The sequence below is a fragment of the Enterovibrio gelatinilyticus genome, assembly GCF_028683095.1.
Classification (GTDB): domain Bacteria; phylum Pseudomonadota; class Gammaproteobacteria; order Enterobacterales; family Vibrionaceae; genus Enterovibrio; species Enterovibrio gelatinilyticus.
In genome coordinates this window covers 1-57,671 of sequence record NZ_JAJUBC010000016.1, presented here as the reverse complement: position 1 = coordinate 57,671, position 57,671 = coordinate 1, and the positions used below count along the sequence as shown (strand labels likewise).

Genomic DNA, 57,671 nt, shown 5'->3' with positions numbered 1-57,671 from the left:
ATGTCGCGCAGTCCATGCCATGTTTCGATGCACTCAATGCCTTCAGCGACGGAGGCGATGCCGATACGTCTAGCAATCAGAATACTGGCTTCAACAAGAGCGCTTGACGTGCGGCTACTCAACATAGGGAGCACCAAAGATAACCCTACTTTGAGGGAATCTATCGGTAAAAACTCCACTTCTTGCAGTGAACTGTGTCCCGTTCCAAAATCGTCGATGGCGATACGAAATCCATTCAACAGCAATCGAGAGGCGGCTTCTTGTACTTGGCTGATATGGCTAAAATGCTCCGGTTCCATCAATTCGAAGTAGATGTGTTCGCAAAGCTTGGGGTGGTCTTCAGCCATCGAGATGATGTTGTCGACGAATTTAAGTTCGATGAGGTTATTCATCGAGATATTGATACCAACAGGACGGCCTTGCAACGTCTCTTGATGCTCAATAACGGCTTCTATTACCGTCATCGTTAGCTCTGACTCAAGCCCCAACGTAGAGAGTTGTGGAAGAAATTGACGAGGTAAGATGATATGACGTGTTGGATGGCGCAAGCGTTGGAGAGCCTCGCAGGCAATCCACTCACCGTCTTCAAGGCGAACAATAGGCTGAAACCAGGTTTCGAATTGCCCTGACTTCCAAGCTTCGAGCACTTCATCTTCCCGCAAAGGCACAAGATCTTGAGGGAATTGCACGTCATGATTGTTGGCGACTTCGATGTAGTGCTTTAACAAAGGAATAGAAGCGGGCTTGGGAAGAACACCCAGCACGTTTAGGTGAAGGTTCTCACACATATTTTGCACAGTTTCGAGCACTTTTGGTGAGGCAGCACTGGTAATAACAATACAGCCCATGAAACCTCTTTCAGCCATATTGGTGAGAAGTTCTATGCCATCGATATCGGTTAGCTGTAAGTCGCAAAAAACCAAATCAGGCTTTTCGATCAAAGTTTGCTCAAGTGCATCGCTGCCGCTTTTTGCCGTTAATAACTCGTCAGTCCCGGATAAAAGTTGCATCAATTGTCCGGACATCATGTCCCGCTGAAAGGGATGATCTTCGACAAGCAATATTTTCATATTTCCTCACAAATGTTGCGAATGCGCTTTCGCTATTTGTTTGATGAGTAAGTGTTTCCAATAGTATGGTCAGCTTTTTTGCATTCGTCGACAGAACGGTATACGGCAACAGAAGAGGAGAATGGGTGTGCTGCCTAAGAGGCTTGTGGTGAAGCTTACGAATAACGGGCATAAAAAAACACCTCCACATGGGAGGTGTTTTTATTATTCAGAGAAGACTCAGATTATAGAGTTTCAGTGAATGTACGTGCGATAACGTCTTTTTGCTGTTCAGCAGTCAGAGAGTTGAAACGCACAGCGTAGCCCGATACACGGATAGTCAGCTGTGGGTAGTTCTCTGGGTGTTTAACTGCATCTTCCAGTGTTTCACGGTTCAGAACGTTCACGTTCAGGTGTTGACCACCCTCGATGCCTGATTCGTGGTGGAAGTAACCGTCCATAAGACCAGCAAGGTTCGCTTTCTGCGTGTCGCCATCTTTACCAAGTGCGTTAGGCACGATAGAGAAGGTGTAAGAGATACCGTCTTTTGCGTGAGCAAATGGCAGTTTACCTACAGACGTTAGTGATGCTACTGCACCTTTCTCGTCACGACCGTGCATTGGGTTTGCGCCTGGTGCGAATGGTGCACCTGCACGACGACCGTCAGGGGTGTTACCTGTCTTCTTGCCGTATACCACGTTTGACGTGATAGTCAGGATAGACTGGGTAGGAACCGCGTCACGGTAAGTCTTCAGTTTACGAATCTTGTTCATAAACTTCTCAACCATCTCACAAGCGATGTCATCTACACGGTTGTCGTTGTTACCAAACTTCGGATAGTCGCCTTCGATTTCGAAGTCGATCGCGATGCCGTCTTCGTCACGAACTGGTTTCACTTTCGCGTACTTGATAGCAGACAGTGAGTCAGCCGCTACAGATAGACCCGCGATACCACAAGCCATAGTACGGTAAACGTCACGATCCATCAGCGCCATTAGCGATGCTTCGTAGCTGTACTTGTCGTGTGAGTAGTGGATAGCGTTCAGTGCGGTCACGTACTGAGTTGCCAACCAATCCATGAAGTTGTCTAGGCCAGCCCAAACTTTGTCGAAGTCTAGTACTTCGTCAGTCATTGGTGCTTGCTTAGGACCCACTTGAAGTTTCAGTTTCTCATCCACACCGCCGTTGATTACATAAAGCAGTGTTTTAGCAAGGTTTGCACGAGCGCCGAAGAACTGCATGTGCTTACCGATAACCTGCGGAGATACACAACAAGCGATAGCGTAGTCATCGTTGTCGAAATCTGGACGCATTAGGTCATCATTTTCGTACTGGATAGAAGAAGTATCGATAGATACTTTCGCACAGAACTTCTTGAAGCCAATAGGCAGTTGCTCAGACCAAAGCACAGTGATGTTTGGCTCTGGGCTTGGACCCATGGTGTAAAGCGTGTTCAGGAAGCGGAAGTTAGTACGGCTTACTAGTGTACGACCGTCACAACCCATACCACCCATTGATTCTGTTGCCCAGATTGGGTCACCAGAGAACAGCTCATCGTACTCAGGAGTACGTAGGAAGCGAACCATACGCAGCTTCATCACGAAGTGGTCGATCATTTCCTGTGCTTCAACTTCAGTGATCTTGCCTTCAGCAATGTCACGCTCGATGTACACGTCTAGGAACGTAGAAGTACGACCCAGAGACATTGCAGCACCGTTCTGAGATTTAACTGCAGCTAGGTAGCCGAAGTACAACCATTGAACTGCTTCTTGAGCTGTCGTTGCAGGACCAGAAATGTCTGCACCGTATTTCTGAGCCATCTCTTTGATTTGGATCAGCGCACGGTATTGCTCTTGGATCTCTTCACGCTGTTGCATGGTCAGTTGTAGATCGTCGCCAGCTTCCAGTTTCGCTTGTAGCGAATGGAATTGCTTAGCTTTGTCCTTTAGAAGGAAATCTACACCGTAAAGTGCAACGCGACGGTAGTCACCGATGATGCGGCCACGGCCGTATGCATCAGGAAGACCAGTCAAAACACCAGACTTACGGCAGTTCATGATATCTGGCGTATAGATATCGAAAACGCCTTGGTTGTGAGTCTTACGGTATTCTGAGTAAATCTTAGAAACCATTGGGTCTAGCTCGCGATCATACGCTTTGCAAGAACCTTCGATCATACGCACACCACCGTTAGGGATAAGTGCACGCTTCAGTGGCGCTTCAGTTTGCAGACCCACGATCTTTTCAAGATCTTGGATGATGTAACCTGCGTCGTGAGCAGTAATGGTAGAGATAACAGAAGTATCGAAGTCTACAGGGGCGTGAGTTGAGTTCTCAAGCTTGATGCCTTCCATGACTTTTTCCCAAAGCTTGTTAGTCGCTTCGGTACCTTCGGTCACAAGGAATGATTCATCGCCCTCATAAGGGGTGTAGTTCTTCTGGATGAAGTCACGAACGTTAACTTCGTTCTGCCATTCGCCTTCAGCGAAACCTTCCCATGCTTTAGCAAATTGCTCAGACATGATGTACCTACCTTTTTAGTAGAAGAAAACAAGTACTTAGCAGCATTAAACCACTACACTGATAAAAACAGTGATCAGTACGCGAATTAAAAAACGGTAAAAGCAATAACGTTAATTCGAAACGTGCTTGATTTTACGCTCTCTTACCCAGTTTTGGATAGTAATTTGGGCAGCCAATTTAGGCTGCCCAATCAGATCTTACAGTAGAGCAGGGATGCCGTACTGGCCTTCAAACATGCCGACTGCCAGCATAGCGACCAAACAGATAACCAATACACCAACAGGGATAACGATTTTATCCACGAAAGACAAACGCGCTGCGCGCTCTTTGTCGCCGATTAGGCCGTTGTTGTCTAGTAACATGGTTAGCGCCCATGCAAGTACAGGGTTAACAACCGCCGCACCGAAGATACAGATACCCGCTGCCTGTGAAGACTTGGAATCTTTAACCATCTGCATACCTGCTTCAAGTAGAGGTAGTGATACACCTACAAGCAGAGCAACGCGCATTACTGGTGGCCATACTGCAACGTCCATTGGGAAGCCCAGAATCGCAATAATCATCACCAATAGACCCAGAAGGATAGAGCCTGCAGGGATTGGACGTTTAGCAATCGCTGCTGGGATCATGTATGTACCCCAAGATGATGTGATGTTACCACCACCCACTGCTGTACCTACCATTTGACGAATAGAACACATGGTCATGGTGTCATCCACGTCCATCAGTACTCTTTCCGTTTTTTTCGGGTAGTTCAGTTCTTGGAAAATACGGTGACCGAGGAAGTCTGGCGACCACATAGCAACAGCCAAAATAGCGAATGGCAACGATGCAATGAAGTGTTGAGCGTTTGGCATGCCAAGCATCCAACCTTCAGAGGTAGAACCCCACCAGTAAACAGGGTTTAGGTTTGGTAAACCTGTCTCTGTAACAAACTGGATGTCAAAACCTGTACCAAGTGCAAGCGCAATAACCAGGCCTGTAAAGGCACAAACTGGGATAGCTAGCCAACGCTTGTTGTACTTTGCAAGAAGTGCGTAAAGCGCAATGGTCACGGCAAGAACGATTAGGCCGACATAGCCCATGCTACCCGCTTCAACCGTTGGCGATTGAATGCCAACTGCCCATTCTTGGATGGACGTGATTTGGCTTACGGTACCTGTTAAACCGAGGAATATCAGCAAGCCGCCAGCGGTACCTTCAGAGGTGAGGTTAACCAGCTTGGACCCCCCTTTAAGGAAGCTCAGAGCTAGACCAAAGACACCAATCAAAATTGCTAATGCAAGAGGGTGCGCACCGGCAAGAGCGATCGTGCCGATAAGTGGGATCATTGGACCATGGTTGCCCGCGAGGTTGGCGCGAGGGTTGATGAAACCCGATGCAAGAACACAGAACAGAAACGCTGGAATAAGCATTTCTACACGTGCAACTTCGATGGCGAACTCTTTACCTAGCTCGATGTGGTCCCATGCGGCAGTTAAGCCTTCAGCCCAAGACATCATTACTGCTGAGTACATCGCGATGATACCAATGGTACCAGCAAGCGCAGGAACAAGATCTTCTAGCTCGAAACGGAAGTCACGACCAGGAAGGTTTAACTTGTAGCGGCGTGGGTTCATGATTTGGAGTTCGTGGTCCAGGTATTCTGAACGAGTTTCGAACTCTGAAGCGGGACGGTGCTTAGCTTGATATTCGCTTTGCGCCTTATCACCGATTTGCTCTGATGGAGCTTGGATTGACATAAAGTCCTCTACGTACAAAAGCAAACAGAACTGACAAAGCCCTCTACTTTCTACGTGAATGTTAGGCACTGAGTAACGGGCCAAACCATATCAAGCTGAGAGCCAAAAATTCGTTACATGAATACTAACAAACCTCATGGTGGCAAACTTGATTTAGATCATTTTCGTGAAAATAAATTACACTTTAGATGTGCCAGAATTGGTCGTTTTCTGTTCTTGTGATGAATAATGCTGCTAAAAGTGCCATTTTAGCTGCGGAAATGAAATAAAATTACCAAAATAAGAGGGTTTGGCGTGCTACAGGGAGGTCTGTTTAACCGTGTTTTACAGCGGACATTGAACTTCATCCAGCAAGAATGAATAGTTTTCGGATGCATGTCACGAATGCAAATCAATATGGTTTGTATGGATGTGGGTTTGTGGTGGAGGCGGTACAAAAACGCCCATATTGTGCAGTGACAAAATGGGCGCTGTTGGTGGCCTGAGGTTATGCGCTTGCGAGTGCTTTGGCTTTTTGCAATTTCAGGTAAGAGCCAATCAGTTTTTGATGCGCACCAAACTCGGTTAACGAGCTATTCGGCGCCGTTAAACCATAGAATCGGATATCGCCAGAAATAGACTGCCACACTGATTCCGTCACACTGTCACCATAGATAAAGCCAAATGCCTGGCGGTATTCAACCGGATCACGATTCTCATCCTGAGCAAGCTCTAGACTCGCAATCAGGCAGCGCATGAACACGGTACGCTCTTGACTGTATATGGTTGCGTTGTAGTCCATGCTCCATGCGGCGAAGTCTTGTGCGGATTCCAAATCGCCCATTGCTAGTGCCAGAAGGCATTTCAGTTCACCTATGGTGAGTGACTTCCACACCGTGTTCGCGTCTGGAGCGATGCCCATCAGTTCACACACCATATAGCTGTCGTCAAAGTCTGCCATTTCAAGCACATCAAACAAGAACTCGACAGAATCATCGCTGTATTCAGAGGCGATCAGCATTGACATGGCGTCACGCAGATCTGTACCGCGGTTGTTATTGCACAGTTGAATTTCTTCAGGCGGATAAATCTCCGACCAACCCGGTACAATGACGCGGCAGCAATTCACATCAAGGTGGGTGTAATCGGCGATGTAGGCATCGGCATCTTCAGCATGCAGTTTACCTAGCAACCAATCGCACTCTTCTTGCGATGTGCCCTCGAAGTTCCAATCTGCAAATTCAATATCAGCGGTAGACTTGAACATGTCCCAAGATACTGTGCCTGATGAGTCAATGAAGTGGGTTTCGAGGTTGTGGTGATCCGCCACATCTTCATCGTGGAAAGACGGTGCTTCGAACACATCTAAGTCTTTCAAGCTGCGACCTTGAAGCAATTCCGTCACGGTACGCTCTAGTGCCACCTGAAAACGTGGGTGTGCGCCCCAAGAAGTAAAGCAGGTGCCGTTGTTTGGGTTAAACAGCGCCACACAAATCACAGGGTATTTTCCGCCCAGTGATGCGTCATACGCAACAACAGGGAAACCTTCGGCAATCAGTGCATCGATGGATGCTTGAACAGACGGGTAACGCGCCATCACCTCAGCAGGGATTTCAGGCATGCTAATGCGTTCGGCGATAATGCGGTTTTTGATTGCACGCTCGAACACTTCAGACAGTGCTTGGCTACGCGCTTCTGTTTGGGTGTTACCCGCTGACATGCCGTTCGACACATACAGGTTACCGATAACGTTCATCGGCACATAAACGGTTTGTTGGTCGCGCTGACGCTCAAAAGGAAGCGCACAAATACCACGCTCTTCGTTGCCCGACTGAAGATCGATAAGATCGCTGGCAGCTAGCGTGTCTTCAGGATCATAGAAGGCTGACATCGCGTCATCCAGCAAACCTTCTGGCAAGCTATCATCGTCAGTCAGCGGGAACCACTTTTCGTTTGGATAATGCACAAATGCCTCATTGGCAACGTCATCACCCAAGTAGAAATCGGCGTAAAAATAGTTACAAGACAAACGCTCAAAGTACTCACCTAACGCAGAAGCTAACGCGGCTTTCTTACTCGCCCCTTTGCCATTGGTGAAATTCATTGGCGCGTCGACGTCGCGGATATGAACTGACCAGACGTTGGGTACAGGGTTCAGCCAAGAAACAGGTTCAACATTGAATCCATGTGCAGAGAGTTTTTCCTCAAAGCGGTTAATGGATTCTTCCAGCGCTGCATCTTTACCAGGTATATAGGTTTTCATCGGATTCTCTGTCTCATAACGGAGGAAGGAGTATATACGTATACCCAAACAACCTGAAGTTGCTTGCGTTCCGTGGTTAAAGCCAAGTTACTTGGGGTGTACTGCAAAATATTGCTAATTATCCACAAAAAATAGACGCTCAGATAAGCAGCAGTTGTCTAAATTACGTTATAGTCGAGATATCAACCCGTTAATGGCTGAGGGATATGAAAGTAATTGGCGTCGGCATTCTTTTATTCAGTGTGATGTTTCCAGTTCAGGCCAGCGATCCTGATTTCTCCAAGCACCTGAATCGCATTGAAAAGCTATTGTCAGAAGAACAATTTCGCGAAGCGGCAGATCTTGCGAAAGCGATTGTTGCTGATAACGACGAACAAGAGGCATTGCATCAACGTCTATTGGGTTTCATCTATTTGCACGAAGGGAATTATCAACGCGCTTACACCGCTTACAGCAAGGCCATTCAATACCGCCAGTTACCGCCAAGTCTTCGTCAGGATACTTTGGGTGCACTTGTCTCTTTATCGATGAAGCAAGGAAGAGCCGATGTGGCTGTGCTTCATGGGCGTACTTATTTGGAAGAGTTCCCGCCGTTCCAGCCCGTAGAGCAACTTTATGCTCGCGCACTTTTCACAGAAAAGGACTACAACCAAGCGCTCGTGCAAACCAATGCGATTATTGCTCGCTATGCGGATGTTCCAGAATTTGTCTGGCAGATAAAAGCACTGAGTGAGGAGCAACTTAAACAGCATCGTGCACTGATCAATACCACGCGTATCATCCAGCAAAAATTTGGTCATGCGTTACGCTGGCAGCAAAAACAAGCCATGGCCTACGCCCAACTCGGCGCGATACGTCAAGCGCTGGCTATTTTGAAGGAAGAACAGAAAAAAGGGTCGGCATTAACAGACGCGGACTATCTGGATATGGCGCAATTTTCCAGCATGCTGGGGCAACCAGAGAAAGCCATGGCGTTTTTGGACCAGGGGATCAAAGACGAGGATTTACTGGCGAGTCGTGACTTATTAAAGCGTAAACTGCAGTACCACATGGAAGCCCAGCAGTGGTCAAAGGCTTGGGATGTGGCGTCAGCGCTGAACAAAGAGCCAGAGCTGTATCTACTCAAAGCCCAATGTCGTATTGCGTCTCGGCTTCAACGGTGGCCTGATGCCGTTGCCTTAGCACAACAAGCCATTGATTTAGGTGGTGGCGACGACACATTTTTCTGGGAAATACTGGGTTACAGCGCCATGAAGAGCGGTCAACTCTCTTTGGCGCGTTCTGCTTATGAAATGCTTCTTGAGCTTGACCCAGAGAGCGACGCGACTGTGTGGTTAAAAACGCTCGATTTGATGATGAATCAATAACGTACTAGAAATCGTCGATAGGCTCTAACGCCAATAACTGAATCAGTCTCGCCCTTTCTGTGTACCAAATAGGGGGCACATTGGGTGAACCATCCTTTAGCATTCGCCAGCCTTTGAACCGTGACGTGGTGAATTCAACCGTTTCAAACTTGTAGTAAAGAGGAATGGTTATCTGTTGTTTGGAAATGCGTAAATGAAGTTGATTGATGATTTCCTTTTGAGCGTTCTTATCTGATGTGAGTAAGTAGTCATCCAGTAATTTATCAATGCTTTCATCACGATAGCCATGCTGGGAAAAACGCGCGTCGTTTGGGGTTTGATATTGGCTATTAAATGCGGAATCTAGGTAACGGTACGGGGTGGGGCCAGAAAAGTAGTTGGTGATGCCCATGTCATAGCGACCACTGGATATCAAATCTGTGTAATTGCCAAAGGAGACGGCTTGGCTAACGACATGAATACCTGCCGCCGATAACATTTCAGCAGAGATATTCGCCGCAGACACGAAATCACTCCACCCTGATGGTGAAATCAAGCGCAAAGTGAGCGGCGCTCCGGACGGTAAATCGCGAAATCCATCCCCATCTTTGTCTTCTAAGCCCATCTCATCCAGTAAACGTGCAGCCGCCTTCGGGTGAAAGCGAATGTAGTATAGATGCTGCTCCGCAGACGATGGTGTGATCCAATCTTTAAACCTAGGTTCTAACCCACTGGCAAATGCGGCTATTTCACCTTGGCCAAATACTGCAACGTCAATCAAGAGTTCCCGAGCGAGGCTCATGGAAACGGCTCGGCGAAATCTCACGTCTTGAATGACTTTTCGCGTTTCCGGATCGGGGTGGTCGAAGTTAAACAACAAGCTGACAATGGTTGATGGCTTGTAGTCATAACGATAGTCAGGAGAGTAAGACGCATAGTTGCGTTCAATATCTGGAATAAACGCGCTGGCCCAATCGAATTCCCCATTGCTTAAGCGGGAAATAAGTTCATCGTTGCTGCGAACTTGCGGATAGCGGATGCAGTCAACGTTTAATTCATCTTGCTGCCAATAGTATGGATTGCGGCACTGGACGATATTGTTGCTGCTAAATGCCTTAATGTGAGTAAAGGGGCCTGTACCAATGGGAGACGCATTGAGATAGAAGCGTTTATCTTTAATATCGCGCCACTGGTGAGCGGGAACAATAATGGCTTCTTGCAGTTGCAGTGCAATTTGTGCGTTCGGGTGAGTTAACGAGACGTACACCTCATTTTTGCCACGTTTTTCGACACGTTCGATCCACTTGCCAAGTGAATTGTAATCCAATTCGGGCTCGTTTTTGAGTAACGATAAACTGAACGTAACGTCGTCTGCTGAGAAAGGCGTGCCATCCGACCAGCGAATGCCTTCTCTCAGGTTGAGAGTAATGCCTTTGAGATCAGAAGATAAGGCATAGCTTTCTGCCAAGCGATAGTGAACCATATCGTCCTCAAACACCATCAATGGCTCGAAGATGAAATCTCGCGTTGTTGCCAGCTTATCCGTGCGAAAGGGGTTGTAGTTCTGCACAAACCCGTTCGATAACTCAGGAATAATGGAGAGTGTGTTGGTCGTCGTCATGCCTGAAAAAGAGACAAGCGCAAGACACAGTGTCAGCAAGCGGGGAAGCATAGTTCTCTCGACATTGAAATATAAGAATATTCTATCAAAACACACCCTACACTAACCTTTTTAAACCAGCAATGAAATCGATACCATGGCAAATTGGCGGTCTGTTTATTTATGCACTTTAAATGACTTATTTTTTACTGACTTAAAGGTTAACAAATTGTTGCTGTCGGAACTAATGGGTGTTATTTTCACAGAAACGAGCTTAAGTAGTGAATTGTGTTGTAGCACGGGTGAAAATGGCAAGATTGTCAATTGAACCATCGAGCTCGCCCTTTTGTTAGCGTTTCTCTATTACTCATTGATTAGTAGAGCATGTCAACATGGGAACCAAGCGCTACAGTGTTAAAAGCGACGTGCTAACAGAATGACAGGAGTCAAGCGCATGACGGAAGCAGTAGCGCTGCAAATCAAAGACCTACACAAAACGTTTGGTCAACATGAAGTATTAAAGGGAATTTCTCTGGATGCACATCGCGGTGATGTGATTTCAATTATTGGCTCCTCCGGCTCAGGTAAGAGTACGTTTCTTCGTTGTATCAATCTTCTTGAAACGCCAACCAGTGGTGAAATCTGGGTGAATGGCGAATTGATTGAAATGAAGAACGGTCGTGGCGGTGAAGCCGTTCCCGTCAGTGAAAAACAAGTTCAACGCATCCGGTCGCGATTAGCCATGGTTTTCCAAGGGTTCAACCTTTGGTCACACATGACGGTGATGGAGAATGTCATCGAAGCACCTATACATGTTTTAGGTGTGTCTAAAGCTGAAGCGATTGAACGCGCAGAAGCCTATTTACAGCGTGTCGGCCTTTATGAGCGTCGAGACTACTACCCCGGTCACCTTTCAGGTGGTCAACAACAGCGTGCCGCCATTGCGCGAGCGCTTGCTGTCGAGCCTGAAGCGCTCTTGTTTGATGAACCCACCTCTGCACTTGACCCTGAATTGGTCGGTGAAGTGCTCAATGTGATGAAAATCCTCGCGGAAGAAGGGCGTACTATGCTTGTGGTAACTCATGAGATGGCGTTTGCTCGCGACGTGTCTAATCACGTGATGTTTTTGCATCAAGGTCGAGTGGAAGAGCAGGGTGACCCTGAAAAGCTCTTTACTTCACCAGAGTCAGAACGTCTGAAACAGTTTATTTCTTCGATTTATTAGAGCTTCAATTTACTAGAGCTTCAATTTACTAGAGCTTCAATTTATTAGAGCCTCAATTTACTAACGCTCTTCAATTTATAAACGCGTAGCTACGCATATTCGGCAGATGGAAAAGGAATGTTCGCCATCTGGTTCAAATATCCATAAGGAGACAGAAAGATGAAAAAATGGTTAGTTGCTGTAGCGGTTACTGCTGCACTTGGTGCGACAGCTGTTCAAGCAAAAGAATGGAAAGATGTGCGCATCGCTGTTGATGTACCTTATGAACCTTTCGAATATAAAGCACCTGATGGCACCTTGACGGGTTTCGAAGTGGATCTCGGTAATGCTGTGTGTGAAAACGCTAAGCTGAACTGTAGCTGGGTGGTTCAAGCATGGGACGGTATTATCCCAGGTCTGAAAGCACGCAAATATGACGTGATCTTCTCGTCTATGTCTATCACCGAAGAGCGTGCAAAGCAGGTTGCGTTTACGAAGCCTTACTACAACACGCCAAGCGGCTATTTTGCGCCAAAAGACTCAACCCTTAACCCTAATGATGTTGCTTCTCTCGAAGGCAAGCGTATCGGTGTTCAGCGCGGTACGATCCAAGACAACCACGCTACTGACACGTTCGGTAAAGTGGCAGAAATCAAGCGTTACACAACCGGTGATGACTTGGTGCTTGACCTACAAGGCGGTCGCCTTGATTTGGTTCTGATTGATTTCCCTGTGGGTGAAGCGGCGATTTTGGGTGCATCTGACGGTGCTAACTTCAAAACTGTTGGCGAAAACATCCAGCTGGGTGGCGGCGTTGGTGCAGCAATGCGCAAGCGTGACAAAGACCTACTTGCTATCTTCAACACCTCTTTGGATGAAGTGAAAGCAAACGGTACTTACGACGAGATCATGAACAAGTACTTCAAGTACGATATCAAAATGTAATTGCTCGTCATTGAGGGAGAGCGTTCCTTGTTGAATGCTCGCCCTCAAGTTCAAAGCAACACCCTGTATACCGTTAACGGACAGAGCTAACGATATACAGAGCGTTCCAAAGGGCGCCGGATATGCTCCCTTGCGACCGATGACAATCGAAGTCGGTTTTTTTACGTGCAGGAGGTAAAGGATGTTAGATCTGCATGGTTATGGCCCTTCCATTTTTATGGGCGCAATTCTTACCGTCGAACTGGCGGTGCTTTCAGCGGTGATCGCATTGCTGCTTGGCTTGGTCACAGCGATGGCCCGTTTATCCAATAATCGTATCGCACGTGGCGTGGCAACGGTGTATTCCACTGTGGTTCGCGGCGTGCCTGACTTGGTACTGATGTTGCTGATCTTTTTCGGCGTTCAGATCATGCTCAACAACTTTTCTGATTGGCTCTATGACAGCTATGAAATCGACGTGTTCTTTAACGTTGATGAATTCACTGCGGGTGTGTCGACCATTGGTTTCATTTTCGGTGCGTACATGGCGGAAACCTTCCGCGGTGCATTCCTTGCGGTTGACCGCGGTCAGCTTGAAGCAGGAACCGCCTATGGTATGAGCAACTGGATGGTTTTCCGTCGCATCATGTTCCCGCAAATGATGCGCCACGCATTGCCAGGTATTGGTAACAACTGGTTGGTACTGGTTAAAACCACGGCACTGGTTTCTGTGATTGGATTGGCGGACATGACGCGTCTAGCAAAAGAAGCGGCAGGGGCGGTGAACGAACCGTTTAAATTCTTCATTCCAGTCGCGATGGTTTATTTGCTGATCACGTCTGTATCGGAGCTTGGCCTAAAGCGACTTGAACGTAAGTTCAGTGCTGGTGTGGTAAGAGGCTAGGGAGAGTCAGAATGTTAGAATCTATATACGCGTTTCTCGACCAGAATGAGATTTTCACTTCAACCACCATCCTTCACTATTGGAGTGGTTTGACGATGACAGTCCAGTTGGTGGTACTTTCCCTGTTTTTAGGCATGATTTTATCCGTGCCGTTAGCGGTCGCTAGAACCTCGAAAAATCCTTGGATTAACCGTCCAGTTTGGGTCTATGTGTACATCTTCCGTGGCACACCACTCCTTATTCAGTTGTATTTGATCTATTACGGTGTGGCGACAATAGAAGGCATTCAGCAGTCCATGTTTTGGGCTATCGTTGAAGACGCGTTCTACCCTTGCTTGATTGCGTTTGTGCTGAATACAGCCGCTTATACCACTGAGATTTTACGCGGTGCGATGATGGCAACGCCCCGTGGGGAAATCGAAGCAGGTGTGGCTTATGGTATGTCGCGTTTCACTATTTTGCGCCGCATTATCCTGCCATCGTCATTTCGTCGTGCATTGCCAGCTTACAGCAATGAGGTGATATTCATGCTGCATGCGAGTTCCATCGCTTCGGTTGTGACGATCATTGACCTGACAGGCGCAGCTCGAGACATCTATGCACGTTTCTATGCACCGTTTGATGCGTTCTTGTTTGTGGCGGCTATCTACCTATGCCTGACCTTCACCATTGTTTATGGTTTTAAGCGTTTAGAGCACCGCTGGCACAGACACCTAAGACCGTTGGAGAGTTAAGCGCAGGTTCTAGGACAAGAAATAGATCCTAGGACAAGAAATAGATCCTAGGACAAGAAATAGATCCTAGGGTCTAGGAAAAGCAGGTCCTAGGGAGAGCAGGTGCTTTCAAGTAAATAAAAAGAAACCGCCGAATATCGGCGGTTTTTTTGTGGGCGTTGTAACCAAAAGCTTTTCCCTAGGATCTAGGACCTGCTCTTTCTCGGATCTTCTCTTCCGCTCTTACCCGAAGGTTGCCCAAATTGGCGCGTGATCTGATGGCTTCTCAATGCCACGCAGTTCGTAATCAATGCCAGTATCAACACACTTCGCCGCCAAGGGCGCAGTGGCTAAAACCACATCAATGCGCAGGCCACGGTTGTCGTCAAAGCCGCGTGAGCGGTAATCGAACCACGAGAACTTATCGTCAGCATCCGGGAATTGTTGGCGGAAGGTGTCTACAAAGCCCCAGTCCATCAACGTGGCGAGCATTTCTCGTTCTTCTGGTTGGAACGAGCACTTGCCCGTTTTTAGCCAGCGCTTGCGGTTGACGTCGCCGATACCAATATCAAGATCGATAGGGCTGATGTTGATGTCACCCATCACAATCACGTTTTGATCGCTCGTGTGCGCGTCATTGAGGTATGTCATTAAGTCTTTGTAGAATTTAATCTTTGCAGGGTACTTGGTTTCGTGGGCAATGTTTTCACCTTGCGGGAAGTAGCCATTCAATACCGTCACTTCGCTGCCATCTTCTTGCTTGAACGTCGCTATGATCATGCGGCGTTGAGCGTCTTCATCATCAGTAGGAAAGCCTTTTTGAACACTGACGGGTTCTTGTTTACATAACATAGCGACACCGTAGTGCGCTTTTTGGCCGTGGTGATACACCTTGTAGCCCATGGCTTCTACGTCTGCGAGAGGAAACGCTTCGTCGTGTACTTTAATCTCTTGCAAGCCAATCACATCGGGCTGATGTTTTTCGATTAATGCTTGAAGCTGATGAAGGCGGGCGCGTAGGCCATTGATATTGAATGAGATGACTTTCATGTTGTTGTGCTTCTCTCTATCTGTGAAAACCGTCGAGCGTAGGCTTAGTGTACCTGATCTAAGTTCTGAATGGTTGCTTAAAGGCGCTCGATAAAAACCTCGGAAATGCCTTACAACGCAGAGTCTAATATTTACAACTATGCTGTAGTAAAACATTGTTATTGGCAATCAAGACGTTGTCTGAGTTTTGCGAAGAGTAGGAGAGCCTTTCATGAAAATGTACACGCTGATCAAAACGGCATTGGTGTCATCGGCTTTGGTTTTCTTGGTAGGGTGCAGCGAATATGGAGACTTCACAACCGAGCAAATATGCAAAGCGAGCGTTGCTGCTATTAAAGGGAAAAGTCCGACCATCATGACGACGGACAAAATCGTCAAAGATGCGGAGACCGAGCTCGATATCTTCTATATGTCTTACACGCGCCCCGACGACGGAAACAAGTGGCATGTTCGCTGTAAAGTGGATAAAACCCGTGCTATTTGGTCGCAAAATGAAGGTAGATGGCGAGATCAAGCACAAGACCCTACCATTCGTTTTGCTATAGAAGACGATGAAATAGAAATTCAAGAAACCTATCCTGATGGCAGTGCGGCGCGAAATGTCACCTTCAATATCAGCATGCTAGGTGGTCGTTCTTAAGTGCGACCGTCTTAAGTGGAAAGTGACACAGCGCACCGTAAACACAAATGTTCTGACAAAAGCCCTCTAGTACTGAGGGCTTTTTGTTTATCTGTTCAGTTTTTTCGAATAAGTCTGCCAAAATCTTACTGCCGACTTTATCGCCGTGACTTTATACACTGAATCTATACCCAAACATCGAGCATCTTCAGGTTGTTTGGGTATAAATGCATTGAGGAGAGAGACAATGGGAAAATTAGTGGAAGGTGTCTGGCATGATGTTTGGTATGACACGAAAACATCGAACGGAAAGTTTGTGCGAGAAGATGCAGGTTTTCGTTCCTGGGTCACGCCAACGGGAGATGCTGGGCCAACAGGAGAAGCAGGCTTCAAAGCCGAATCTGGTCGCTACCATCTTTATGTCTCACTGGCTTGTCCTTGGGCTCACCGCACACTGATTTTCAGGCAGCTTAAAGGGCTTGAGCAACACATTGACGTGTCTGTGGTCAGCCCTGACATGTTGGAAAGTGGTTGGCAATTTGATGAACCAGAAGCGCTGTATGGCTTTAACTTAATGCATCAGGTGTATACCAAGGCAAAATCTGATTACACCGGCCGTGTGACCGTACCAGTGCTTTGGGACAAGCAAACCCAAACCATTGTCAGCAATGAGTCGTCGGAAATCATCCGCATGTTTAATTCAGCGTTTAATGACATCACGGGAAATACTGAAGATTTCTACCCCGAAGCGCTTCGTCGCACCATTGATGAATGGAACGACTATATCTACCCACACATTAACAACGGTGTGTATCGCAATGGTTTTGCGACCACTCAAGGCGCGTACGAAGAAGCGTTTGATAATCTGTTTGCAGCACTCGATAAGGTCGATGCCCATTTAGCGAGTCATCGCTATCTTGCTGGAGATAAGATCACAGAGGCAGATTGGCGTTTGTTCACCACGCTAGTGCGTTTCGACCCTGTCTATGTTGGGCATTTCAAATGTAACCGTCAGCAGATCGCGCAATATCGTCATTTGTTCGGTTACTTGAAAGAGCTATACCAAGTGGCGGGCGTTGCTGAAACCGTTGATATGTACCATATCAAGCGTCACTACTATTACAGTCACGCCAACATCAACCCAACTCGCATTGTGCCAAAAGGGCCGGAACAAGATCTCTGGGCACCTCATGGCAGAGGAAGTGTTGGTCAGTAAAGGGTATTAACGCCAGCGTTGACTGAAACGAAAAAAGCCAGCTCTGAGAGCTGGCTTTTTAAATGATGGTGGTGGGAGAAGGATTCGAACCTTCGAAGGCGGAGCCGTCAGATTTACAGTCTGATCCCTTTGGCCACTCGGGAATCCCACCACGAGTTTTTCTTTTTCTATGTTGCGTTGCGTTCTTAATGTTATCCATCAAGCCACAAGGCGAATGATGGTGGTGGGAGAAGGATTCGAACCTTCGAAGGCGGAGCCGTCAGATTTACAGTCTGATCCCTTTGGCCACTCGGGAATCCCACCACGAGTTTTTCTTTTTCTATGTTGCGTTGCGTTCTTAATGTTTCCATCAAGCCACAAAGCGAATGATGGTGGTGGGAGAAGGATTCGAACCTTCGAAGGCGGAGCCGTCAGATTTACAGTCTGATCCCTTTGGCCACTCGGGAATCCCACCACAAGTGCGGGGCGCATATTATCAAACGACCGGACGCTGTAAAGCACTTTTCTCCAAAACGCTGTGCGTTTGCTGGTTTTTTCGACGTTGGCGCGTGAAGTTAGACCAAACTGGCGAATTTTGATGTGCAAACGCAATTCTAGGCGAGAAATGAAGCGCCTTAATGCTGGCATTCTTTCTGCTTATCTATGATGTTTTCTTTGCCTTATTTACATTTCTTTACCGCACACAAGATAGGCATAGAGTAGACTATCGCGAGTTGTTATTTACGGTTACGAAGATGAAAAATAAACTGCTTTTCTCCGCTGTCATCGTTCTCGGTGGCGCGGGATTTTTTGCTTGGCAAAGCAACACAGAAGCGGCTGATACCCCATCAGGGCGTTCAGCTCGTCCAGCGGTCGCTGTCGCCACAGCGCAAGTTGAATCACACCCTGTTACGCGCAACCTGTCATTGATTGGTAACCTGAAGTCCGAAAACTCCGTGATTATTGCCCCTGAAGTGAGCGGCAAAATCGACGCGGTGCATGTGACGGCTGGTCAGCAAGTAAAAGAAGGCGAGCCGCTGTTCACTTTGGAAACAGCAAAATCGCAGGCGTCGGTTTCAGAGGCGCAAGCATTTCATAAAGATGAACTGCGTAAGCACGGCGAGTTCGCCAAGCTGCATAAGCGCGGTGCGTTAACTAAAACCGAGCTGGATGCACAGCAAGCCAGCGTGGATATTGCCAAAGCGCGTTTAGATGCCGCACAGGCGGATCTGGATGATCTGCATATCAAAGCCCCATTCTCTGGCACGGTTGGCCTTGTGGACATCACGCGTGGTCAATTGGTCTCAGCGGGTGATGCCCTGCTAAACCTTGATGACTTGTCGCTTATGCAGCTAGACATCAATGTGCCTGAACAGTACCTCAGTGAACTGAGCAAAGACATCAATGTGACCGCACATACCAAAGCGTGGAGAAACAAAACGTTTGAAGGTCATTTGTCTGCAGTGGATTCACGCATCAACAACGATTCATTGAATCTACGTGCCCGTATCGATATCGACAATGGCGATCGCTTGTTGCGTCCGGGCATGATGATGGAGGCGACGTTGGGCTTTGCACCACAAATTTCGGCGGTGATCCCTGTACAGGCGATCGAATATTCGGGCACCAAGCGCTTTGTGTATTTGGTTGATGATGAAGGCATTGCAAACCGCACTGAAGTAAAACTCGGCGCGCGCGTCGAAAACAAAGTGACGGTTGAAAGCGGCTTAGAACTTGGCGATCGCATCGTGGTGCAAGGTTTGGTGAGCATGCGCGACGGAACAAAAGTGAACGACTTAACGGCAGCGAAAGCACAGAGCGCATCAAACTCACAGAGCACGAAGACGGAAGAGGGCAAGTAAATGTGGCTTTCAGATGTCTCTGTTAAAAGGCCTGTTGTCGCCATTGTATTGAGCTTGCTCTTGTGTGTGTTTGGTATCGTGTCTTTCAGCAACTTGTCGGTGCGCGAATACCCAGATATTGATAGCCCTGTGGTTTCAGTGATGACCCGTTATGCGGGCGCATCTGCCAGCATCATGGAAAGCCAAGTTACTCAAGCGCTGGAAGATGAGCTGTCCGGCATCAGTGGGATTGAAGAAATCACCTCGGTAAGCCGCAACGGCATGTCTCGCATTACCGTTGAGTTCGATATTGAATGGAACTTAACCGAAGGTGTCAGCGATGTGCGTGATGCCGTAGCACGAGCCCAGCGACGTCTCCCTGACGAAGCTGACGAACCCATTGTTTCCAAATCTAATGGCTCGGGCGAAGCATCCATCTACATCAACCTTGCGTCGTCAGAAATGGACAGAACGCAGCTGACTGAATATGCCCAGCGTGTGTTGGAAGACAAATTTAGCCTGCTGTCAGGTGTCAGCTCGGTTGAGCTATATGGTGCACTGTACAAAGTGATGTATGTGCGTCTCGATCCCGTGCTTATGGCAGGGCGTGGCGTCACCACGGATGATATTACGTCCACGCTTCGTCGTGAAAACTTGGAAAGTCCAGGCGGTGAAATCCGTAACGACATCACCAAGATGACGGTACGTACTGAACGCTTGTATCAGACCCCTGACGATTTCCAATACCTTGTGGTGCGAACGGCAAAAGATGGCAGCCCGATTTACCTCAAAGACGTGGCTGACGTTTACATCGGCTCCCAGAACGAGAACGCGACCTATAAAAACAACGGCATTAATAACCTGAGTTTGGGTATTGTCGCGCAATCTGATGCGAACCCATTGGACGTTGCTGTTGGCGTGCGTGCGCTTGTTGAAGAGTTCCAGCCATTCTTGCCTGAAGGCACTAACCTTTGGGTCGACTATGACTCTACCATCTTCATTGAACGCTCTATCGATGAGGTATACAGCACCCTGTTTATCACCGGCGCGCTGGTGGTATTGATCCTCTATATCTTTATTGGTCAGGTACGTGCCACTTTGATCCCTGCGGTCACGGTTCCTGTGTCGTTGATCTCGGCGTTTATTGCGGCTCATTTCTTTGGCTTCTCTATCAACCTACTGACCTTGATGGCGCTGATCCTCTCGATAGGACTGGTGGTGGATGATGCCATCGTGGTGGTCGAGAACATGTTCCACCATATTGAAAAAGGGGACACGCCCCTTGTTGCTGCCTATAACGGCACACGAGAAGTGGGCTTTGCCGTTGTTGCCACCACCGCGGTTCTGGTGATGGTGTTCCTGCCAATTTCCTTTATGGATGGCATGGTCGGAAAGCTATTTACAGAGTTCTCAGTATTACTGGCGATGGCCGTGATTTTCTCCTCCATCGTGGCACTCACGCTCACGCCGGTATTGGGCAGTAAAATCCTAAAAGCCAATGTGAAACGTGGCGCGTTTAACCATATGGTTGATAACTTCTTCGAATCATTCGAGAACGGGTATCGACGGTTGGTGACCGTGGCCGTTGCTGCACGTTTTGCTGCGCCGTTAGTGATCATCGCGTGTATCGGTGGTAGTGCGTGGTTAATGAAAAACCTGCCTGCGCAGCTTGTTCCGCAAGAAGACCGTGGCGTGTTGATGGCGTTCGTCAAAGGCGCAGAAGGCACAGCTTACAACCGCATGGTGGTCAACATGGAAGAAGTTGAACGCCGTTTGATGCCGTTGGTCGACGAAGGTTTGCTCACGTCGGTTAGCTTACAAGCGCCAGCCTTTGGCGGCATGGCAGGGGATCAGACTGGTTTCGTTATCATGCAGCTTGAAGATTGGGATAGCCGCGATGAAACGGCAGCCCAAGCACTAGGACGTGTCCGTCAAGCGCTCGCCGGTATTCCTGATATTTTCGTACGCGCCTTCATGCCTGGTTTCCGCGGTGGCTCGAGTGAACCTGTTCAGCTCGTTTTGGGCGGTGCGGATTACCAAGAACTCAACAAATGGGCGCAAGTATTGGTGGATGAAGCCAAGGCCAGCCCAATCATGCAAGGTGTCGATCTCGACTACGCAGAAACCACGCCAGAATTGGTGGTCAAAATTGACCGTCAACGCGCTGCGGAATTGGGGATTAGCGTCGACGACGTGTCGAACACGATGGAAGTCATGCTGGGTGGACGCACAGAGACGACCTTTGTTGATCGCGGTGAAGAGTTTGATGTTTATCTGCGTGGCGATGAAGCTCGCTTCAACAGCAAAGACGACATCAGCCAGATCTACATGCGTACCCGCAATGGGGACTTGGTGAGCCTGGATACCCTTGCTGAAGTAGAAGAAGTGGCGTCCGCGCAAACGCTTCGCCACTTTAACAAGCAAAAGGCTATCACGCTGAAAGCGAACTTGGGTGACGGTTACACCTTGGGCAATGCATTGGATTTCCTTGATGCCAAAGCCATTGAATTGTTACCGGCAGACATTTCGGTCAGCTATTCCGGTGAATCGGCGGAATTCAAAGACAACCAGAGCAGTATCTTAATCGTGTTCGGTTTGGCATTGCTGGTGGCTTACTTGGTGTTGGCAGCGCAGTTTGAAAGCTTCGTGAACCCGTTGGTCGTCATGTTGACGGTGCCGATGGGGATATTCGGTGGCTTTGTTGGCCTGTGGCTGACGGATCAAGGTCTGAATATCTACTCGCAGATCGGCATGATCATGCTGATTGGTATGGTAACCAAAAACGGTATCTTGATTGTCGAGTTCGCCAACCAGCTTCGTGATCGCGGCGTGGTGTTTGAACAAGCGATTATTGATGCCGCAGTGCGTCGTCTTCGCCCAATCATGATGACGGCGTTTACCACCATTATCGGCGCGATTCCGTTGATTATCTCAACCGGTGCAGGCTATGAAAGCCGAGTGGCAGTGGGTACGGTGATCTTTGCGGGTATGACGTTCGCAACGGCGGTTACGCTGTTTGTTATCCCTGCTATGTATCGTCTGCTTTCTGTGAAAACCCATTCACCGGGATACGTGGAAGCGCAACTTAAGGTTGAGCTGGAGAACGCCAAACCGCACCGTGCAGCCCATGGTGAGTTTGACGCGCGTTAACCTGCTAATGCGTCACCATTAGATAGAAAATGTGCCAGCGTCGTTGTCGTCGCTGGCATTTTCTTTATTAGTGAACCAAGCATTGGTAAGGTTGATACCAAATGACAGTCATTACGAATCAATAGGAAGAACACCATGTCTGATAAATTGACGCAAGAGCAACAAGATCAACTGGATGCGGCGACATTTCGTCGTTTCTTATCGCACCTAGACAACAACAAAGATGTGCAGAACATTGATCTGATGATCCTTGCGGATTTTTGTCGTAACTGTCTGGGTAAATGGTACAAAGCCGAAGCTGATCAGCGCGGCATTGAAGTGAGCGATGATGAAGCGCGTGAGCGTGTTTACGGCATGTCGTATGGTGAGTGGAAAGCGAATCACCAACTTCCAGCAACGGACGAGCAAATGGCTGCGTTCAAAAAACGTCAGGACGCAAAAGCTGATAAGTAAGCGATGTGTAATACATCACTGAATGAAAAATGAAAAAGCGCCGATTGGCGCTTTTTTTACGCGGTTTTATCAGACAAAAATACAAATGCATCTTGGCTTAAAAGCGTTGGATACAGCTCCTTTAACACCTGCATTTTGGGTGCGATGACACGCTGGCAAAATGGCTTTGACGGATTACGCCAGTAATAATTCTGCTGACTTGCCGGTGTCGGATAGAAGGCCACGATGGGCGCAACTTTCGTGACAATCGGCTTGATGTAATCTTCTGCGACATGATTCAAAGCAGTTTGGCACCTTTGGAGATGTGCAGAATTTATCGGGAAGATAAAGCTCGGATAGGTATCCCGAAATGAGTGATTGGATGTACACGCGTGCGAATCCAAATGCACACGAATCGTATCCTCTAAAGAGATTTCAGACTCATCAATACGAAACAATACCGCTTCGACATGCCTGCGATCTTCCGTGATTAAGAACCCCTGTTCGACTTCTGAAACGCCGCGAAGCGCACAGAAAATGGCTTCCATGCACCAATAACACGTACCGCTAACAGCGAGATACATACAGCCTCCTTATTGAACAAGATAAGTTTAGATAGAAACCGGAACAGAAAGGAATTCTTTCAGAATTGTTGAACGCTTTTAAGTAATGAAGAAGCGCAATGCGTAGGTATGATTTTAAGTCTTTGAGAAGATAAACATAAACAGGAGGGAAGGCGTGTTGGGGAATTGCCCCCTCCATTGGATATATTGGAGGAGGCTCGGCGTATTATGCGCTTTTGCTATCTAGCGAAGCCATCACGTTTTCTTTGTCGTTGCTGTAGCTGTCTAACCCTTTCTGGCGAAGGTCACAAGCGGGGCAATCGCCACAACCACTGCCAATGACGCCGTTATAGCAAGTGAGCGTGTTATCGCGAACATACTCCAGCTTGCCGTATTTATCCGCCAGTGCCCACGTTTCTGCCTTGTTTAGCCACATCAGCGGCGTACGAATTTCCAATTCACGGTCCATGCCGAGTACCAGTGATTTGTTCATCGCTTGCACGAAGTCATTACGGCAATCAGGGTAGCCAGAGAAGTCGGTTTCACAAACACCAGTAATCACGGTTTCTGCGCCTAGCTGGTATGCGTAAATGCCCGCCAAGGTTAGAAACAGAATATTACGACCCGGTACAAACGAGTTTGGTAGGCCGTTTTCTTGCAGTTCGTGTGAAACAGGAATGTTGTCACGGGTTAGCGAGCTGATCGCTAACTCATTGAGCAAGCTAACATCCATCACTTTGTGCGACGTTGCGCCTAGCTCTTTCGCGACGTCTGCCGCTACTTCAATTTCCTGCTTGTGGCGTTGACCGTAGTCGAAGGTAATACAATGCACTTCGTCAAACTCAGACAATGCTTGGATCAGACACGTGGTGGAATCCTGCCCGCCACTAAAGACGACAACAGCTTTTTTCATGGCTACACCTTTAACCGATATGTAGATAGTTTCTATGGGCGAAGTGTAACGCAGAAGCGCGAGCAGCTCTATGTCGTGCACATTTTTTCGTTGTTATGTTTTTAAGCTTAAAAAGTAGTGAAAATGCTCAATATCTTTCTCATACCCCAAAGATTCATAGAGTTTTTGTGCGCCACAATTACTGACTGATGTTTCCAAGGCAATACCACAGACACCCGTTGCTAGGGCATGTGCTTTTGCTGCTTTCAGCAACGCATTTCCGGTTCCTTTTCCACGTTGTGAATCGCCAACAAAAAGATCATTCAATACCCATATTCGCTGAGCAGAGACGGAAGAGAACATGGGATAAAGCTGAGTGAAGCCCACCGCCATGCCTTGCTCATTGATGGCGAAAAAAATGACAGACTCTTCGAGAGTAAGGCGTGCATGAATAAAATCATGGGCAAGTATAGGGTCATCTGGCTGGCCATAAAATACGCGGTATTGGTTAAATAAAGGGGCAACTGTAGGTGTATCAGAAGGTGTGGCTTTAATGATGTTCATGTTTGTATATCTCTCACGGTTGGCGCGTATCGCATGGAATTTATTCGTGCTGACTTATACCTAGTGGCGGCGGGATTTGACCGCTATGATGTTTTTGCTAACTGCCATGTACCATTGCATGGCGCGTTGGTGACCTTCCAGTTACCTTTGATTTGATCAGAGTCTGCGCTACCAGTGAATCGATACCCCCACTTTTGGCTGTCTGCAAACAGGGCAAGTTCGCCCGTGTCACTGACAAAGCCTTCCAAATAGGTATTGTTGTACATCAAGCGAAGCGACACTTTCCCCTCTTTGATCTTGCCAATAATGCGTGTTTGCAGGCAGATGTTGTCACCGCTGATATCAGTGCGTTTCCCTTCCCATTCGCCATCAAACTGGTTTGAAACCGTGAAAGGGGCGTTATCAGGTAACGGAGTATTGAGAGGTACTCTTTCGGTGTTGAACAAGTCATTAACGATAAAGATGACGAAAAAAATAGCACTGGTCGCGATCAGGTATTTGTTCACAATAGGCTCCCATGAAAAAAGAAAATGAAACAGTATCAAATTGAAACCATTCAAAAATATATCATGGGGAATGGTGTTTAACGGCGGCGATGGCTCGCAATGTTTGAGATGTTCGTAGAGGAATTTGAGAAAATCAGAGAAAGATGAGGGACGATATTCTTCTTCGCATCATTAATGCGTCATTATCTTGAAAGCAAACAGGACGTGACAAACACGTCCTGTGATAGCGATAGTTCTTTGCCTATGGTGTGCCTAGCTGCTGTATTTCTGCAGCGCTTTTAATGTTGGCGTGATATCGCCGATGTTAGCGCTGACCCAATCTTCATTGAAGTAGGTATCGAGATAACGCTCGCCACTGTCGCATAGTAGCGTGACGATAGAGCCTTTTTCGCCTCGCGCATGCATCTCTTCAGCCAGTTTCAACGCACCAAACAGATTGGTGCCTGTAGATGCACCGGCTTTGCGGCCTAGAATGCCTTCAAGCCAATGCACGGTTGCCACACTGTCGACGTCTGCGATGGTTTCCATTCGGTCGATAACACCAGGAATAAAGCTAGGCTCGACGCGAGGGCGACCAATACCTTCAATTTTTCCACCGCGATCTAGCGTTATAGAACTATCACCGGTTTTGTAGAATTCATGGAACACGGAGTTCTCAGGGTCAACCGCCATCAGTTGTGTTTGATGACAACGGTAGCGAATAAAACGACCAATGGTGGCAGACGTGCCGCCTGTCCCTGGGCTCATCACAATCCAGCTTGGAACGGCGTAACGCTCATACTTCATTTGGCCGAAAATGCTGTTGGCGATGTTGTTATTACTGCGCCAGTCGGTTGCGCGTTCTGCGTAAGTGAACTGATCCATGTAGTGGCCATTCAGTTCTTGTGCGAGGCGACGAGACTCCGCGTAGATGGCATCAGAGCGATCAACAAAATGCGCTTCGCCACCGTAAAACTGGATCTGCTCGATTTTCTTTTTCGCTGTCGTGCGAGGCACAACCGCAATGAAGGGCAAGCCCAGTAAACGGGCAAAATACGCTTCTGAAATCGCCGTGCTGCCTGATGAAGATTCAATGACCGTGGTGCCTTCTTTTATCCAACCATTGCACAAACCGTAAAGAAAAAGTGAGCGAGCAAGGCGGTGTTTCAAGCTACCAGTAGGGTGAGTGCTTTCGTCTTTGAGATAAATATCAATATCGCTGAAGTAAGGAAGATCCAGCTTAATTAAATGCGTATCAGCAGAACGCTGAAAATCCGCTTCAATTTTACGAATTGCATCGCAAACCCAGTGGGATGATGTGTGTGTCATATTGGCATCGGTCATGATTGGTCTGGCTCTCTACTGCTTGAAGTCACTCAGGGATATCTAAACTATAAGCGCTTGTTAAGAGTATTGTTTTGCCATTTTGTGTTTATTGATCGCCTTTGGTGGTAAAAAATTCTACTATTATCCTAATTATAGAATTTTTTTCTCCCTTGGTGAGTTTGGGGGAATAATTGACCTTAAAATAGCAAGATTGGTAATACGCTTATGGCAGTTTCCTTAGATAATATCGACCGACAATTATTAGATTGGCTGCAACGCGATGCGTCATTGTCGCTGTCTGATCTGGCTGAGAAGGTGAACCTCACCACGACGCCTTGCTGGAAGCGCTTAAAGCGCCTTGAAGACAGTGGCGTACTGCGAAAGCGAGTGGCCCTTCTGGATCCACAAGCCTTGGGGCTTTCATTTACCGCTTTCGTTCACATCAAAACGTCTGATCATTCTGAAAGCTGGTATCGCCGATTTGTCGAAGCAGTAACGCCATTCCCTGAAGTCATGGAGTGTTACCGTATGGCAGGCGAATACGACTACATGATGAAAGTGCAAGTTGCCGATATGGGCGCGTTTGATCGGTTTTACAAAAAACTGGTGAACAGCATGGATGGCCTAACGAATGTGACCTCCACCTTTGCGATGGAGCCACTCAAATACACCACAGCATTACCCATTTAATAATAAAAAAATCGGTGAGCGCACACAGGAGGAACGTAATCGGATGCGCATTTTCGCAGAGCTAGGTTGGTATTTTCGACAAGCGTGGAAACGCTACGCCGGTGCCATCATCATTTTTTTCTTCGTTGCGACCTTTGAATTAATTCCCCCGAAAGCCATCGGGTGGTTGGTCGATGGCGTGATGGCAGGCGACATCACCCGAGAGCATATGCTGATTGCGCTTGGTGCTATCGTACTGCTTTGGTTCGTTGTCTACGCGCTACGTATCATCTGGAGAGTTTGGCTCTTTGGCGCTGCGGCGGGGCTGGGAACGGTGCTGCGCGATAAGTTATACCGTCATTTCACCAGCCACTCTCCGCGCTTTTTTGAACGCTATCGCACTGGCGATCTCATGGCGCGTTCTACCAATGATGTGAAAGCGGTAGTGATGACCGCAGGCGAAGGTGTGCTGACGTTGGCAGATTCTGTCATCACGGGTTTGGCAGTTTTGATCGTTATGACCACCACGATCAGCTGGGAACTCACTTTGTTAGCACTCGCTCCCATGCCGGTAATGGCATTCATGGTGAACCGCTTTGGTACGCAGCTTCATCACCGTTTTTCCGCCTCACAGGCGGCGTTTTCTGATTTATCAGATGAAACCCAATCTTCCTTGAACGGCATTCGAATGATCCGCGCGTTTGGCTTAGAGTCCAAGCAAATCGACCGCTTTAATGCCGTGGCAGACGACACGGGCGAAAAGAACATGGCAGTCGCAAAGGTCGATGCCATGTTCGATCCGGTTATTTTTGTCACCATTGGTACCTCGTTTTTCTGTTCTATTACTGGCGGTGGTTACATGGTCGCCAATGGCATGTTGACGCTGGGGGAGCTAACGGCATTTACCCTGTACCAAGGGTTGATGATATGGCCGATGTTAGCCGTGGCATGGTTGTTCAATATTATTGAGCGTGGCGCTGCTGCATGGAAACGAATCAAAGAAGTGTTGGATGAAACGTCTGAGCTGCAAGATGGTGATAAAGCACTGCCTGAGTCGGCTCAAACCCTTGATGTGATCATCGATAGATTTACGTGGCGAGGGCACGATGTTCCAGCGTTGCATGATATTGCCATTGCACTTCCAGCGGGAAAAATGCTGGGTATTGCGGGGCCTGTCGGCAGCGGTAAATCGACCTTGTTGTCTTTGATTCTGCGCTTTGAAGATCCGGTACAAGGCAAGGTGCAGTATGGCGGTGTAAGCCTGCGCGACTTTAACATCGGTGAATGGCGCAGCAAGCTAGCGGTGGTGACTCAAACCCCGTTTTTGTTCTCTCGCTCAATTGCCGACAACATTGCGCTGGGCAAGCCTGATGCGACACGTGAAGAAATCCGCGCTGCGGCGAGGCTCGCGTGTATTGATGACGATATTGTTCAATTTCGTGAAGGCTATGAAACGCTAGTGGGGGAGAAGGGCATCACCTTGTCAGGTGGGCAGAAGCAGCGCATTTCGATTGCGCGTGCCTTGTTACTTGATGCCGAGATTCTGATCCTTGATGACGCGTTGTCGGCAGTTGATGGTCGCACTGAGCACCATATTCTGAAAAATCTTCATGACCGAGCACAACACCAAACCACAATCGTGATTGCACACCGACTCTCTGCGTTGGAAGCCGCTGATGAAATCATCGTATTACAAAAAGGGCATATTGAAGAACGCGGCACTCACAATACGCTTGTGGCACAAAACGGCTGGTATGCAGAAATGCAGCACTATCAACAACTCGAGCAGGCATTGGAGGCATCGTTATGAACAAACGTGAAGTTCTTGCGAGACTGCTTCGCTATTTGATGGATGACAAAAAAGGGTTCGCGATTGCTGCGATACTCCTTTTGCTTGCCGCTGTCGCCGATGTGAGCGGCCCGTGGCTGATTCGAATCTTCCTTGATGACTATTTGGCACAAGACTATTACCCGCCTACAGCTCTGTGGTTATTGGCAATTGGGTATATCGGAGCCACTGTGCTTTCGGCCTCGCTGCACTATAGCTATGGCCTGCGCTTTAGTCATATTGCTATCAATATCGTGCAGACCATTCGCAAGAAAGTGTATGCCAGCATCATCAATCAGCCGCTGTCAGCGTTTGATTATGTGCCAGCGGGCAAGCTGGTATCGCGAGTGACCAATGACACTGAATCTCTCAAAGAGCTTTACGTTCAGGTGATCGCGAGCTTTTTAAACAGTGTGGCGTTGATCACTGCCATGCTGGTGGCCATGTATTTGCTTAGTCCTACGCTGACACTTGTTGTGGCGATTTTGCTGCCGTCAGTGGTTTTGGTGATGTTTCTCTATCAACGTCGTTCGTCGCCAGCGTATCGCGACTCTCGTGACTTGCTGACAGACATTAACAGCGTGATGAGTGAATCGATTCAAGGCATGAGTTTGATTCAGTTGATGGGGCAGGAACAACGCTTTTCGGAGCGCTTTGCATCTTTGACCGATCAACACCTCACCACCGAAGTGAAGATTGTCAAAATCAATGGTGTGCTCCTTCGTCCATTGATTGATTTAATGTCTGGCGTCGCGCTGGTGTCCTTGGTGGTGATCTTCGGTTGGCAAGGTCACGAGGTGATTGGTGTTGGTGTGCTTTATGCGTTCATTAGCTACCTAGGTCGTGTTACGGAACCGCTGATTGAACTGATGCAACGTCTATCGCTGCTGCAACAGGCCATCATGGCGGGAGAGCGGTTGTTTGAATTGATGGATGCCAAGCCACACCAATATGGCAGCGATGATGCGCCGATTGAGAATGGCGACATTGAGATTTCCGATCTCTCATTCAGTTATGACGGTAAAACGTCAGTCCTGATGGAGATCAATGCCTCGGTCAAAGAAGGTGGGTTCCTTGCGCTTGTGGGTCATACGGGCAGTGGGAAAAGCACGTTGGCCTCGTTAATGATGGGTTTCTACCCTGTGCAGAGTGGGGCAATCAAGCTCGGTGGGCGTCCGATTTCATCACTCACACAGAACGCGATACGCTCGGGCATTGCTATGGTGCAACAAGACCCGCATGTGTTGTCGTCATCGTTTCGAGAAAATGTCACGCTAGGGCGTGATGTATCAGATGCAGCGATTTGGCAGGCACTGGAGCAAGTGGATTTGGCTGATTATGTACAGCACCTTCCGAAAGGGTTAGACACCCTGATAGGAACAGGTGATGTGACCTTATCGGCAGGGCAAAAGCAGTTGTTAGCTTTGGCGCGAGTGCTGGTGGAACGTCCACGTATTTTGATTTTGGATGAAGCGACTGCGAATATCGATTCAGGGACGGAAGAGCGCGTTCAAAGAGCGCTGTCGTCGTTGCGTCACACCATGACGATTGTGGTGATCGCACACCGTCTCTCAACCATCGCAGATGCCGACAACATTTTGGTGTTACACCGAGGAAATGTGGAAGAGCAGGGCAACCATCAGCAATTGTTGGCGAACAAAGGGCGCTACTGGCAAATGTATCAGCTTCAGAAAACCAAAGCGCATTTGGTTGAGCTAGAACAAATTGCATGTGGTGAAGCGACAATCACTGAGTAAACACTGTTTGGAATACCAAAGCCTGCATATTGAAACCGTCAGTATGCAGGCTTTTATTTTTTACAGACCCGCTGCTCATTGTTAATTGCTCATTGCTCATTGCTCATTGCTCATTGCTAATTGCCCATTCCATTGCCCATTGCTCATAACGAATGCGTCGTTCAAAGCCTCTCTATTTGCTCGCATAACGTTATTTGTCTCCTTGAATAATTGTGAAATTCATCAGTATGTTTCGTGGTTTTGCGAGCCATGTTTATAGTCATCGAAATGACATTCTCTTTCACCAAAAACGTCATAGAACAGTCACCTAACGTTCATTTTAAACGTCTACCTTGGCCTTCTCGAAAATGAGATGGCAAGAAAGCCTCAATTTAAAAAGGACGTTAGAAAATGAAAAAAGCAGTATTGGCCTCCGCGATTCTTGGCGCTTTGGTATCCGCCCCTTCTTTCGCCGCAACGGTATACGAAGCGGATGGCACAACACTGAAAGTTGGTGGTCGTGCAGAAGCACGCTTCAACGTTTCTGATAACAACGAAAGCACGGACGACAGTTCATTCAAAGACAAGTCTCGTGCTCGTGTAAACCTAAAAGGCAAAACTGAAATTTCTGATGAGCTATACGGCTTCGGTAAGTACGAAGCTGAATTTTCAGATGCTGAGAGCTTGAAAAACCGCTACTTCTTCGCGGGCCTTGGTTTTTCAGGTGGCGAGCTTTCTTACGGCAAACAAGATTCTGCACAGGTTCAACTCACGGACATTACTGATGTGATGGCGACCTTCGGCGGTGACGCTGCGGATGTGGTTTCTGGCAACAAAGACAAGCGCGAAAACAACTTCGTCTATTCTGGTGAGTTTGACGGCCTGAGTATTCAAGCAAACTACATCGCAGCGGATGAGAAAGACGCTGACAGTGTGGGTATTTCTGCGCTTTATAGTTTTGGTTCTGTGGCAGTAGGTGCGGGTTACGTTTCTCAAGATGCAGGCACAGACAGCGATGATCAAATCAACCTTGCTGCACAGTTCAAGCAAGATGCGTTTACTCTTGGTGCGCTTTACACCATGGCGTCAAAAAGTAACGTTGATTACACCGGTTATGAAGTGTCGGCTCAGTACAAAGCGACCAAGCAGCTTGCCGTGGTTGGTGTTTACAACTTTGGTGAGTTCGATAACACCACCACAGAAGAAGCTAACAACTTCGCGCTAGAAGCGGTTTACAAATTCAACGGTCACCTTCGTACTTACGCGGGCTACAAGTTTGAGGGGATCTCGGGTAAAGACGATCAACTTCAAGCGGGCATTCGCTACGACTTCTAATGGCACTACGCTGTTTGCATGACCTCGAAAATAACAAAGGCCAGCGTTATGCTGGCCTTTGTTGTGATTGCCGTGTTGAGCGCGTTATTTTGAGGCTTTTCTCATATTCCGTACTAACCCTTCTTGTACGGCAGATGCCACCAACTCACCTTGTTGGTTGTAGAAGCTACCGCGAACCAGAGCACGAGAGCCACTGGCTGACGGGCTATCAATCACGAACAGCAGCCATTCATCCATACGGAATTCACGGTGGAACCACATAGCGTGATCGATGGTGGCGACTTTTATGCCCGGTGTCATCAAGGAGACGCCATGAGGTTGCAAGGACGTGGTCAAAAAGCCCCAGTCAGACGCGTAGCCCAGCAAATATTGGTGGATTCGTAAATCGTCGACCATTTTGCCGTTAGCGCGGATCCACAAGTATTGCTTGGCTTCCTGTTTTTTAGGCGCAAGCGGGTTAATGTCCACAACTGGACGCACTTCAATCGGTCTCTCACCGCCAAACGTATCGATGATGTGTTGGGGCAAATGCTTGGCAACCGATGCCACGAGTTCTTGCTCTGACTTTAGCCCTTCGGGGCCAGTGATATCAGGCATGGTGAACTGGTGCTCAAAACCGGGTTCATGCAAATGGTAAGACGCAGTGAGGTAAAATATCGGCTGACCTTTCTGTATCGCTTTGACGCGACGCGTGGAAAAGCTCTGTCCGTCTCGCAGATTCTCAACGTCATAAATGATCGGTTTGGCTGGGTCGCCTGGGCGTAAGAAATAGCTGTGGAAAGAATGCACAAAGCGATCGCTCGCCACGGTTCCTTTGGCTGCCGATAGCGCTTGCCCGATCACCTGACCGCCATAAACCTGCGGCAAACCAAGATCTTCACTCTGTCCACGGTACAAACCTTCATCAAGTTGTTCCAAGTTCAACAGCGATAACAAAGCCTCAAGTTGTGTGCTCATGGTGCTCCTGTAACAGTAAAGTGATGAATAAATGGGTGTTGACAGAAAAATGACATAATTCTCTCATTGCCCACATAATACCGAACTTTTTTTCGGTTTATGATTCTAATCAGTAACGAAATAATATTTCAGACTGTGATCTGTAATCCACAATAGTTGAGTGGGCTATTACTGTACAGTGCTAAACTCTTGTTATTATTGTCAATAACATTGCCGTCTTGGAGTGCAATTTAATGAAAAAAGCGTTTTATGGGTTCTTTTTGGCGCTTATCGCTGTCGCCTTTACCGCATGCAGCGACATCATGAAAGAGCAAGATATGGCGACAGTTAATGGTGATGTTTATTACTTACAGCGCATTGCACTGCCCAGCAATGCCAAGTTAACAGTAACACTGGCAGATGTTTCGTTGGCGGATGCGCCAATGGAAGTGATCAGTTCTCAATCTTACATGACGGAAGGTCAGCAAGTTCCTTTGCCGTTTAACCTGAGCTACTCCCCGTCTGAAATAAAACCCGGTCATACTTATACTGTGAGTGCGCGCATTGAAGTGGATGGAGAGTTGATTTTCATCAGCGATACCGCCAATCATGTGATTAACGACCCTGCCAATACCCAAAATATCAGTATTCAAGTGGTCAGCGCTGGGCGTTAACGAACAAGCGTGCCGCCTTTGTTGTGTTCACGTTCAATGATTGACCGACAACATGACAGACAGCAAACAAAAAGGGAGCAATGCTCCCTTTTTGTTTGTCGGTAAAACGTTGGGTGAACTTCTCACTGCGGCGTCAACCAACCCGCGACAGTTTGAACAGGGTCACCACCGCCTTGAGGCGTTAACCATACCGCAAAGGCTGAAGGTTTTGCCGCCACGTCACTATCAAGGGTAAATTGCCAATGGCGTTGACCGTATTTGGCGGCAAAGTCGACCACAACGAAGTCATGCTCTAAGGTTTTTCCTCGATTCTCCCCACGCTTCACTTGGGTGGCTAGATCCATGGCTAAAAGTGCAAAATTGGCATTTAGCCGATCATTGCCTTCGTAGTCCACGCGCAAGGTATTTCCATTGATTGACGCCGTTAAACGCTCAGCTTTCGGGCCGTTGGCATAAGGCACAGGCTGCCTTGAAAAAAAGCCTCGCCATTCTTGATCGTTAATAAACCAACCTGGTGTATAAACGCCACTGGCGTCACTTTGAGACACCTTCTGGCGTTGCCGTTGGCTAAAGTCCGGTTTTGCAAACCGATCTGCCCAGCCTATGTAGTTCCAGTAATCAACATGAAAAGCCAGCGGAATGACACGTGTCCATAGCCCATCACTATCCTTTAAGTTATTTAACGCCGCTTCAGCAGGCGGGCAACTGCTGCACCCTTCGGAGGTAAAGAGTTCAACGACAGTGGCGGGAGAGTCATTACTTTGCCAGCTTTGTGAGAAAGCAGAAAAAGACAAAGCGGTGGTAGCTGACATCAAAAGAAAAAGAGCGGGTCGCATAACGCATTCCATGAAGGGAGTGGTATCAACAAAGACCTGCGTTTTACGTGTTCGATTTCAAAAGATGTTAAGAAGGCTGCCCATCCCATTGAAAACGTCGAAGAGAGATCACGCCATTCTCCTTTACCTCAACGCCATCGTCTAACAGCTTCTCTCGTTGGCGAGTGAATGATTCACCCACCAAAGAAATCATGCCTTTTGCATTCACGACACGAAACCAAGGTAAGCGACTATCTTTGGGTAATGCGCCTAATAACTTACCAACATGACGAGCATGCCGAGGGAAGCCCGCCATTTTTGCGACATCACCGTAAGTTGTTACTTTTCCTTGGGGTATCTGTGCTAAGACCGCATAGATCTGCTCGTCAAAATTAGGCATATTGATATCAAACGCAATGAAAATTAAAAAATAACATTACCCATTATCATACCCATTGTGGATGGAAAAGCAGCAGGAGAGTGACTTCCTACAAACTGCTTAGAAGGGTAAGAAGAAAATGATAAGCCAGATATTGGGTCAGTATCAGTTGAAAGCGCAAGGAGGTGCGGTTATGTGGTATGCGACGATGTTAATGGTTACCGCCTCAGTCATGGTTATTGGGGCTGCGCTTTCCGCAGCCATTGTAGATGGCAATATTCCGCTGTTGGCTTTCGCTATTCCTGCTTTGTTTTTTCTGGGTTCGGGCGGCATTGCTGTTTGGTTGCTTACCATTGGCCTTGTCGGCTTTGGCGCACTCATGCCCTATCAACCCATTGCCATTTCATTAAGCCTTTGGATGATTCTTCCCGCATTAGTGTTGATCACTGGTGCCCGCCGCAATTGGCAAGTCTCCTTATTGGTTGTCTCTGTTGTTATTGCCATGGAGTGTGGCGTGCTCGCTCTGCAAGGTGACCAAAAGCTTGGCGGCGCAATGAGCTACACCTTGTTGCAAATTCTCTGTGTGATCACCGTATGGGTATCGACATACTTCTGGAAGCCCATCAAAAAGCTCAGTTGGTGGCCAGTGTTGCTGATCTTGGCTCTGTTGGCTGGTGGTTGGACACAAGGTGCGTTGTTGGCCTTCTGTGGCAGCGTGTTAGCGATAACATTGCAAGAATTACAGCGCGTTGGTGGAGAAGCAAAAGGGGACAAACTCAGTGTTATTTTGCCGGCCATTGCCTTCGCCACCATTGTGGTATTTCCGCAATTTAGCGTACCCAACCCTGTGTTTGTCGCGTGGCTGTTATCGCTAACCATTGCATGGCTTGGTGATTACCTACTCAATGCAGAGAACGAAGAAGAGTAAGCAGGGCAAAAACTCACCACTTGGACACGCAGAGCCCGATAAGCCCTTGCAATGGGCTTAGGCTTCACACATAATGCGCTCGAACCAACGGTTTCTTTCTAAAGGAATTGTTCGGTGATTCTATGGAGGCCCTATTGGTTCTCCCGCAACGCTATCTTGTGTAATGGGTCAGGTCCGGAAGGAAGCAGCCCCCGCTTGGGACGTGTGTGCCGGGATGTAGCTGGTAGGGCTTCCACCCAATCTGCTTTTCGTGTTTCTGTCACCATAAGTCTTCAAATTCTCACCATAAGCTTTCAAATTGACACCATAAGATTGCACAACTACCTTTATGTGTAACAAAACAACATGCGGTAAACGCCCATGTATCGTCGCAATCTCAAACACTCTCGTGTAAAAAACCTCTTTAAATTCGCAAGTATAAAGAACAATTCAGTGCTTACTGTCGAATCAGCCCTTGAGTTCGATAGCTGCTTTCACCTCGAATATTGCAAAGAAATCGTTAGTTTCGAAGCACAGCCCGAAGGTTTCTACTATCCATTTTCGGGAAAAAGGTTGCCTTACACGCCTGACTTTAAGGTTCGCTATGCCGATGGCCGTGATGCATTTCTTGAAATAAAGCCTGTAAGCAAGATTGAAGGTGATGAGTTTCGACAGAAATTCATCGCTAAAATGGACATGGCGAAGTCGTTAAATTGTCCTCTCTCCCTCGTTACAGATAACCAAATCAGAGTTAACCCTGTCCTTTATAATTTGAAGTTACTGCATCGCTATACGGGCATTGTGGGCGTAAATACGCTGCAAACACAATTGCTTAAAGTGGTCAGATCAAGTGGGTTAGTTTCAATTGGTGATTTGTCTCGTCGTGTTGATATGACAGAAGGCGAGCTTAAAGCCAATGTTCTGGCGATGATTTCAAGAGGCCAATTGCAGGCTGAGTTGAGCAAAGAAAAGTTTGGACAACAAAGTGTTGTGTGGGTTGGTGCATGATATCCGACAGTGGAGAGAATGGCATATCTCTCTTCGACAATGAGTTTTCAATCACTTCGGATAAAACGGAGGAACAGCCTGCCCAACAGCAACAAGAAGCAAAGCTTGTTGAGAGGGATCTAGATAGCTACCCAGCACCACTGAAAGAGGAAGCCCTCAAGCGCTTTAGGTTGCTGGCATTCATTCGGAGAGAGCTGCAAGGTGGTTGGACACCTAAAAACCTGAATCCCCTCATTCAACAGTACTTCGAGCGCACAGGCCACGCAGAACCGCCTTCAAGCAGAACAGTTTGTAATTGGTGGAAAAGCTATGAGGTTGCTGGCGGCAAAATCACTGCACTAGTACCCAAACATCACCGCAAAGGCAATTATGAACTCAAGAATGCTGATGATGGAGCCATCTTTCATGACGCGCTTGAACGGTTCTTAAACGCTCGTAGACCTTCAATGACAACGGCCTATGAATATTACAAAGATCAGGTGTTGCTCAATAATGAAGGGGTAGTGGAAGGGACAATAAAGCCACTGTCCTATTCGGGTTTCAAAAAACGTATTAAGCAGCTTCCTCCCTATCAAGTCGCTGTCGCTAGGCATGGCAAATTCATGGCTGATCAGTGGTATGGGCATTTCAGTGCGCACAAGCCCCCAACGCGTATTTTAGAGAAGGTCGAAATCGACCATACGCCGCTCGATCTCATTTTGATTGATGACGAACTTCTTGTTCCTCTCGGTCGCCCTTACTTAACGTTACTCGTTGACGTTTTCAGCTCCTGCATTGTCGGTTTTCATCTTGGCTACAGGGCACCAAGTTATGACTCAGTGAGTAAAGCCATTATTCATGCAACAAAGCCAAAGGATTACCTTGATACCATCGCAAGTGATTTCCAAAACGACTGGCCGTGTAGCGGAAAAATTGAGACGTTAGTTGTCGATAATGGCGCTGAGTTTTGGAGCGAGAGCCTTGAACAAGCGTGCTTAGAGTCGGGTATTAACATTCAATTTAACCCTGTTAGAAAGCCTTGGCTCAAGCCATTCATCGAACGGCTTTTCGGAACCATCAACAAGAAGTTTCTCGACCCTTTCCCTGGCAAGACATTCTCGAACGTATTGGAAAAAGAAGAGTACAACCCAGAGAAAGACGCGGTGATACGCTTCTCTACGTTCATTGAGTTATTTCATCGTTGGATAATTGATGTATACCATCAAGATTCAGATTCTCGACACTCCCGTATCCCCGCTAAGTTGTGGCAGCAAGGTTATGATGACTTTCCTCCACTTGCGATGACGCAGGAAGATATCGATAAACTCACTGTTGTCATGGGAGTAAAGTGGCAACCGACGCTCACTCGACTCGGCTTCAAAATCAAACATCTGCGATACGATTCACCGGATTTGTCTGAGTATCGAAAGCGTTATCCTCAAACTGACAGAAGCCGCAAGAAATTGGTCAAAATTGACCCTGATGATATCTCCCGAATATTTGTCTATCTCGAAGAATTAGAAGGGTATTTGGAAGTGCCTTGCGAAGATCCGATTGGCTATACCAAGAACCTTTCATGGCACCATCACCAAGTCATTTCTCACGCCCATCATAAATTCATTGAAGGCAGTGTTGATATCCTGAGCCTAGCGAAAGCACGACAGGCGATTCACCAAAGAGTGCTTCAAGATCAGGAAGCTTTCCAATTAATACCAAGCAAAAAGAAACGAATGAAAGGGCAGCGAAAGTTAGCCGAGTTCTCGGGCGTTGGCAGTGAAGGGAAAGCGAGTGTCGCGTTACCTAATCCTGAAAAAGCTGACGCTAGCCAAAAAGAAAAGGATCAGACGCTGTTCGACAATTGGGATGACATGATCAGCGACTTAGATGGGTATTAATGTGAAGCGAATGACGGAAGAGCAAAGCATCAAACTCAAAACCTTCTGGAACTGCTTTGTGGAATATCCGCTGTTGAAAGAGATTATGAATGATTTTGATAGGTTGAGAGAGAATCGACTGCTTGGTGGTGATCAGCAATGCATATTACTGACGGGTGATACTGGCTGCGGCAAGTCCCACCTTATTCGTCATTATCAAAGCCGACTTCAATCTGACCCCATCAGTAAGTTTGATTCTTTGCCAGTGCTGGTCAGTCGCATCCCAAGTAAGTTCACGCTGGAAGAAACGGTTTTGCAACTGCTAAAAGATCTTGGGCAATTCGGAACCACCGCCAGAGGCCGTTCAAGGATCACGACAGATTCAAGCCTGACTTACTCGCTTGTCGAGCTACTTAAAGTGAAGCAAGTAGAACTCATTATTATCAATGAATTCCAAGAGCTCATTGAGTTTAAATCAGTAGAGAAGCGACAAGCTATTGCTAACCGCTTCAAATACATCTCAGAGGAAGCTGGCGTGGCTATCGTTCTTGTCGGTATGCCGTGGGCTGAGATGATAGCGGAAGAGCCCCAGTGGTCGTCTAGGTTAGTTACTCGCCGATCTATTCCCTATTTTAAGCTTTCGGAAGACCCTGTTCACTTCATCCAGTTTATAAAAGGCTTAGCTAAGAGAATGCCGTTTGATACCCCACCAATGCTAGAAGAAAAACAGATTTCCTTTGGTCTATTTGCAGCGAGCAGAGGGGAAATGAGAGCGTTGCGGCATTTGATTAACGATGCAGTAAAAGACGCGGTTTTAGACGGAGAGCATGAGTTTGACATGCAGCGACTTCGTCATTCTTACGCCAAGCTTAATCCGCAAAAGCTGAACCCATTTGATACTCCTTTCAATGAATTGAAGCTCTCTGAAATTGAACGATACTCGGGTTACAACCCCAAAGCATTGAGCAGTGACGAGGCTTTGACCGACAGGGTATTCAGCAAAAACATTCCAATAAAAGAACTTCTCAAGAAAAATGCGTAGTGCGGGCCTTTCAAACCTAAGTAATCCTTAGTACATTTATGGGTGTGATACTAAGAGAATCTTAGTTACTTATCCCAAGTAGCTGAAGATTTATGGAATCACCTTTCCCAACTAGACTGCGTGCTGCACGTAAAGCCGCAGGTATGACTCAACAACAGTTAGGCATAAATCTCGGTATGGACCCCAACACAGCCAGTGCGCGCCTCAATCAGTATGAAAAAGGTAAGCATTCACCAGACTACCAAACAGCTAAGAGACTGGCTGATGAGCTTGGTGTGCCTGTGGCTTATTTGTATTGTGATGATGATTTGTTGGCTGAGTTGTTGCTAGCCTTGGTCAAGCTTTCTGCAAGTAACCAACAAGAGTTGCTGGACAAAATACAGAAGAGCGTTTGATTCAGCCTCCTAGGTTAGCTTTGGATAGATAAAGATGTGAAGTAGATTCCTTTAGCTAAATGTTTTGGATGAATTATGCTTGTAGTAATTATCTAGAGAGGTTTTTTGGAAGGTATCTATGTTATTGCTACGCTTCGGTCATATGATTCCAATAATTTCGTTGACTTAAAACACTCTGGATCAATACTATCCTATGAATAATTATGCTATTACAGACACAGCAACCAGAGTGCACTTACTATAAGCACCCAGATTTGTGCTATGACAATTGAAGTTAAAAATGAAGCAAAACGTATTTAAAATCATCTTTAATTTAACAAAGAAGCAGCCATGGCTACAAGAGAAGACTAATGAGTTAGAAAAACTACTATTCTCAGATTGCCAGACTGCTGATGAACAAGAGCTAATTTTGGAGCTTCTAGAAAGGTTCACACACGTCTCTGGAGAAAAGTTTATAGAACTGATCAATACGCTTGTCGAAGACATAGCTACAGATCCAGACCTAGAAGATAGTACTACTCAAATTGTTGCGATGACGGGAGATTATAACGCAGACAGTGCTCAGTTTGTGACCTATGCGTTAAAGATGCCTCTCGAAAGAGTTAAATGGAGAGAGCACATTACTGTCACGAACTTTCAGCGCGCCTACAAGGAATTTAACAAACACGGGAAAAGACATAAAAACCTCATACTAGTCGATGAGTTTGTTGGTAGTGGAAGAACAATTGTTGGTAGGGTGGCGCAGATAAAGAAGATCTTTAGAGAAAATGGCATTGAAGATCTTAATATTAAAGTAAAAACTATTGCAGCATCTAGCGTAGGTTTGGAGAAAGCAAGAGAGGAAGGTATAAATCTTACGTCGTATCTTGTTATAGAAAAGGGGATTTCTGAGCACTATGAATTGGCCGAGGTCCCACGCAAGTTAGCTCTAATGGATCGACTAGAGAGCATTTTATCTACTGCATATAACGATAGAAATCTACCGAAGTTAGGTTATGGTGAAACTGAGTCTCTATATACAAGGGATGAGGGAAATACCCCAAACAGTGTGTTCCCAATTTTTTGGTGGCCGTATTTTCAAGATCAAACTGAGCGAGCTACAATTCTTATTCGTGCGATGGGAGATGCATGATGAAAAAATTAAAACCTATAGAAGTTAAAGCACTAACTATCTTGCTAAAATCTTCCAAAGGACTGGATGCTTTTAGTTACTTCAGGAGACTTGATGCATCGTTCCCAGACTTTTCAAAAACACTCCGGACGTTGTGTAAACTTGGGCTAATCAATGAAGGAAAAGAAGACTTTTTTGAGATCACATCGGAAGGCACTGCGCTAGTAATGCAAAAGGAGCTACAGCAGAGAAAAAGGCCTTGGAGAGATGTTCCTAAGGAGTTCTTAGGAACAAAAATGTCAACTTCTGACTTTTACGTTCCAAGTGTTTCTTTGCTAGATAAAAAGTCTTTCAAGTCTCAGTAAATTAGGTTATATTTTTCGACGGCTTGTAGAGGCTAGTACGTTAGAGTGTAGTCGCTCTCAGGTTAAGGTAGACGTTAACCATTTACTTACAATTTCCGGTGGAGCTGAAAATTGTAAGTAAGCGTGAATAGCTTCGCTATTCTTACGGCATTTAAACTTCACATATTTCGCGAGCGAAATCTGCAAAGTTTAAATGTAGGTGCGTAGTATAGAAGGTAGCTTCTACAAGTCATTTGCCCAATTATTATGAATAAAAAACAAAAAAAAGAATTAGTACAGAACTGGGAAATATTCTTTATTGATAGGGGAGTGTCAGAGCACCTAGTTGACCAGTATGTTAAATATGTAGAAAGGCTTGTTGAATCCAACCTCCCTGTAATATTTGAGATAGAGCACTTATCTAAGTTAATAGGCATCGATCTATTTGATTTGCATAAAATTGTTGGTAACCCTAATTATTTTTATCGCGAGTTTACGATCCCTAAAAAACGAGGTGGTACACGAACGGTTACAGCTCCTTATCCATCGCTATTAATGTGTCAAACATGGATATACGAGAACATCTTAAAACCTGTCCCAGTTCATTTCTGTAGTCATGCATACAGAGAGAATAAGTCAATCATTACCAATGCAACTCCTCACTTGAACCAGAAAGCATTGTTAAAAATGGATATGAAAGATTTCTTTCCCTCTATTCCTATAAACTGGGTAATCAACTTATTTTCTCAATTGGGCTATCCAAACAATATTTCATACTATCTAGCAAGAATTTGTTGCTTTGACAACGCACTTCCTCAAGGAGCATCAACAAGCCCAGCATTAAGTAATATTTTGCTCAGAAATCTTGATAGTCGACTATATAAACTTTCAAAGTCATATAATTTAAACTACACAAGATATGCGGATGATATGGCATTTTCGGGTCATTACATACCCCATAAAATTATTGGGATTATAGAGAGGATAATTTCAGATTATGGGCTGCTAGTTAATTCAGATAAAACAACTCTAATTGTTGGTGATAAACAAAAAATAGTGACAGGGATATCAGTAAAAGGCAACTCACTAGCCCTTCCTCGCTCATCAAAACGTTTGATAAAGCAAGAAATACACTATATAAAACAGTATGGATTAGTTTCGCACATCAGTAAACTTAAAATTAAGAACCCTTATTATCTTCAATCCCTGGAAGGCAAGTTGCGGTTTTGGCTACAAATAGAGCCAGAGAGTGATGTTGCATCTGAAAACTTATACTTTATAAAGTCTCTTTTGAATAATAAATAATAAATAATAAATAAGAAGCGAGAATGTTTATTAACCTTTTCAGCTTCCAGCTATTGATGCCAAATGTAGTTTTCTGAGTTAATAGTGTCTTTTTTTTTGGTTTAATAGATATAATTTTGAAAAGGATATGTCTTTGATAGAAGTGAGTCATTGACTTACTATCTGACACCTAAAAAACTCTCCTAGAGATTTACTATTGGTCGATTTCTTAAAAATGACTCAAAGCTCTACAGTAGAACAACCACACTTTACTAAGAAATCCTTAGTGTGTGGCATGTATGTCAAAGCTATTAATAAGAATTAAGTGTGGGTTAGACGAGTCCCTCGAAAGCTATCTGCTCCGTCTGAGCCAAGCAAACTACTTTGAATCTTATCAATTACTTAGTAGGGCACTTAAAGATTGGCTTTACGAGCATGACGAAGAAGCTTTTGGGGCTTTTCCTCTTCAGCTCAAGCATGTGAATGTTTATCACGCTGCGCAAAGCAGTGGGTTTCGTGTTCGTGCTGTTCGTTTGCTTGATAATCTCGCTGATACACAACTACCACTGTTACAGCTCGCCGTGCTTGGCTCCAGCACTCGCTTTTGTTTCTCGCATTCATCCGTATTTCGGCAAGGAACTCATATACCTCTTTGCTTTGTGAGAAAGAACGGAGTGCCAATATGCCCCGAATGCTTAAAGCAAGATGCGTATATTCCTCAAGTCTGGCACTTCACTCCTTACACTGCATGCCACAAACATCAACTGGATTTGATTGATACATGCCCTAGTTGTGGTGCGTTGGTTGACTATTGCACCAGTGAAAACATTACTGAATGTGAGTGTGGTTTTGACCTTAGAAGTGCATATACCAGTAAAGCGGGAAAATCTCGTTACGCGTTGAGCTGCCTGATGGCGGGTGAGCTAGATAGCCTCAATGACAACGTACTTAGTCAATGCAATCAATCTACTCGGTTTGGTGCGTTGCTCTGGTATCACTTGGAGTTTGTTGGGCAGTTAGAGCCTGATAACACCGTTAGTGTTGATGGTTTTTGTGATGCCATTGAGTTTTTCAACAAATGGCCTGAGTCACTGCATTCTAAGATGAATGAGAGGTTGGATGTGTGGGATTCAGCCCGTTACACCGAATACAACGATACGCCGTTTAGAAAGGTCTTCGGAGATGTTTTGCTTCACGCCAGTGGCTTACCTTCAAGGCAATTGTCAGAGAACTTTGTGCTTCGTGAACTGGTGGGGTATTTGTCTAACCTGATTGAGAAAAACCCTAAGACAAAGAAAGCCAATGTTGGCGATATTCTTCTGACATTAGCGGAAACGTCGGCGCTTCTCTCTACAAGCTATGAGCAGGTAGGCAGACTCTACCAAGAAGGTTTTCTCAAACTCGCTTACAGGCCACATCAACAAACGACCATTCCACCACATAAACCTGCATTCAGGCTTCGCAATGTCATTGAGCTAGGCATTGCGAGAATGCAGACCGATCTTGCCAGCGATGTTTATCTTCCAGCGTGGTGATGATGAAAACACTGAGTGAAGCAGTTAAGAGTGATGAACCCGATGTTGCTCTGCGCATGGCGTTCGCCGCTTATTCGGGATTGGTTGATGTAACAGGAGAGGAAACTCTCGCACTCATCGTTTTACTGAATTTGACGCTAAAGCGCGTTGAGGTTGAATCACTGACGTCTCGTTCTTCAGCAAAAGCATTGCTGCAAGATGATGACCATGTATCGTCATGTCTCCAAGAAGTTCGCTGGCTTCACTCTCACAATGTGAAATATCCTGATACGCGAGTCCAAGCGCAAAGAGTGCTTTGTGGTGGCTTGCCCGTTAATGGTGAGGTATTGGGTTCTGCACACTGTGAGCGTCGGTTAGGGTGGTCTCATAACTCTTCGATGGTGAACAAAGCCAAGCTATTTTGTGCAGGTTTCATTTGGGAAGGGGCATCAACCTGTTTAGCTGAGTGTGTCGCTCACGATCAAGGAGTTTGGCGAAAAGCGTTTCGAAGTTTAGGTGTCACTAAACCTCAGTTCGATAGCTGGCGGGAGTTCATTAACCAAGCTATGAACACGGATCGCTTCCCCGTAGATGTGAGTGATTATTCAAAACAAGTTCGTTTCCCTTGGGGTAATGATTACTTAGCCATAACGCCTGTTGTTTCCTGTGCTGTGCAAGCACAGATTCAGCAGCTTCATACACAAAGAATTGGCCGATTTAGAACAATAACGCATGGACATCCTGCGAGTGTTGGTGATCTTACGTCATCAAAAGGCGGGAACGTCTCGGTGCTCAATTATCCATTGTTCATCTCGCAGTATAAACGGAGAACGCTTAGCCAAAGCCGAGCGGGGAAAGTAGCGTCTGGTAAACCTGTTTTCAACGTTGGTGCGGTGCTAAACAAGCGTTTCATGGGCGTTCTGGATGGTCTGACGCATCTGCAAAAGGAGCTGACACTTCGGCAGCGTCGGAGGCACCGCGTTGCTTTGATTCGTCAGTTACGGCGAGGTCTTGCTGATTGGCTTCTTCCCATCATGGAGTGGCGGGATAGTGTTCAGAATGATGCCGATAATGAAATCATCGCAACGGAACCAGAGCGCTCACTACTATGTGCGCCATTGGCTGATAATCCCAAATTACTGCGACAGGTGAATCAACGTTTTCATGAGACGCTGCAAAGTGCAGGGTTTAGCAAATCAGAATATGCCTATCACCCTAAATTGCTAGAACCGGTATCAAACCAATTACGATGGATTCTAAATGGTCTTGGTGAAAAAAATGATGCTGAGGCAACGTCTTCGATAGACGTTATCCATCTCGAAAACCTTCGAGTGTTCGATGCATTATCTTTGGCAAACCCCTACTTGGTTGGCATTCCGTCGCTGACCGCGCTTTGGGGTTTTGTGCATGCTTATGAACGAAAGCTCAAAAGCTTACTTGATCAAAGGGTAGGGTTCACTGGTGTTGCTTGGCACATACGAGAGTATTCAGCAGTGTCTGGATTGAAATTGCCAGGACTGACGCTAGAAAGAAAGCGAAGCGATCATTTAAAGCGAACGGGCATCATCGAATCGACACACTGCGACGTAGTGATGGATTTGGTGATATGTGTTAACCCTGATTGTTTGGCGCATGAGTCTCGTGATGAATTAGTCGAATTGGTAAAGGCTGCACTCCCATCCCGTTTCGCAGGAGGGACGTTGCAACCCCCGTCGCTCTATGAATCGAAAAGTTGGTGTTCACTGCGATCATCTCAATCCCTATATCAACGCATTTCCCGATTGCCAGCAGCGGGTCGTTGGATTTGTCCCTCTGTAACTACTCCCAAATCTTTTGAAGGTCTCTGCGAACTTACCGAGTTAGATAAGGATTTGAAGCCTGTGATGGTGGGCTATCAACTGCTAGAAGAACCAACTGAAAGACCAAACAGTGTTTCTCCTGCTCACGCCTACGCAGAGCCTTTGATAGGGCTTTGCGATTGTAAATCCCCCATAGATATTCGCCTTAAAGGTGAGAAATATTTCAATGCGACCTGTTTTTGGAAAATGGATGTCGTTGGCGGTTCTATCCTAATGCGAAGAGCATAAGGGGGAATCATGGAACTCTGCACTCAGCTTTCTTACCAAGGTTCTCTGCGGCCAAGTAAGGGCGTGTTCTTCTATGAACAAGCTGATGGCACTATGGTGCCTTTGCCGATTGACCACGATGCGATAGTCGGGCAGAAATGCAGTTATTCAGAAGCATATCAACCCAGTGGTTCTGATAAGAACCTTCAGCCTCAAGATTTAGCGTTCGGGAATCCTGTCCGAAGAGAGTCTTGCTATGTTCCCCCAACAATCGACACCGTAATGTGTCGCTTCTCCTTGCGTGTAGAGTCCAGTTCTCAAACTCCATTCGTTTGTAATAATCAAAATGTTGTGGAAGCACTCCGTCACTTTTCCTCGGCTTACCGAAAAGTAGGTGGTTATGAAGTTCTCGCCAGACGATATTGCAAGAACCTGCTGTTAGGGAATTGGCTTTGGCGTAACAAACGAAGCTTGGGGCTGAAAATAGCAGTCAACACATCTCGCGGCAGCTCGTTTGAAATTGATAATGCACTTCTTATTGATTGGCATGAGCCTTGGCCGTCTGAGTACGAACAAGCGTTGGATGGATTAACGGCAGAACTAGCTGATGCTTTGTCCGGAGCGCAGCCATTTTGGTTTGCCGATGTAAAAGCGCACGTTTCAGCTTCCTTCATGCAAGAGATCTTCCCGAGTGAATTGTTCAGTGATGCGAAAGACGGCTCTAATCTATCCCGAGAGTACGCAAAGGTAAGATCGGGTGATGGTCAGTTATGGCCTAGCTTAAACGCCGAGAAAATAGGAGCGGCAATCCAACTTATCGATGATTGGTGGTCTGATGAAGCGGATAAGCGACTAAGAGTGCATGAGTATGGTGGCGATAAAGAATACCTTATTGCCCACAGAATGCCTGCTAGCGGCATTGATGCCTACAGCTTGTTGAAGACTGTCGATGAAAAAACAGCGTTGCTAGAAGGTGTGCAAAGTGCCAACAAGATACCTTCTGATATTCACTACCTGATGGCTGTGCTGGTCAAAGGCGGCTTGTTTCAAAAGTCGAGGTCAGCGTGAAGCGGTATTACTTTGTAATCAACTATGTGCCAGAACATGCTAACCAAGAATTATTGGCAGGCCGATGTATATCAACGCTGCATGACTTTCTGAATTTTCATCATATAAGTGGGATAGGTGTGGGCTTTCCAAGCTGGACGCAGCAAAGCCTCGGCAAGCAAATCCTGTTCTGTTCATCCAATCAGCAGCGGCTGAGTCAGCTTCATCAATCGCAGTATTTCCTAATGATGGCCGAGCAAGGATTGTTTGTTATCAATGATGTTGAACCTGTTCCAGCAGATACAGCAGAGGTTCGATTTTACCGAAACCAAGGCATTGCAAAGCTATTTACGGGCGGAAAAAGAAGAAGGCTTGAAAGAGCTAAGCGACGTGCCGCTGAGCGTGGAGAAGCGTTTGATCCCGAGAAGATAGGAAGTAATCAACCAATCGAGATGTTTCACCGAATACTCATTGATAGCCAGAGCACTCAACAAAGATTTGTGTTGCATGTCCAAAAGGAAAAAGCGGCTGAAGTCTCAGACGCAGAATTCAATGGATATGGATTGGCAACCAATCAAACGCATAGAGGAACAGTGCCAGATATTCGTGTTTCGCTTTAACCCTTTTTTGATTGAGATTTTTGCAGCTAGTGAAATCAGAGGCTTACAAAGTTGCTGTAAAAAATGGTTTTGTTGGTGAGGGTGGGTTAATTAATTGATTTAATTTGAAAAACTAGCCGTTTGGCAACGGTGTCCTGCCGCACAGGTAGCTGAGAAAGATATCAATTCGGAAACCATCATTTACTAGCCGTGTCCTGCCGCACAGGTAGCTGAGAAAATTTCAGGCATGGCAGGTGCATTGTTGAATTGGTGTCCTGCCGCACAGGTAGCTGAGAAAAGCGAATAACAACTTATTAGATGCCAATTGGCGTGTCCTGCCGCACAGGTAGCTGAGAAATCACGGACTTGTCAGAGTTGACCGTCACACACGTGTCCTGCCGCACAGGTAGCTGAGAAAGATATGGAATGAAGCTGCCCCCGACGCTATAGGTGTCCTGCCGCACAGGTAGCTGAGAAAAATAGTGTGCTGATACGGGACTACTTACAATAGTGTCCTGCCGCACAGGTAGCTGAAAAAGAAAGCCTTGTTGATAGGCCGTAAACTGCCAAGTGTCCTGCCGGATAGGCAGTTGAGATAAGATCAGGAAGCTAGCAACCAACACTTGGAACTTAACCCTGCCGTAAGGCAGAGATGAAAAACCGACATGCCAGAAATTTTTGGCTAGTTTGAAACAATGGAAACCCCATAGGTTTCCTCGCAGCGTGACTGTGTGTAATTGGTCAGAGCCGGAAGGCAGCAGCCAGCATACAGAGAGCGGGTGCCGAGGGTTGGCTTGTGGGGTTTCCACCCTATACAGCTCAGGCGATTGGCTTTGGCCGCCAGCCTTGATCAAAAGCCTTGTAAAGCTCCCTGATGTTTTTGAACTCTTTCCCAACATGCTTACTTACACAATGCTTACATATTTTCTTTGTCATAGGCACATAGTATTGGAAACACAATTGGCATTCGCAACTTTGCCTGAGAGTAGAGTTTCCTTCAGGGGGCGAGAGATCAACTTCGGGAGTTGTTTTAGGTGGAGGGGGAATATCGCCATCAGTGTTTTCGGGTATGGGAGCTGAATTTGAGCCTAGATGATTTTCACTTGGCGGGAGCTGCAGTTCTCTGTATAGCTTTGCGTGTTGTCGCAACATATTGGCTATGCCTTCGGTGCTTTGGCAATCCAGCAATGGTGAGCTTTTAACTCGAATCCAACGTTGTAAGTGGAAATCCCTATCGATCAATGGGATTTTTTCGCTGCCAGGAAAAGGGACGTAGATCCCTATGCGATGACCCATATCCGTCGTGCCGATGATGTCTACTGTGCCATATTCAGATTGAACATCCAGCTCCCATGTGTTCACCTTCAGCGTGTACTCGAAAGCTTCCTCGTAATCAAAAACATCAATTGAGTTCAGTTTTACAAGTTCTTGCCTTATCAAAAGTGCGAGAGAAGTCTCTGGTGAGTAAGAGCAGAGAACCTGCGTTTTAAGGTCATTGTCAGTAATGTGGGCGAAGCAGTGCGCATTGACCTTACCATGCCTTGCAACAACTTGTGTACCACAGCTAAGGCATATGCAATCGCATTTCAAGCCCTGCTCAACATCATCTATACAGACTATTTCATCGGTTAGAATTTTTTTCGCAAAGGCTATTTTTACTTCACCCACCATTTAGAATAATAAACTCCCTGACAATGTTGTTAATTGAAGTGCAAGGAGATACTTGCCCCTAAGAAGTCTTTAGTTGGAGCAAATTTCAGCTGCATCAAGATTAATGCTACAGGTATTTGATTTTGGTGATTTCCAGTAGATGCTGTCAAATTCAGCGTTGCAGCCAGCGTCCTCCATAAGTGCGACGTTACCGTCACATATCAGCATGACCGCATTATCCCCTTGGAATTCCTGTAGTAATCGATAGTTAGCTACTTTTCCTTCTTTGGCTAACGCCTCAAGCTCAGGTAGCTGATTGGGATTGGTTGAGGTGGCACTTGATATAATCTCTTCTTGGCTGAGCCCTTCGGTATTCCCCCACTTAAGTTCACCGTCAACAGCTTGGGATACATCTTTCAGAATTGAAGCCATGTCATACATAACTTCATCCGAGTATTTGGCCTGTGTTGAGCAAGACGTTAAAGACATAAGCAATGCAAGAGTAGTAATTAATCTCATTGGTTCCCCCAAGCAGTTAGCAGTCCGTTTTCACAGCGACCTGTATCTAAATTCCAATTTTTGAAGAAATCTGTTTCTGAGTCTTCAAACACAGCTGCTGCGGTTTGCTCCCAAAACAACTGGATAGTCTCAATCGCCTTATCAAAGACTTCGTCATAGTGTTTTGTCCCATCTGGCGTTTCGAGGCTTTCGATAAATGTTGTATCGACTTCCTCGTGAAGGGGATAGGTTAAGCCTTGTTTTGATGCAACATGTCTAGCCCACGGGAACAATCGATGTGACTCCTCCGCGTTATCTACAACTGTTTGGAAACCTTTGTGCCAAGCGTTGATGTTAGGCTGACATTCATTCGCATAGTCTGGGTAGATAGCATTGAGTGCGGTGTGCCAGATGTCGTTGATAATCGGATCAATCGAATTGTCGTCATTAACATCTACGCAGCTGCCTATGTTTTCTTTTACACGGTCAGCCATGCCAATATCGCCTAGGTTCAATCGAGAAGACCAGATATAGGCATCCTGATTCATTTCACAAACACGATGGGTTTTAGCGTTTTCAGCATAAGGGCCAACTTTCATTTCAACCACGGGATGAATGGTAATGTCAGCGGCAACGTGCGCGCCGAAGCCACATAGCCACGCAAAGGCTTTTTCTTGGTGTTCGCTATTTACTGATTTCACTTGCTGAACGAGAGCATCTATCAACTTGCCGACATTGTTGTAATGCATTTCGTCAGCCCATTTGTTTTGGGCTGAATCCATGAGATCCAGATAAGGGTAATCAGGGCTGACGCAACCGAGTTCCAAATACCTTTTGTTTTGAGCTAAAGCCTTTTTGGCTTCTCGGGGCATGTCCAGAGTCATCAAAGCATTGTTCGCAGAAGCTATGTTAACTGCGGTGATATGAGCAAAAGCGCCTGGCATAGTCATCTCCATTCATATTGAATGATGAGTTTACTACGCTCTTGAAGGTTGATTTGCGAGTTAAGACAATTAAAACAATAAGTTAATGTTTTTTTCGATCAAGGAAAGTGCAATTTGAATAGGGTGAAATTTCGCCGCTATGTTTTGTGAGGTGCTGGCAATACGGGGTAAGTAGAAATTATGAAAAACGCATACAGCATACTCTTTTACATACTCAACACTTCATTTTTTGTATTTTTTTTGTATTTATATCATAGTGTTAATGTTACTTTTTGGTCTAAATGTCGCTCAATTAAAATATACATATATATTTTTTCATCTATCCCAAAAAAAGTTGATTTTTTCTAGGCCGTTTACCCACAAAGAGTGTGGTGGTAAGTAAGCACTAACGCTCACCCATTCGTCCTCAAGATATCCACAATTCAAGCTGATTTAGAGACTTGCAATTCTTTCCCTTCGCCCATATCTTGTTTCTTTCTTGCATCCAATGCCCACATATAGTGTTTTATTGTGTGGGAGAGTTTGTGGGATTTAGAAACAGAAAACCCCCAGACAGAGTCTGAGGGTCTTTTGAAAAAACAAACCGTCGTTGAAGACCGAGGGTGTTGCTTTTTGATGTTTGGCGACTCGAAGCATAGCACTATCGTCTTGAACGGCAAACTGAGTATTCGAACAGTATCTGAGGAAATAATTATGTCGTCGAACAAAAAATCAACTTCCGCCAAGGTTGCCGAGCATGCAGCAAAGACACTCCAAGACTCAAATGCTTCAAGAGTAGCTAAGTCACTTGCTGGATCGGCTTTGTCGCAGAGCAGAAATAAAAAGCAAACCAGCAGCAGCATGGAAGAAACTGCATCTAAGGTGCTCAGAAGCACAAAATATAGCCGTGATACTAAATCACTAGCAGCTTCGGTCTTATCACAGTCCAATAAATCGCGATAAATTACAGAGACATTACCTCTCTGTATTAGAGGGGTAATTGTGATTTGATTTTAAAAGGGGAGACGTATGCACGATTATGCAGTTTTCGGTCATGACCGATCTTCGATCGGAAGATGGCTGGGATTTACCTCTATTGCACTGTCTGGAGGTATTGCGCAGCTATTAGCAATGCTTACTGACTTAACTGGTTTTGATGCGTTTGCAAAGGCAACTATAACGACAGGTGTTGTGTATTTTGTTCTGCATTGGTTGTTCAACAAGTGGGCATGGAAGATACCATTCTTTGAAATCCCTAACTTAAGCGGGACATGGGTGGTAGAAGGCCAGACACTTCAGGAAGATGGCACAACAAAGCACCATTGGAATGGAACGATTGGTGTCGAGCAGACGTGGAAAACAGTGTCTATTCACTTAAAAACCCAAAACAGTCAGAGCATTAGCTATACCGCAACTTTGTCCAAGAGATTTGGACCAACTGGAGGGTGGTTATTGAGTTATAGCTATAGAAATGAGCCTGAGTTAGAGCAATCACATGAGCTAAATTCTCATAAAGGTTATTGCGAAATTGAGTTTGATAAAGATATTAAGGTCGGGAAAGCATCTTATTTTAATAGTGCTGGTAGGCGAACTTTTGGAATTATAAATCTGAAAAAGGATGAAAAATGATCGACTTTGAGAAAAGATTGAAATCCCTGAAAGACCGCCGCCAGGGAAGCAGAGAGAGAGCAGCATTTGAATCTTTCGATTCAGCGTCTGCTACAAACGCTATTTTGAGAGGTATTGATGTTAGAAAGCAAGAAGCCTTTGAAAAGCTGAATGAAACAGTAGGCATTAAATACGCCGTTGGTGCCATGGCTGCTGTTGATGAAAAGTCTACTAGGGTTTCGAAGAGTGAGGGAGACAGAGTTGCCGATAATCTCATAAAAAGTTTAAAAATAAGCGGTGAGTCTGTTACTAAGCGTCTACAAGGCTCCGTTGCATTAGATATTCATATCAAAGGTCATTCTGATGTGGATATGCTGATAATCGTAATGAACCCAGTGAACATTGAGTTACCCAAAGTCAATCCCAATGGCTATTTTCCATCATCAGATCCAAGGAACCTAGTGGATATTGCTAAAGATGTAAGGATAAAGTCGGAAGAGATACTGCCCAAGAATTTTCCGCAAGCAGAGGTTGACTGCACGGGTAATAAATCCATTGCTTTGGAAGGGGGGAGCTTACAACGGAAAGTCGATATTGTCCCTGCGATTTGGTTTGATAGCATAAAGTATCAAAGATCTGGATTAGAGTCAGACCGTGGCGTCAAGATCTATCACAAAGCTGATCACAGATTACTCCTCAACTACCCTTTTACTCATATAAAACTAATTAATGAGCGAGATGATATTTATTCAGGAAATTTAAAGTGTGTGATTCGATTACTAAAGAATATGATTGCGGATATGCCAGAGTACAAGAAGAAAGTAGTGAAGCATCTTTCTAGTTATGACTTGGCTGCAATTGCGTATCATATGGGCACTGAGCTAAACGTTCCGACTTACATGAGATTGGCTTTAGTAGAAAAAACAAGAGCTCATTTAACGATACTGGATGGCTCCAAAGCTTATCGAGATAGCTTGATTGTTCCAGATGGAAGCAGAAGGATTTTTGACACAGAAGAGAAAGCTGATGCGCTGAAAATATTGGCAAATGAGATAGCTGATCTTGCTGTAGCGATCTATAAAGAAATCAAACCTTGGAATACTGCTTATGACTCGAGTGTGATCTTGAATAAATCGGTCTTCATTCTCTAGGGATAGAAGCTAAAGAAGGGAAAAGCCAGTACTTTTCTCTTTTTTAGGTTGATAAGTACCTAAAATTCGGAGTCGAAGTGCCAGCAACCCAATACATGTTCTGAAACTTTCTTTCACAACCCGGTTGATAAGACTTCTGTATTAAGCGTTTGCAAACTTATGGTGTCAGACCTTGCAAACTTATGGTGTCGAAAATCTCCTAACCCATTGATCTAACGTTACAGCTCTGAAGCTTTATGGTGTCGGCAACATTTCGCTTTAAAATCAGTAAGTTATATCAATTAAATGCTTAGTTTTGCCCAAGTGGTACACTTCGTGTGTTACACCATGCAGGTTAGTTGATTGATTCCCCACTATATGCCCAAGCCTGATTTAAACTCAACTGTTCGCGTAGTTTCATCCCCCTTTTCTTTAACGTCGATCTAAGTACCAGTGTTCATATCGCTTGAACGGCTTGCCTAGAGCTGCACTAATGCTGTCGCCTATTTGTGTTTGAATGTGCGCGTAATTCGCCAAGCGAATGGGATACAAACTCTTGAAGAGAATGGTAACCACTGAATGGCGATAAAAACGTTTATCAAACCATTTTGGTTAAGCTAGGGGGCATCTACCGAATAAGATCGTGAGGCGAACGGGGCTATGCCAAAAGTGATGACAGCATCGCGATTCAAGATTTTCCCTCACTTTCCCTTCGTGCTCTTTCAACCTTCGCTCGGATTTCAGCCTCAAAAGAGTCCATCCGTACCTCCAAGAAGTAATCTTCGTCAGCTTGAGTTGGGGTGCGTATGACTTTCACCTCGGGCTTTTTGAACATTCTGTGAAGCAAATAAGCGATGGCTGGGATAGCGGTTGCCACTATTCCCCAGATGAGTAGCTCTTCCATTGTTATTCCTACATGGTGGTTTGTTGCTTATATTCAGGTAAGTAACTGATAATAGTAAAGGTGTCTTGTTCGAGTTTTGGGCGTGGCAAACAAAAGTTTTCGGACTTTGAAAATTGGATAAATTTCCGATGGGCATATATAGAGTAGGGGGAGGTGTAGGGGTCTAGTTTCGACGGGCGTGACTGACGTTCGGGGTCACAGGTAGTCTGTCTTTATTCCTAAGATAAACTCTCACCGTGTTTCTAGATAAACCCAACGTCTTTGCGATACGGCGGATGCTTTGGCCCTGTTGATGTAAAACGTGTATATCCACTAGTTGCTCCTGATTGATCATAGTCCGCCGTTTTATCCATGAAACGAAGAGACATTTTGTCTCGGGTGGGTCAATTTTAAATCGACGTTAGTGGGTCATTTTTACATCGGCGGTAACATAGGCTCAAAAGCGTTGCGCAAAGATGAACGGTTGGTTGTTGGACGATATGCTTTTCGTATTGCTCGATTACCGACTCACTAACGCCGACAGCAACACCCATTTGTAACCAAAACCGCATCGGTGGCTTTTCATCTGCCTGATTTTCACTAAACCCGAAGCCAATATGTTAATTTTTCATTCCTAGACATTAAACCCAAGATAAATGCCCTTAATTGGCTCTATGGGATAAGTCTAAATGGCAATGAATTCTTTGATTATTTAAGTTGCCTGTCCCGTTTCCCTCGTTCAGTTAGTAATATAGCCTTCTCATTCCAGTCATGACATGAGCTTGTTGTCGAGGAAGGGAGGTGGCAAAGCGTCTTTGGCTCAAGGTTGTTCATGCTGGTTAGTGTGGTGATGGCAAAAAGGAGGCCGAACGGCAAGGTTAGGGTCGTCTTGGCAAAGATGCTTAGCCTTATTTTCATCCAGTTGTTTTTCTGGGTTTTATGAGCAGACTAATTCCCTTAGAAATGGCATAGATTATTACACTTATGAACAGCCCAAGCACACAACCAAAAGCGAAGTTCGCGCCGAGTGATACTGCTATGTTCTCAATGTTCCAGTCTAAGCACTCACCAGCCCCTGTCAGCTTGTGACAAAAGGTCACTAGCTCATGATCAAACTGGGCATAGAAGAGGAACCCCGTCACAAAGAGACTGACAGGAAGGGCTATGAGCAATAACGTAAGTTTGAAAACTAGTTTTTCCATAGATTATTCTTATCGTTGGCTATGGCGTGGCTAAGTCGTCTCATATAACAATGAGATTACTCAATATAAAACGGGTTCTGGTACTGCTCTAGAAAAGGTAATATCTTGAACGAGTTAAGTTCGGTGTTGGCATCAAAGTAATCAAGCACAGGCTGAACATTGAGTGTTTCAAAAAGGGTGTCATCGGCTCTGTAGACTCGTTGATAATCTTCCCAAGCGGTAAAGTTGTCATTTTTGCCAAACTCAGCAGCATATGCGAAAAGATCACGGCTATAAGTGCCCTCTGTCTCGCCCACACAACGGCGAGTTAAAAGCGTATTCAAATAGACTGCTGCTGCATACTTTTCAGCATTACTCAGCTTGGCAAACCATGGCGCCTCAATTTTCTTAAGTGGCGGTTGCCCTTCTGTGCACTGAGTCAGTTTGGTCTCGAACGCTTGGCGGGACGCCAACACATTTTCCTGCAGGTAGTCATTCCATGTTGTAGCCGCTGATGTTGTGCATGCTGTTAACGCGGATGTAAGTAAAGCCAAAGTGCTAAAGCGCATTGTATGCGTACCTCCAAAATTGCCCGTCTTTCCTTCTGGAATATAGCGCCGCTTCCTGTGCAATTCGCTCCATTCTTGTTCGCGAGATTTTGCCAACAGAACCCATGGCATCAGCAAATAATATCCAATCATTTGTCGTGACGTTTAGCCCACTACTGAAAAGCCCTGTCGCGTTATTCCCTCTTCCCGCAAATAACATGAACATAGGGACACCAGTCATTATGGTGTTGAGTGCGCTCTCCATATCAGCGATTTCGTTAACCTTCGCGATATAGTCCAATGTTCTTTTAGAAGGGGTGTAATCATCAATACTACAAAAATCGCCCTTTACGCGACTGACGCTCATGAATTATCCAAGTAATTAGTAAGTTGCATCCATATTATCGGCAGTTTCTCGTGTGTGGGTAGCAGTTGTGATAATTGCTACGAGATATATTCTTTCTTTTCATCGTCTTCGTGTCCATCCAACATCGGTTTTTTCCGCACAGCAAAAAGAAAAAAATGCGAAGCAATAACGGAGACATACACTCTAAGAAAGTCACCATCTAGTCAGTTTCAATGGATTTGTGTTTCTAGGCTCAAAAGCATTGCGCAAAGATGAACGGTTGGTTGTTGGGTGAGTCAGAGCATACGTCCGTTAAAGCGCGAATTGAGTCATTGAAGAAAGAAGAAAACACAGCGCCTTGCTTATACCCCTTTGCTGGAAACCCGAGGGAGCGGATGCCTGAGGGTATACCTCTTAGGTTAATGGATTATCTAGAACTTGTTGATTGGACTGGTCGTCAAAGCCGAGAAGATAAACGGGGTAATATTGATAGCCAAACACCTGAGATACTTAATCGGCTCGGGTTTGATGGTGCAGAATGGTTTGATACCTACGCATGTATGGAGAAGGGAACACTGATTGGCACAGAGTCAGCCATCAAAGAAGCCTTACCTTTGCTTGGTCGAAAGCGCCTTTGCGGATTTCGATTACCGACTCACTAACGCCGATAGAAACACCCATTTGTAATCAACACCGCATCGGTAGCTTTTCATCTGCCTGATTTTCACTAAACCCGAAGCCAATATGCTAATTTTCCATTCCTAGACATTAAACCCAAGATAAATGCCCTTGATTGGCTCTATGGGATAGGTCTAAATGGCAATGAATTCTTTGATTATTTAAGTTGCCAGTCCCGTTTCCCGTCATTACGTCAGGGTATGATGCGTACAATGTAGCAAGGGCTGGTAACCATGGTGCGGCGGTCGGGCACGCAGCCATCAGTCTCGGGTCTGCGCTTCTTTTCGTAGGGGCTACAAAAGCACTGTTTGCCGGTGCAG

The 57,671-nt window shown here is 46.1% G+C and carries 51 protein-coding genes, 3 tRNA genes, 2 other RNA genes, 1 pseudogene and 1 CRISPR repeat array (1 of these 58 running past the window's edge); of the genes and pseudogenes, 33 read left to right on the top strand and 24 right to left on the bottom strand.

What is annotated here, in order from left to right; all coding sequences use genetic code 11:
• The 4 genes from LRP50_RS14645 to ycaO all read right to left on the bottom strand — a co-directional run.
• Window positions 1-1,070, bottom strand: the 5' portion of a protein-coding gene (locus LRP50_RS14645) for an EAL domain-containing response regulator (RefSeq protein ID WP_274165202.1). The gene continues 136 nt to the left of window position 1, outside the view; the window shows 1,070 of its 1,206 coding nt (coding positions 1-1,070); its start codon is at window positions 1,068-1,070; the stop codon falls past the left edge of the window.
• Between the two features lie 224 nt (window positions 1,071-1,294).
• Window positions 1,295-3,571 carry a formate C-acetyltransferase gene (gene pflB / locus LRP50_RS14640; protein ID WP_274165201.1) on the bottom strand — a complete coding sequence of 759 codons (2,277 nt, stop codon included), beginning with the start codon at window positions 3,569-3,571 and terminating at the stop codon, window positions 1,295-1,297.
• 198 nt (window positions 3,572-3,769) lie between these two features.
• Entirely contained in the window at window positions 3,770-5,314 is a 1,545-nt protein-coding gene (locus tag LRP50_RS14635; protein ID WP_274165200.1) for a DUF3360 family protein, read from the bottom strand.
• A gap of 487 nt (window positions 5,315-5,801) precedes the next feature.
• On the bottom strand, window positions 5,802-7,556 hold the full coding sequence (gene ycaO / locus LRP50_RS14630) for a 30S ribosomal protein S12 methylthiotransferase accessory factor YcaO (protein WP_274165199.1): 1,755 nt from the start codon (window positions 7,554-7,556) through the stop codon (window positions 5,802-5,804).
• Window positions 7,557-7,762: 206 nt separating this feature from the next.
• Here ycaO and LRP50_RS14625 point away from each other — a divergent pair, with 206 nt between their 5' ends.
• The gene (locus LRP50_RS14625; protein WP_274165198.1) at window positions 7,763-8,923 is read left to right on the top strand and encodes a tetratricopeptide repeat protein; all 1,161 of its coding nucleotides are present in this window, start codon (window positions 7,763-7,765) and stop codon (window positions 8,921-8,923) included.
• 4 nt (window positions 8,924-8,927) lie between these two features.
• Here the strand turns inward: LRP50_RS14625 and LRP50_RS14620 are convergent, their stop codons facing one another.
• Complete coding sequence (locus LRP50_RS14620) at window positions 8,928-10,574, bottom strand: ABC transporter substrate-binding protein (protein ID WP_274165197.1); 1,647 nt, start codon at window positions 10,572-10,574, stop codon at window positions 8,928-8,930.
• Between the two features lie 382 nt (window positions 10,575-10,956).
• On the opposite strand from LRP50_RS14620, the gene LRP50_RS14615 reads away from it, so the two are divergent.
• The 4 genes from LRP50_RS14615 (at window position 10,957) to LRP50_RS14600 (ending at window position 14,268) form a co-directional block, all read left to right on the top strand.
• Window positions 10,957-11,727 carry an ABC transporter ATP-binding protein gene (locus tag LRP50_RS14615; RefSeq protein ID WP_274165196.1) on the top strand — a complete coding sequence of 257 codons (771 nt, stop codon included), beginning with the start codon at window positions 10,957-10,959 and terminating at the stop codon, window positions 11,725-11,727.
• Between the two features lie 159 nt (window positions 11,728-11,886).
• Entirely contained in the window at window positions 11,887-12,651 is a 765-nt protein-coding gene (locus LRP50_RS14610) for a transporter substrate-binding domain-containing protein (protein WP_274165195.1), read from the top strand.
• Window positions 12,652-12,832: 181 nt separating this feature from the next.
• A complete protein-coding gene (locus LRP50_RS14605) occupies window positions 12,833-13,534 on the top strand; it encodes an ABC transporter permease (RefSeq protein WP_274165194.1) in 702 nt (233 codons plus the stop codon).
• An 11-nt stretch (window positions 13,535-13,545) separates the two neighbouring features.
• The gene (locus tag LRP50_RS14600; RefSeq protein WP_274165193.1) at window positions 13,546-14,268 is read left to right on the top strand and encodes an ABC transporter permease; all 723 of its coding nucleotides are present in this window, start codon (window positions 13,546-13,548) and stop codon (window positions 14,266-14,268) included.
• A 222-nt stretch (window positions 14,269-14,490) separates the two neighbouring features.
• Here the strand turns inward: LRP50_RS14600 and xthA are convergent, their stop codons facing one another.
• A complete protein-coding gene (xthA, locus tag LRP50_RS14595) occupies window positions 14,491-15,297 on the bottom strand; it encodes an exodeoxyribonuclease III (RefSeq protein WP_274165192.1) in 807 nt (268 codons plus the stop codon).
• Between the two features lie 211 nt (window positions 15,298-15,508).
• Between xthA and LRP50_RS14590 the strand changes: the two genes are divergently transcribed.
• Both LRP50_RS14590 and LRP50_RS14585 read left to right on the top strand, forming a co-directional pair.
• A complete protein-coding gene (locus tag LRP50_RS14590; protein WP_274165191.1) occupies window positions 15,509-15,937 on the top strand; it encodes a hypothetical protein in 429 nt (142 codons plus the stop codon).
• A 226-nt stretch (window positions 15,938-16,163) separates the two neighbouring features.
• Entirely contained in the window at window positions 16,164-17,132 is a 969-nt protein-coding gene (locus tag LRP50_RS14585; protein WP_274165190.1) for a glutathione S-transferase family protein, read from the top strand.
• 66 nt (window positions 17,133-17,198) lie between these two features.
• On the opposite strand, the gene LRP50_RS14580 is transcribed toward LRP50_RS14585, so the two are convergent.
• The 3 genes from LRP50_RS14580 to LRP50_RS14570 form a co-directional block, all read right to left on the bottom strand.
• A tRNA-Tyr gene (locus LRP50_RS14580) sits at window positions 17,199-17,283 on the bottom strand.
• Window positions 17,284-17,350: 67 nt separating this feature from the next.
• Window positions 17,351-17,435: transfer RNA gene (locus tag LRP50_RS14575), tRNA-Tyr, on the bottom strand.
• A gap of 66 nt (window positions 17,436-17,501) precedes the next feature.
• Window positions 17,502-17,586, bottom strand: a tRNA-Tyr gene (locus LRP50_RS14570).
• A gap of 280 nt (window positions 17,587-17,866) precedes the next feature.
• Here LRP50_RS14570 and LRP50_RS14565 point away from each other — a divergent pair.
• The 3 genes from LRP50_RS14565 to LRP50_RS14555 all read left to right on the top strand — a co-directional run bounded on the left by LRP50_RS14565 (window position 17,867) and on the right by LRP50_RS14555 (window position 22,555).
• Complete coding sequence (locus LRP50_RS14565; protein WP_274165189.1) at window positions 17,867-18,973, top strand: efflux RND transporter periplasmic adaptor subunit; 1,107 nt, start codon at window positions 17,867-17,869, stop codon at window positions 18,971-18,973.
• Window positions 18,974-22,102: a multidrug efflux RND transporter permease subunit gene (locus tag LRP50_RS14560; protein ID WP_274165188.1), complete on the top strand. Its 3,129-nt coding sequence runs from the start codon at window positions 18,974-18,976 to the stop codon at window positions 22,100-22,102.
• Window positions 22,103-22,237: 135 nt separating this feature from the next.
• Complete coding sequence (locus LRP50_RS14555; protein WP_274165187.1) at window positions 22,238-22,555, top strand: DUF1244 domain-containing protein; 318 nt, start codon at window positions 22,238-22,240, stop codon at window positions 22,553-22,555.
• 56 nt (window positions 22,556-22,611) lie between these two features.
• Here LRP50_RS14555 and LRP50_RS14550 read toward each other — a convergent pair whose 3' ends face one another.
• The 5 genes from LRP50_RS14550 to LRP50_RS14530 form a co-directional block, all read right to left on the bottom strand.
• Entirely contained in the window at window positions 22,612-23,118 is a 507-nt protein-coding gene (locus LRP50_RS14550; protein WP_274165186.1) for a peptide-methionine (S)-S-oxide reductase, read from the bottom strand.
• Between the two features lie 205 nt (window positions 23,119-23,323).
• Complete coding sequence (gene queC, locus LRP50_RS14545; RefSeq protein WP_274165185.1) at window positions 23,324-24,010, bottom strand: 7-cyano-7-deazaguanine synthase QueC; 687 nt, start codon at window positions 24,008-24,010, stop codon at window positions 23,324-23,326.
• 93 nt (window positions 24,011-24,103) lie between these two features.
• On the bottom strand, window positions 24,104-24,553 hold the full coding sequence (locus tag LRP50_RS14540; RefSeq protein WP_274165184.1) for a GNAT family N-acetyltransferase: 450 nt from the start codon (window positions 24,551-24,553) through the stop codon (window positions 24,104-24,106).
• Between the two features lie 83 nt (window positions 24,554-24,636).
• Entirely contained in the window at window positions 24,637-25,059 is a 423-nt protein-coding gene (locus LRP50_RS14535) for a hypothetical protein (RefSeq protein WP_274165183.1), read from the bottom strand.
• 252 nt (window positions 25,060-25,311) lie between these two features.
• Window positions 25,312-26,382, bottom strand: coding sequence for a PLP-dependent cysteine synthase family protein (locus LRP50_RS14530; RefSeq protein WP_274165182.1), 1,071 nt, complete (start codon window positions 26,380-26,382; stop codon window positions 25,312-25,314).
• 207 nt (window positions 26,383-26,589) lie between these two features.
• On the opposite strand from LRP50_RS14530, the gene LRP50_RS14525 reads away from it, so the two are divergent.
• From LRP50_RS14525 to LRP50_RS14510, 4 genes are all read left to right on the top strand, one after another.
• Window positions 26,590-27,054, top strand: coding sequence for an Lrp/AsnC family transcriptional regulator (locus LRP50_RS14525; protein ID WP_274165181.1), 465 nt, complete (start codon window positions 26,590-26,592; stop codon window positions 27,052-27,054).
• A gap of 43 nt (window positions 27,055-27,097) precedes the next feature.
• On the top strand, window positions 27,098-28,843 hold the full coding sequence (locus LRP50_RS14520; protein ID WP_274165180.1) for an ABC transporter transmembrane domain-containing protein: 1,746 nt from the start codon (window positions 27,098-27,100) through the stop codon (window positions 28,841-28,843).
• Window positions 28,840-30,618: an ABC transporter transmembrane domain-containing protein gene (locus LRP50_RS14515; protein ID WP_274165179.1), complete on the top strand. Its 1,779-nt coding sequence runs from the start codon at window positions 28,840-28,842 to the stop codon at window positions 30,616-30,618. Before LRP50_RS14520 ends, LRP50_RS14515 begins: the two co-directional genes overlap by 4 nt.
• Window positions 30,619-31,008: 390 nt before the next feature.
• The gene (locus LRP50_RS14510) at window positions 31,009-31,932 is read left to right on the top strand and encodes a porin (RefSeq protein ID WP_274165178.1); all 924 of its coding nucleotides are present in this window, start codon (window positions 31,009-31,011) and stop codon (window positions 31,930-31,932) included.
• A gap of 84 nt (window positions 31,933-32,016) precedes the next feature.
• On the opposite strand, the gene tesB is transcribed toward LRP50_RS14510, so the two are convergent.
• Window positions 32,017-32,889 (bottom strand): acyl-CoA thioesterase II, encoded by an 873-nt coding sequence (gene tesB / locus LRP50_RS14505; protein WP_274165177.1) that lies wholly within the window; start codon window positions 32,887-32,889, stop codon window positions 32,017-32,019.
• 233 nt (window positions 32,890-33,122) lie between these two features.
• Here tesB and LRP50_RS14500 point away from each other — a divergent pair, with 233 nt between their 5' ends.
• On the top strand, window positions 33,123-33,542 hold the full coding sequence (locus tag LRP50_RS14500) for a YbaY family lipoprotein (RefSeq protein WP_274165176.1): 420 nt from the start codon (window positions 33,123-33,125) through the stop codon (window positions 33,540-33,542).
• 122 nt (window positions 33,543-33,664) lie between these two features.
• Here the strand turns inward: LRP50_RS14500 and LRP50_RS14495 are convergent, their stop codons facing one another.
• Window positions 33,665-34,378 (bottom strand): DUF1223 domain-containing protein, encoded by a 714-nt coding sequence (locus LRP50_RS14495; RefSeq protein WP_274165175.1) that lies wholly within the window; start codon window positions 34,376-34,378, stop codon window positions 33,665-33,667.
• A gap of 67 nt (window positions 34,379-34,445) precedes the next feature.
• Complete coding sequence (locus LRP50_RS14490) at window positions 34,446-34,757, bottom strand: MGMT family protein (RefSeq protein ID WP_274165174.1); 312 nt, start codon at window positions 34,755-34,757, stop codon at window positions 34,446-34,448.
• Window positions 34,758-34,875: 118 nt separating this feature from the next.
• On the opposite strand from LRP50_RS14490, the gene LRP50_RS14485 reads away from it, so the two are divergent.
• From LRP50_RS14485 to ffs (LRP50_RS14420), 14 genes are all read left to right on the top strand, one after another.
• Window positions 34,876-35,664, top strand: a complete 789-nt coding sequence (locus LRP50_RS14485) for a VP0952 family biofilm-associated protein (protein WP_274165173.1) — start codon at window positions 34,876-34,878, stop codon at window positions 35,662-35,664.
• A 132-nt stretch (window positions 35,665-35,796) separates the two neighbouring features.
• Window positions 35,797-35,893: signal recognition particle sRNA small type (ffs, locus tag LRP50_RS14480), an RNA gene on the top strand.
• A 203-nt stretch (window positions 35,894-36,096) separates the two neighbouring features.
• Window positions 36,097-36,651 (top strand): TnsA endonuclease N-terminal domain-containing protein, encoded by a 555-nt coding sequence (locus LRP50_RS14475; protein ID WP_274165172.1) that lies wholly within the window; start codon window positions 36,097-36,099, stop codon window positions 36,649-36,651.
• Window positions 36,648-38,525, top strand: a complete 1,878-nt coding sequence (locus LRP50_RS14470; protein ID WP_274165171.1) for a Mu transposase C-terminal domain-containing protein — start codon at window positions 36,648-36,650, stop codon at window positions 38,523-38,525. The genes LRP50_RS14475 and LRP50_RS14470 overlap by 4 nt, the downstream gene beginning before the upstream one ends.
• A gap of 10 nt (window positions 38,526-38,535) precedes the next feature.
• Complete coding sequence (locus tag LRP50_RS14465; RefSeq protein ID WP_274165170.1) at window positions 38,536-39,546, top strand: TniB family NTP-binding protein; 1,011 nt, start codon at window positions 38,536-38,538, stop codon at window positions 39,544-39,546.
• A gap of 92 nt (window positions 39,547-39,638) precedes the next feature.
• On the top strand, window positions 39,639-39,941 hold the full coding sequence (locus LRP50_RS14460) for a helix-turn-helix domain-containing protein (protein WP_274165169.1): 303 nt from the start codon (window positions 39,639-39,641) through the stop codon (window positions 39,939-39,941).
• Between the two features lie 280 nt (window positions 39,942-40,221).
• Window positions 40,222-41,073, top strand: a complete 852-nt coding sequence (locus LRP50_RS14455) for a phosphoribosyltransferase-like protein (RefSeq protein ID WP_274165168.1) — start codon at window positions 40,222-40,224, stop codon at window positions 41,071-41,073.
• On the top strand, window positions 41,070-41,417 hold the full coding sequence (locus LRP50_RS14450; protein ID WP_274165167.1) for a hypothetical protein: 348 nt from the start codon (window positions 41,070-41,072) through the stop codon (window positions 41,415-41,417). Before LRP50_RS14455 ends, LRP50_RS14450 begins: the two co-directional genes overlap by 4 nt.
• Before the next feature lie 246 nt (window positions 41,418-41,663).
• Complete coding sequence (locus LRP50_RS14445; RefSeq protein WP_274165166.1) at window positions 41,664-42,701, top strand: reverse transcriptase family protein; 1,038 nt, start codon at window positions 41,664-41,666, stop codon at window positions 42,699-42,701.
• Between the two features lie 278 nt (window positions 42,702-42,979).
• Window positions 42,980-44,215 carry a TniQ family protein gene (locus LRP50_RS14440; RefSeq protein ID WP_274165165.1) on the top strand — a complete coding sequence of 412 codons (1,236 nt, stop codon included), beginning with the start codon at window positions 42,980-42,982 and terminating at the stop codon, window positions 44,213-44,215.
• The gene (locus tag LRP50_RS14435; RefSeq protein WP_274165164.1) at window positions 44,215-46,281 is read left to right on the top strand and encodes a type I-F CRISPR-associated protein Csy2; all 2,067 of its coding nucleotides are present in this window, start codon (window positions 44,215-44,217) and stop codon (window positions 46,279-46,281) included. The genes LRP50_RS14440 and LRP50_RS14435 overlap by 1 nt, the downstream gene beginning before the upstream one ends.
• Before the next feature lie 9 nt (window positions 46,282-46,290).
• The gene (gene csy3, locus LRP50_RS14430; RefSeq protein ID WP_274165163.1) at window positions 46,291-47,328 is read left to right on the top strand and encodes a type I-F CRISPR-associated protein Csy3; all 1,038 of its coding nucleotides are present in this window, start codon (window positions 46,291-46,293) and stop codon (window positions 47,326-47,328) included.
• The gene (cas6f, locus tag LRP50_RS14425; protein ID WP_274165162.1) at window positions 47,325-47,927 is read left to right on the top strand and encodes a type I-F CRISPR-associated endoribonuclease Cas6/Csy4; all 603 of its coding nucleotides are present in this window, start codon (window positions 47,325-47,327) and stop codon (window positions 47,925-47,927) included. Before csy3 ends, cas6f begins: the two co-directional genes overlap by 4 nt.
• Window positions 47,928-48,056: 129 nt before the next feature.
• Window positions 48,057-48,504: a CRISPR direct-repeat array (repeat unit 28 nt; unit sequence GTGTCCTGCCGCACAGGTAGCTGAGAAA).
• A 107-nt stretch (window positions 48,505-48,611) separates the two neighbouring features.
• Window positions 48,612-48,708: signal recognition particle sRNA small type (ffs, locus tag LRP50_RS14420), an RNA gene on the top strand.
• Between the two features lie 17 nt (window positions 48,709-48,725).
• On the opposite strand, the gene LRP50_RS14415 is transcribed toward ffs (LRP50_RS14420), so the two are convergent.
• The 3 genes from LRP50_RS14415 to LRP50_RS14405 all read right to left on the bottom strand — a co-directional run bounded on the left by LRP50_RS14415 (window position 48,726) and on the right by LRP50_RS14405 (window position 50,998).
• Window positions 48,726-49,577 carry a hypothetical protein gene (locus LRP50_RS14415; protein WP_274165161.1) on the bottom strand — a complete coding sequence of 284 codons (852 nt, stop codon included), beginning with the start codon at window positions 49,575-49,577 and terminating at the stop codon, window positions 48,726-48,728.
• A 69-nt stretch (window positions 49,578-49,646) separates the two neighbouring features.
• Window positions 49,647-50,075: a hypothetical protein gene (locus LRP50_RS14410; RefSeq protein ID WP_274165160.1), complete on the bottom strand. Its 429-nt coding sequence runs from the start codon at window positions 50,073-50,075 to the stop codon at window positions 49,647-49,649.
• Entirely contained in the window at window positions 50,072-50,998 is a 927-nt protein-coding gene (locus tag LRP50_RS14405; protein WP_274165159.1) for a zinc dependent phospholipase C family protein, read from the bottom strand. Before LRP50_RS14405 ends, LRP50_RS14410 begins: the two co-directional genes overlap by 4 nt.
• A 693-nt stretch (window positions 50,999-51,691) precedes the next feature.
• On the opposite strand from LRP50_RS14405, the gene LRP50_RS14400 reads away from it, so the two are divergent.
• The 3 genes from LRP50_RS14400 to LRP50_RS14390 all read left to right on the top strand — a co-directional run bounded on the left by LRP50_RS14400 (window position 51,692) and on the right by LRP50_RS14390 (window position 53,736).
• Window positions 51,692-51,940 carry a hypothetical protein gene (locus tag LRP50_RS14400; RefSeq protein ID WP_274165253.1) on the top strand — a complete coding sequence of 83 codons (249 nt, stop codon included), beginning with the start codon at window positions 51,692-51,694 and terminating at the stop codon, window positions 51,938-51,940.
• A gap of 66 nt (window positions 51,941-52,006) precedes the next feature.
• The gene (locus LRP50_RS14395) at window positions 52,007-52,606 is read left to right on the top strand and encodes a Cap15 family cyclic dinucleotide receptor domain-containing protein (RefSeq protein ID WP_274165158.1); all 600 of its coding nucleotides are present in this window, start codon (window positions 52,007-52,009) and stop codon (window positions 52,604-52,606) included.
• Window positions 52,603-53,736, top strand: coding sequence for a nucleotidyltransferase family protein (locus tag LRP50_RS14390; protein WP_274165157.1), 1,134 nt, complete (start codon window positions 52,603-52,605; stop codon window positions 53,734-53,736). The genes LRP50_RS14395 and LRP50_RS14390 overlap by 4 nt, the downstream gene beginning before the upstream one ends.
• A 667-nt stretch (window positions 53,737-54,403) precedes the next feature.
• On the opposite strand, the gene LRP50_RS14385 is transcribed toward LRP50_RS14390, so the two are convergent.
• The 4 genes from LRP50_RS14385 to LRP50_RS14370 form a co-directional block, all read right to left on the bottom strand.
• Window positions 54,404-54,619: a hypothetical protein gene (locus tag LRP50_RS14385; protein WP_274165156.1), complete on the bottom strand. Its 216-nt coding sequence runs from the start codon at window positions 54,617-54,619 to the stop codon at window positions 54,404-54,406.
• 163 nt (window positions 54,620-54,782) lie between these two features.
• The gene (locus LRP50_RS14380; protein ID WP_420791224.1) at window positions 54,783-54,953 is read right to left on the bottom strand and encodes a helix-turn-helix domain-containing protein; all 171 of its coding nucleotides are present in this window, start codon (window positions 54,951-54,953) and stop codon (window positions 54,783-54,785) included.
• A gap of 903 nt (window positions 54,954-55,856) precedes the next feature.
• A complete protein-coding gene (locus LRP50_RS14375) occupies window positions 55,857-56,348 on the bottom strand; it encodes a hypothetical protein (RefSeq protein WP_274165155.1) in 492 nt (163 codons plus the stop codon).
• Window positions 56,338-56,694, bottom strand: a complete 357-nt coding sequence (locus LRP50_RS14370) for a hypothetical protein (protein ID WP_274165154.1) — start codon at window positions 56,692-56,694, stop codon at window positions 56,338-56,340. The genes LRP50_RS14375 and LRP50_RS14370 overlap by 11 nt, the downstream gene beginning before the upstream one ends.
• A 275-nt stretch (window positions 56,695-56,969) precedes the next feature.
• Here LRP50_RS14370 and LRP50_RS14365 point away from each other — a divergent pair.
• Window positions 56,970-57,335, top strand: a pseudogene (locus LRP50_RS14365) (alpha-amylase family glycosyl hydrolase); the annotation flags it as partial.
• Window positions 57,336-57,671: the final 336 nt, after the last annotated feature.

Excerpts from the sequence above, each read along its gene's own strand:
- LRP50_RS14565 (WP_274165189.1), top strand. The coding sequence starts at position 17,867 with ATGAAAAATAAACTGCTTTTCTCCGCTGTCATCGTTCTCGGTGGCGCG.
- LRP50_RS14560 (WP_274165188.1), top strand. The coding sequence starts at position 18,974 with ATGTGGCTTTCAGATGTCTCTGTTAAAAGGCCTGTTGTCGCCATTGTA.
- LRP50_RS14525 (WP_274165181.1), top strand. The coding sequence starts at position 26,590 with ATGGCAGTTTCCTTAGATAATATCGACCGACAATTATTAGATTGGCTG.
- LRP50_RS14450 (WP_274165167.1), top strand. The coding sequence starts at position 41,070 with ATGATGAAAAAATTAAAACCTATAGAAGTTAAAGCACTAACTATCTTG.
- LRP50_RS14515 (WP_274165179.1), top strand. The coding sequence starts at position 28,840 with ATGAACAAACGTGAAGTTCTTGCGAGACTGCTTCGCTATTTGATGGAT.
- LRP50_RS14585 (WP_274165190.1), top strand. The coding sequence starts at position 16,164 with ATGGGAAAATTAGTGGAAGGTGTCTGGCATGATGTTTGGTATGACACG.
- LRP50_RS14455 (WP_274165168.1), top strand. The coding sequence starts at position 40,222 with ATGAAGCAAAACGTATTTAAAATCATCTTTAATTTAACAAAGAAGCAG.
- LRP50_RS14415 (WP_274165161.1), bottom strand. The coding sequence starts at position 49,577 with ATGGTGGGTGAAGTAAAAATAGCCTTTGCGAAAAAAATTCTAACCGAT.
- LRP50_RS14380 (WP_420791224.1), bottom strand. The coding sequence starts at position 54,953 with ATGATCAATCAGGAGCAACTAGTGGATATACACGTTTTACATCAACAG.
- LRP50_RS14620 (WP_274165197.1), bottom strand. The coding sequence starts at position 10,574 with ATGCTTCCCCGCTTGCTGACACTGTGTCTTGCGCTTGTCTCTTTTTCA.
- LRP50_RS14510 (WP_274165178.1), top strand. The coding sequence starts at position 31,009 with ATGAAAAAAGCAGTATTGGCCTCCGCGATTCTTGGCGCTTTGGTATCC.
- LRP50_RS14460 (WP_274165169.1), top strand. The coding sequence starts at position 39,639 with ATGGAATCACCTTTCCCAACTAGACTGCGTGCTGCACGTAAAGCCGCA.
- tesB (WP_274165177.1), bottom strand. The coding sequence starts at position 32,889 with ATGAGCACACAACTTGAGGCTTTGTTATCGCTGTTGAACTTGGAACAA.
- LRP50_RS14635 (WP_274165200.1), bottom strand. The coding sequence starts at position 5,314 with ATGTCAATCCAAGCTCCATCAGAGCAAATCGGTGATAAGGCGCAAAGC.
- LRP50_RS14400 (WP_274165253.1), top strand. The coding sequence starts at position 51,692 with ATGTCGTCGAACAAAAAATCAACTTCCGCCAAGGTTGCCGAGCATGCA.
- LRP50_RS14395 (WP_274165158.1), top strand. The coding sequence starts at position 52,007 with ATGCACGATTATGCAGTTTTCGGTCATGACCGATCTTCGATCGGAAGA.
- LRP50_RS14470 (WP_274165171.1), top strand. The coding sequence starts at position 36,648 with ATGATATCCGACAGTGGAGAGAATGGCATATCTCTCTTCGACAATGAG.
- LRP50_RS14590 (WP_274165191.1), top strand. The coding sequence starts at position 15,509 with ATGAAAATGTACACGCTGATCAAAACGGCATTGGTGTCATCGGCTTTG.
- LRP50_RS14390 (WP_274165157.1), top strand. The coding sequence starts at position 52,603 with ATGATCGACTTTGAGAAAAGATTGAAATCCCTGAAAGACCGCCGCCAG.
- LRP50_RS14555 (WP_274165187.1), top strand. The coding sequence starts at position 22,238 with ATGTCTGATAAATTGACGCAAGAGCAACAAGATCAACTGGATGCGGCG.
- LRP50_RS14495 (WP_274165175.1), bottom strand. The coding sequence starts at position 34,378 with ATGCGACCCGCTCTTTTTCTTTTGATGTCAGCTACCACCGCTTTGTCT.
- LRP50_RS14615 (WP_274165196.1), top strand. The coding sequence starts at position 10,957 with ATGACGGAAGCAGTAGCGCTGCAAATCAAAGACCTACACAAAACGTTT.
- LRP50_RS14520 (WP_274165180.1), top strand. The coding sequence starts at position 27,098 with ATGCGCATTTTCGCAGAGCTAGGTTGGTATTTTCGACAAGCGTGGAAA.
- LRP50_RS14370 (WP_274165154.1), bottom strand. The coding sequence starts at position 56,694 with ATGAGCGTCAGTCGCGTAAAGGGCGATTTTTGTAGTATTGATGATTAC.
- LRP50_RS14600 (WP_274165193.1), top strand. The coding sequence starts at position 13,546 with ATGTTAGAATCTATATACGCGTTTCTCGACCAGAATGAGATTTTCACT.
- LRP50_RS14440 (WP_274165165.1), top strand. The coding sequence starts at position 42,980 with ATGTCAAAGCTATTAATAAGAATTAAGTGTGGGTTAGACGAGTCCCTC.
- pflB (WP_274165201.1), bottom strand. The coding sequence starts at position 3,571 with ATGTCTGAGCAATTTGCTAAAGCATGGGAAGGTTTCGCTGAAGGCGAA.
- LRP50_RS14445 (WP_274165166.1), top strand. The coding sequence starts at position 41,664 with ATGAATAAAAAACAAAAAAAAGAATTAGTACAGAACTGGGAAATATTC.
- LRP50_RS14410 (WP_274165160.1), bottom strand. The coding sequence starts at position 50,075 with ATGAGATTAATTACTACTCTTGCATTGCTTATGTCTTTAACGTCTTGC.
- LRP50_RS14540 (WP_274165184.1), bottom strand. The coding sequence starts at position 24,553 with ATGAACATCATTAAAGCCACACCTTCTGATACACCTACAGTTGCCCCT.
- LRP50_RS14435 (WP_274165164.1), top strand. The coding sequence starts at position 44,215 with ATGATGAAAACACTGAGTGAAGCAGTTAAGAGTGATGAACCCGATGTT.
- ycaO (WP_274165199.1), bottom strand. The coding sequence starts at position 7,556 with ATGAAAACCTATATACCTGGTAAAGATGCAGCGCTGGAAGAATCCATT.
- LRP50_RS14485 (WP_274165173.1), top strand. The coding sequence starts at position 34,876 with ATGATAAGCCAGATATTGGGTCAGTATCAGTTGAAAGCGCAAGGAGGT.
- LRP50_RS14465 (WP_274165170.1), top strand. The coding sequence starts at position 38,536 with ATGACGGAAGAGCAAAGCATCAAACTCAAAACCTTCTGGAACTGCTTT.
- LRP50_RS14550 (WP_274165186.1), bottom strand. The coding sequence starts at position 23,118 with ATGTATCTCGCTGTTAGCGGTACGTGTTATTGGTGCATGGAAGCCATT.
- LRP50_RS14530 (WP_274165182.1), bottom strand. The coding sequence starts at position 26,382 with ATGACCGATGCCAATATGACACACACATCATCCCACTGGGTTTGCGAT.
- LRP50_RS14405 (WP_274165159.1), bottom strand. The coding sequence starts at position 50,998 with ATGCCAGGCGCTTTTGCTCATATCACCGCAGTTAACATAGCTTCTGCG.
- LRP50_RS14605 (WP_274165194.1), top strand. The coding sequence starts at position 12,833 with ATGTTAGATCTGCATGGTTATGGCCCTTCCATTTTTATGGGCGCAATT.
- xthA (WP_274165192.1), bottom strand. The coding sequence starts at position 15,297 with ATGAAAGTCATCTCATTCAATATCAATGGCCTACGCGCCCGCCTTCAT.
- csy3 (WP_274165163.1), top strand. The coding sequence starts at position 46,291 with ATGGAACTCTGCACTCAGCTTTCTTACCAAGGTTCTCTGCGGCCAAGT.
- LRP50_RS14500 (WP_274165176.1), top strand. The coding sequence starts at position 33,123 with ATGAAAAAAGCGTTTTATGGGTTCTTTTTGGCGCTTATCGCTGTCGCC.
- LRP50_RS14385 (WP_274165156.1), bottom strand. The coding sequence starts at position 54,619 with ATGGAAGAGCTACTCATCTGGGGAATAGTGGCAACCGCTATCCCAGCC.
- LRP50_RS14375 (WP_274165155.1), bottom strand. The coding sequence starts at position 56,348 with ATGCGCTTTAGCACTTTGGCTTTACTTACATCCGCGTTAACAGCATGC.
- queC (WP_274165185.1), bottom strand. The coding sequence starts at position 24,010 with ATGAAAAAAGCTGTTGTCGTCTTTAGTGGCGGGCAGGATTCCACCACG.
- LRP50_RS14625 (WP_274165198.1), top strand. The coding sequence starts at position 7,763 with ATGAAAGTAATTGGCGTCGGCATTCTTTTATTCAGTGTGATGTTTCCA.
- LRP50_RS14610 (WP_274165195.1), top strand. The coding sequence starts at position 11,887 with ATGAAAAAATGGTTAGTTGCTGTAGCGGTTACTGCTGCACTTGGTGCG.
- LRP50_RS14490 (WP_274165174.1), bottom strand. The coding sequence starts at position 34,757 with ATGCCTAATTTTGACGAGCAGATCTATGCGGTCTTAGCACAGATACCC.